At 45.4% G+C, this 48,528-nt stretch carries 43 protein-coding genes and 1 other annotated feature (1 of these 44 running past the window's edge); of the genes, 26 read left to right on the top strand and 17 right to left on the bottom strand.

Features of this window, described 5'->3' with window-relative positions:
• Together vpsR and KIV41_RS02095 are read left to right on the top strand one after the other, a co-directional pair.
• Window positions 1–462: the 3' portion of a cyclic-di-GMP-binding transcriptional regulator VpsR gene (gene vpsR, locus KIV41_RS02090; RefSeq protein ID WP_138954127.1), read on the top strand. It extends 873 nt beyond the left edge of the window; only the last 462 of its 1,335 coding nucleotides appear in the window; the start codon falls outside the window, past its left edge; its stop codon occupies window positions 460–462.
• Between the two features lie 504 nt (window positions 463–966).
• Window positions 967–1,218, top strand: coding sequence for a hypothetical protein (locus KIV41_RS02095; RefSeq protein ID WP_010445979.1), 252 nt, complete (start codon window positions 967–969; stop codon window positions 1,216–1,218).
• A gap of 117 nt (window positions 1,219–1,335) precedes the next feature.
• Here KIV41_RS02095 and KIV41_RS02100 read toward each other — a convergent pair whose 3' ends face one another.
• Window positions 1,336–2,370, bottom strand: coding sequence for an NADP(H)-dependent aldo-keto reductase (locus tag KIV41_RS02100; protein ID WP_038884913.1), 1,035 nt, complete (start codon window positions 2,368–2,370; stop codon window positions 1,336–1,338).
• Between the two features lie 154 nt (window positions 2,371–2,524).
• Between KIV41_RS02100 and KIV41_RS02105 the strand changes: the two genes are divergently transcribed.
• Window positions 2,525–2,836, top strand: a complete 312-nt coding sequence (locus tag KIV41_RS02105; RefSeq protein ID WP_010445983.1) for a DUF6482 family protein — start codon at window positions 2,525–2,527, stop codon at window positions 2,834–2,836.
• A gap of 266 nt (window positions 2,837–3,102) precedes the next feature.
• Here the strand turns inward: KIV41_RS02105 and mutH are convergent, their stop codons facing one another.
• The gene (gene mutH / locus KIV41_RS02110; RefSeq protein WP_282065124.1) at window positions 3,103–3,783 is read right to left on the bottom strand and encodes a DNA mismatch repair endonuclease MutH; all 681 of its coding nucleotides are present in this window, start codon (window positions 3,781–3,783) and stop codon (window positions 3,103–3,105) included.
• Between the two features lie 618 nt (window positions 3,784–4,401).
• Between mutH and rppH the strand changes: the two genes are divergently transcribed.
• The 5 genes from rppH to KIV41_RS02135 all read left to right on the top strand — a co-directional run bounded on the left by rppH (window position 4,402) and on the right by KIV41_RS02135 (window position 9,745).
• Window positions 4,402–4,920 carry an RNA pyrophosphohydrolase gene (gene rppH, locus KIV41_RS02115; RefSeq protein WP_010445987.1) on the top strand — a complete coding sequence of 173 codons (519 nt, stop codon included), beginning with the start codon at window positions 4,402–4,404 and terminating at the stop codon, window positions 4,918–4,920.
• A 9-nt stretch (window positions 4,921–4,929) separates the two neighbouring features.
• Entirely contained in the window at window positions 4,930–7,176 is a 2,247-nt protein-coding gene (gene ptsP, locus KIV41_RS02120) for a phosphoenolpyruvate--protein phosphotransferase (RefSeq protein WP_038884912.1), read from the top strand.
• 6 nt (window positions 7,177–7,182) lie between these two features.
• Entirely contained in the window at window positions 7,183–7,974 is a 792-nt protein-coding gene (locus KIV41_RS02125; RefSeq protein WP_010445991.1) for a sulfite exporter TauE/SafE family protein, read from the top strand.
• Between the two features lie 88 nt (window positions 7,975–8,062).
• The gene (gene lgt, locus KIV41_RS02130; RefSeq protein ID WP_010445993.1) at window positions 8,063–8,884 is read left to right on the top strand and encodes a prolipoprotein diacylglyceryl transferase; all 822 of its coding nucleotides are present in this window, start codon (window positions 8,063–8,065) and stop codon (window positions 8,882–8,884) included.
• 9 nt (window positions 8,885–8,893) lie between these two features.
• On the top strand, window positions 8,894–9,745 hold the full coding sequence (locus KIV41_RS02135; protein ID WP_252041602.1) for a thymidylate synthase: 852 nt from the start codon (window positions 8,894–8,896) through the stop codon (window positions 9,743–9,745).
• Between the two features lie 639 nt (window positions 9,746–10,384).
• Here the strand turns inward: KIV41_RS02135 and KIV41_RS02140 are convergent.
• Entirely contained in the window at window positions 10,385–11,533 is a 1,149-nt protein-coding gene (locus KIV41_RS02140) for a Na/Pi symporter (RefSeq protein ID WP_252041603.1), read from the bottom strand.
• A gap of 381 nt (window positions 11,534–11,914) precedes the next feature.
• Here KIV41_RS02140 and nhaR point away from each other — a divergent pair, with 381 nt between their 5' ends.
• Window positions 11,915–12,805: a transcriptional activator NhaR gene (nhaR, locus tag KIV41_RS02145; protein WP_009707695.1), complete on the top strand. Its 891-nt coding sequence runs from the start codon at window positions 11,915–11,917 to the stop codon at window positions 12,803–12,805.
• Between the two features lie 133 nt (window positions 12,806–12,938).
• A complete protein-coding gene (locus tag KIV41_RS02150) occupies window positions 12,939–13,244 on the top strand; it encodes a metalloregulator ArsR/SmtB family transcription factor (protein WP_005447923.1) in 306 nt (101 codons plus the stop codon).
• 131 nt (window positions 13,245–13,375) lie between these two features.
• Here KIV41_RS02150 and rpsT read toward each other — a convergent pair whose 3' ends face one another.
• Window positions 13,376–13,636 (bottom strand): 30S ribosomal protein S20, encoded by a 261-nt coding sequence (gene rpsT / locus KIV41_RS02155; RefSeq protein WP_005440571.1) that lies wholly within the window; start codon window positions 13,634–13,636, stop codon window positions 13,376–13,378.
• Window positions 13,637–13,930: 294 nt separating this feature from the next.
• On the opposite strand from rpsT, the gene murJ reads away from it, so the two are divergent.
• The 6 genes from murJ (at window position 13,931) to ispH (ending at window position 21,619) form a co-directional block, all read left to right on the top strand.
• Window positions 13,931–15,493 (top strand): murein biosynthesis integral membrane protein MurJ, encoded by a 1,563-nt coding sequence (gene murJ / locus KIV41_RS02160; protein ID WP_010446005.1) that lies wholly within the window; start codon window positions 13,931–13,933, stop codon window positions 15,491–15,493.
• A 69-nt stretch (window positions 15,494–15,562) separates the two neighbouring features.
• Entirely contained in the window at window positions 15,563–16,498 is a 936-nt protein-coding gene (gene ribF, locus KIV41_RS02165) for a bifunctional riboflavin kinase/FAD synthetase (RefSeq protein WP_010446007.1), read from the top strand.
• Window positions 16,499–16,562: 64 nt separating this feature from the next.
• Window positions 16,563–19,391 carry an isoleucine--tRNA ligase gene (ileS, locus tag KIV41_RS02170; RefSeq protein ID WP_010446009.1) on the top strand — a complete coding sequence of 943 codons (2,829 nt, stop codon included), beginning with the start codon at window positions 16,563–16,565 and terminating at the stop codon, window positions 19,389–19,391.
• A gap of 73 nt (window positions 19,392–19,464) precedes the next feature.
• Complete coding sequence (lspA, locus tag KIV41_RS02175) at window positions 19,465–19,971, top strand: signal peptidase II (protein WP_005440576.1); 507 nt, start codon at window positions 19,465–19,467, stop codon at window positions 19,969–19,971.
• A gap of 226 nt (window positions 19,972–20,197) precedes the next feature.
• Window positions 20,198–20,629: an FKBP-type peptidyl-prolyl cis-trans isomerase gene (fkpB, locus tag KIV41_RS02180; protein WP_005447933.1), complete on the top strand. Its 432-nt coding sequence runs from the start codon at window positions 20,198–20,200 to the stop codon at window positions 20,627–20,629.
• A gap of 24 nt (window positions 20,630–20,653) precedes the next feature.
• Window positions 20,654–21,619: a 4-hydroxy-3-methylbut-2-enyl diphosphate reductase gene (ispH, locus tag KIV41_RS02185; RefSeq protein ID WP_182027306.1), complete on the top strand. Its 966-nt coding sequence runs from the start codon at window positions 20,654–20,656 to the stop codon at window positions 21,617–21,619.
• Window positions 21,620–21,701: 82 nt separating this feature from the next.
• Here ispH and btsR read toward each other — a convergent pair whose 3' ends face one another.
• The 3 genes from btsR to KIV41_RS02200 all read right to left on the bottom strand — a co-directional run bounded on the left by btsR (window position 21,702) and on the right by KIV41_RS02200 (window position 25,756).
• Window positions 21,702–22,430 (bottom strand): two-component system response regulator BtsR, encoded by a 729-nt coding sequence (gene btsR, locus KIV41_RS02190; RefSeq protein ID WP_038884907.1) that lies wholly within the window; start codon window positions 22,428–22,430, stop codon window positions 21,702–21,704.
• 31 nt (window positions 22,431–22,461) lie between these two features.
• Window positions 22,462–24,132, bottom strand: a complete 1,671-nt coding sequence (locus KIV41_RS02195) for a sensor histidine kinase (RefSeq protein ID WP_285335588.1) — start codon at window positions 24,130–24,132, stop codon at window positions 22,462–22,464.
• Between the two features lie 139 nt (window positions 24,133–24,271).
• Window positions 24,272–25,756: a carbon starvation protein A gene (locus KIV41_RS02200; RefSeq protein ID WP_010446027.1), complete on the bottom strand. Its 1,485-nt coding sequence runs from the start codon at window positions 25,754–25,756 to the stop codon at window positions 24,272–24,274.
• A 316-nt stretch (window positions 25,757–26,072) separates the two neighbouring features.
• On the opposite strand from KIV41_RS02200, the gene KIV41_RS02205 reads away from it, so the two are divergent.
• The gene (locus KIV41_RS02205; protein ID WP_010446028.1) at window positions 26,073–26,414 is read left to right on the top strand and encodes a DUF2799 domain-containing protein; all 342 of its coding nucleotides are present in this window, start codon (window positions 26,073–26,075) and stop codon (window positions 26,412–26,414) included.
• A gap of 110 nt (window positions 26,415–26,524) precedes the next feature.
• Entirely contained in the window at window positions 26,525–26,854 is a 330-nt protein-coding gene (locus KIV41_RS02210; protein ID WP_285335589.1) for a hypothetical protein, read from the top strand.
• A gap of 72 nt (window positions 26,855–26,926) precedes the next feature.
• On the opposite strand, the gene murQ is transcribed toward KIV41_RS02210, so the two are convergent.
• Together murQ and KIV41_RS02220 are read right to left on the bottom strand one after the other, a co-directional pair.
• Window positions 26,927–27,853: an N-acetylmuramic acid 6-phosphate etherase gene (gene murQ / locus KIV41_RS02215; protein WP_285335590.1), complete on the bottom strand. Its 927-nt coding sequence runs from the start codon at window positions 27,851–27,853 to the stop codon at window positions 26,927–26,929.
• A gap of 64 nt (window positions 27,854–27,917) precedes the next feature.
• The gene (locus KIV41_RS02220; protein WP_285335591.1) at window positions 27,918–29,030 is read right to left on the bottom strand and encodes an anhydro-N-acetylmuramic acid kinase; all 1,113 of its coding nucleotides are present in this window, start codon (window positions 29,028–29,030) and stop codon (window positions 27,918–27,920) included.
• Window positions 29,031–29,130: 100 nt separating this feature from the next.
• Between KIV41_RS02220 and nagZ the strand changes: the two genes are divergently transcribed.
• The 3 genes from nagZ (at window position 29,131) to tyrA (ending at window position 32,578) form a co-directional block, all read left to right on the top strand.
• On the top strand, window positions 29,131–30,114 hold the full coding sequence (gene nagZ, locus KIV41_RS02225) for a beta-N-acetylhexosaminidase (protein WP_285335592.1): 984 nt from the start codon (window positions 29,131–29,133) through the stop codon (window positions 30,112–30,114).
• A 238-nt stretch (window positions 30,115–30,352) separates the two neighbouring features.
• The gene (locus KIV41_RS02230) at window positions 30,353–31,426 is read left to right on the top strand and encodes a 3-deoxy-7-phosphoheptulonate synthase (protein WP_071234993.1); all 1,074 of its coding nucleotides are present in this window, start codon (window positions 30,353–30,355) and stop codon (window positions 31,424–31,426) included.
• Between the two features lie 24 nt (window positions 31,427–31,450).
• Window positions 31,451–32,578, top strand: a complete 1,128-nt coding sequence (gene tyrA / locus KIV41_RS02235; RefSeq protein ID WP_038884901.1) for a bifunctional chorismate mutase/prephenate dehydrogenase — start codon at window positions 31,451–31,453, stop codon at window positions 32,576–32,578.
• A 68-nt stretch (window positions 32,579–32,646) separates the two neighbouring features.
• Here tyrA and KIV41_RS02240 read toward each other — a convergent pair whose 3' ends face one another.
• From KIV41_RS02240 to ettA, 3 genes are all read right to left on the bottom strand, one after another.
• Window positions 32,647–33,648 carry a M23 family metallopeptidase gene (locus KIV41_RS02240; protein WP_285335593.1) on the bottom strand — a complete coding sequence of 334 codons (1,002 nt, stop codon included), beginning with the start codon at window positions 33,646–33,648 and terminating at the stop codon, window positions 32,647–32,649.
• Window positions 33,649–33,674: 26 nt separating this feature from the next.
• Window positions 33,675–34,043 (bottom strand): PilZ domain-containing protein, encoded by a 369-nt coding sequence (locus KIV41_RS02245; protein ID WP_010446041.1) that lies wholly within the window; start codon window positions 34,041–34,043, stop codon window positions 33,675–33,677.
• Window positions 34,044–34,245: 202 nt separating this feature from the next.
• Window positions 34,246–35,913 carry an energy-dependent translational throttle protein EttA gene (ettA, locus tag KIV41_RS02250; RefSeq protein ID WP_010446043.1) on the bottom strand — a complete coding sequence of 556 codons (1,668 nt, stop codon included), beginning with the start codon at window positions 35,911–35,913 and terminating at the stop codon, window positions 34,246–34,248.
• Between the two features lie 375 nt (window positions 35,914–36,288).
• On the opposite strand from ettA, the gene sltY reads away from it, so the two are divergent.
• Both sltY and trpR read left to right on the top strand, forming a co-directional pair.
• Window positions 36,289–38,235: a murein transglycosylase gene (gene sltY, locus KIV41_RS02255; protein ID WP_252041611.1), complete on the top strand. Its 1,947-nt coding sequence runs from the start codon at window positions 36,289–36,291 to the stop codon at window positions 38,233–38,235.
• A 13-nt stretch (window positions 38,236–38,248) separates the two neighbouring features.
• Complete coding sequence (gene trpR, locus KIV41_RS02260; RefSeq protein WP_010446046.1) at window positions 38,249–38,551, top strand: trp operon repressor; 303 nt, start codon at window positions 38,249–38,251, stop codon at window positions 38,549–38,551.
• Window positions 38,552–38,632: 81 nt separating this feature from the next.
• On the opposite strand, the gene yjjX is transcribed toward trpR, so the two are convergent.
• The 5 genes from yjjX to KIV41_RS02285 form a co-directional block, all read right to left on the bottom strand.
• Entirely contained in the window at window positions 38,633–39,166 is a 534-nt protein-coding gene (yjjX, locus tag KIV41_RS02265) for an inosine/xanthosine triphosphatase (RefSeq protein ID WP_252041612.1), read from the bottom strand.
• A gap of 24 nt (window positions 39,167–39,190) precedes the next feature.
• Window positions 39,191–40,369, bottom strand: a complete 1,179-nt coding sequence (gene pheA / locus KIV41_RS02270; protein ID WP_010446050.1) for a prephenate dehydratase — start codon at window positions 40,367–40,369, stop codon at window positions 39,191–39,193.
• A 12-nt stretch (window positions 40,370–40,381) separates the two neighbouring features.
• Window positions 40,382–40,502, bottom strand: a sequence feature (Phe leader region).
• Window positions 40,503–40,609: 107 nt separating this feature from the next.
• Window positions 40,610–40,936: a ribosome hibernation-promoting factor, HPF/YfiA family gene (gene hpf, locus KIV41_RS02275; RefSeq protein ID WP_005447957.1), complete on the bottom strand. Its 327-nt coding sequence runs from the start codon at window positions 40,934–40,936 to the stop codon at window positions 40,610–40,612.
• A 368-nt stretch (window positions 40,937–41,304) separates the two neighbouring features.
• Complete coding sequence (locus tag KIV41_RS02280) at window positions 41,305–42,774, bottom strand: lytic transglycosylase F (protein WP_252041613.1); 1,470 nt, start codon at window positions 42,772–42,774, stop codon at window positions 41,305–41,307.
• Window positions 42,775–42,895: 121 nt separating this feature from the next.
• Window positions 42,896–43,624 (bottom strand): outer membrane protein assembly factor BamD, encoded by a 729-nt coding sequence (locus tag KIV41_RS02285; RefSeq protein ID WP_010446061.1) that lies wholly within the window; start codon window positions 43,622–43,624, stop codon window positions 42,896–42,898.
• A gap of 136 nt (window positions 43,625–43,760) precedes the next feature.
• Between KIV41_RS02285 and rluD the strand changes: the two genes are divergently transcribed.
• The 3 genes from rluD (at window position 43,761) to clpB (ending at window position 48,188) form a co-directional block, all read left to right on the top strand.
• A complete protein-coding gene (rluD, locus tag KIV41_RS02290) occupies window positions 43,761–44,738 on the top strand; it encodes a 23S rRNA pseudouridine(1911/1915/1917) synthase RluD (RefSeq protein WP_252041614.1) in 978 nt (325 codons plus the stop codon).
• Between the two features lies 1 nt (window position 44,739).
• Window positions 44,740–45,468 (top strand): peptidoglycan editing factor PgeF, encoded by a 729-nt coding sequence (gene pgeF, locus KIV41_RS02295; protein WP_252041615.1) that lies wholly within the window; start codon window positions 44,740–44,742, stop codon window positions 45,466–45,468.
• 146 nt (window positions 45,469–45,614) lie between these two features.
• Window positions 45,615–48,188 (top strand): ATP-dependent chaperone ClpB, encoded by a 2,574-nt coding sequence (clpB, locus tag KIV41_RS02300; protein ID WP_285335594.1) that lies wholly within the window; start codon window positions 45,615–45,617, stop codon window positions 48,186–48,188.
• Window positions 48,189–48,528 lie beyond the last annotated feature (340 nt).

Genomic DNA, 48,528 nt, shown 5'->3' on the forward strand with positions numbered 1-48,528 from the left:
TTTAATGAAGAACTATACCATTACATTAATGTGCTACGTATCAATGTACCGAGCCTTAAAGAGCGTGCTAGCGATATAGGCCTACTGGCTCGTTATTATCTGCAAGAGTTTTCTAAAGAGTATAACTCTCAAGCGAAGGGCTTTTCTGAAGATGCACTTAAATCTCTGACGCGTTACTTTTGGCCAGGTAATGTTCGAGAACTAATGAACCAGATTAAGCGTGCGGTGTTAATGTCGGACAGTGTCATTATCGAAGAACATCACCTCGACTTGCCTCAACGAAATGATGCAAAGAGAAGCTTAAAGTCAATTCGTGAAAAGAGTGAGCGTGATGCGTTATTAGTGGTTCTCGAATCTCATTCAGGGCAAGTATCGAACGCGGCGAAAGAGCTAGGTGTATCTCGAGCAACCATGTATCGTTTGCTAAACAAACATAATTTGATATCAGAGCAGGTGCTTTAAGTTACTAGGTGTCAAAGGAAAAGAGGAGCGTATTGTCGCTCCTTTTTTGTACTTTGAATGCAGTTATTTATAAAACTCGAAGCTTTATATATTCCACAGGTGAATATGTTATTCGAAAAACCATATGAAACCCAATTTTAGGTTATTGATTTGTTTTTAATAGAAAGGACAAAAATTGTTTGAATAATATCCTGTGTTGCTTACAATTTAGCCGTAACTCAAAGAGTTATACCACATCAATCACGGATTAATTTTTAGCTAGGAGGCGCAAGATGAAACATTACGTTGTTAACACTACTGCTTGCGCTGATCGTATGCCTTCTGTTCGCTCAACCTTTGATGCGATCATAAAGGATACCACTGGCTCATTGGATATAATTAATCCGTAACCTATCTATTTCACTAGGCTGCGGAAAAGTAGCGGCTTAGTATCAACAGAATCTTTCTGTTAAAGAATGCACTATTTTTCCCAGTCGATCATTTTTCGTAATTTGGAGAAAAATTATGCGTCACTCTATCTATCTAAAACTCGCTACAGTGTTGCTAAAAGCGGATCTAAAACGTGAAGAAAAGCAATGGCAGAGTATGGTTCGTCGTAGCTCTCACAATATCCCTTGGACCAACGAACACTTGCTCAGGGATATTGGTTTAGATAAAGAAGGTCGTTCAACTCAAACTTGCATTCCTGATGCAGTCAAAGTTGAGCGCCAAGTTCGTCACCTTCGTCGTGTCTTAACATCGCGAATACCGACGTAATTCAAAGCCCAGATTGAACTCTCTAGTACATTTGATTCAATTTGGGCTTAATACAAACAAAAGAGGCTGACCATGTGGTCAGCCTCTTTTGTTTTTGGTCTATTGGGAAATGAAACGCTATGGGCACGGGTTCGAGTAAGTAGTGCCAATCGCTTGGATGTCATTGAGTAACTCTTCACTTAAATGAACATCGATACTGTCAATGTTTGATTTAAGCTGCTCTAGGTTAGTTGCGCCAATGATGTTCGAGCCAACAAACGGACGCTGGTTCACAAACGCCAGTGCCATTTGTGAGGGATCTAAACCGTGGTCACGAGCTAGGTTGACGTATGCTTCGGTGGCTTTTATGCCTTGCGGGGTGAAGTAGCGAGCAAAGCGCTCCCAAACCGTGCAACGTGCGCCTTCAGGTTTCGCTCCGTTTAGGTATTTACCGCTCAAGCAGCCAAACGCCAGTGGTGAGTATGCAAGTAGCTGAACGCCTTCGTAATGACTGATTTCAGACAAGCCAACTTCAAAGCTACGGTTCAATAAGTTATATGGGTTTTGGATTGAAACTATCCTCGGCAGATCGTGTTTTTCTGCTAAACGCAGCAGTGACATCACACCCCATGGGGTTTCATTCGATACACCGATGTAACGTACCTTACCTGCTTTAACTAGTTCGGTCAGCGCTTCAAGGGTTTCGATCAGCGTGACTTCTTCTTGCTTATCTGGGTAGGGGTAGTTGAGTTGACCAAAGCAGTTGGTTTGGCGCTGTGGCCAGTGCAATTGGTACAGGTCGACATAATCGGTTTGCAGGCGCTTTAAGCTGTCATCGATAGCGGTATGAATATGGCGGCGGTTAAGGCTCATGTTCTCACGAATGTACGGGACGCTACGTGGGCCTGCGACCTTCGTTGCCAATACCACTTTCTCTCGCTTGCCACTTTTCGCTAACCAATTACCAATGTATTGCTCAGTGAGTCCTTGTGTCTCTGCCTTTGGTGGAACGGGATACATCTCTGCTGTATCGATAAAGTTCACCCCATGATCGAGGGCAAAGTCGAGCTGCTGAAACGCTTCTTGTTCGGTATTTTGCTCACCAAACGTCATAGTGCCAAGGCAGATCTTACTGATCTCGAGTGATGAGTGCGGTAGTTTCGTATATTGCATTTCACATCCTTGAAGAGTTACCGACTGAATAAGTTATTCCAATATAGGGGATTTTTAGTCGTGGTCGCAAATGATTTAGTTTTCGCTTTATAGTTAACTCGAAACTTATCAATACGCTAACTAGACTTAAAGGATCTTGTGAAGGAGGTGCATTATGCAGAAGCATCAACTCGACATGTGGTTGCATGGCCACCACAAGGACTCTTATAAAACACCGAAGGTCTTTGTGATAGGTTGTTCTGATGTCTCTGACTATCTATTAGCAGTGGAGTACAAACACCAACTCGAGCCTATAAAAGATGGCGAAGATCCGATTCATTTTGGATCGTTAGACTTGGTGAAAGAGGAGCTGCTTAGGTTAGGGATTGATAAAGCTTACTTGAGACTGCACAACGCGTACGATGAATGTGGTAGCGATGGCGCAGCCTCATACTGTGATATTGAATTGTCACTGGTAACGCATTAGGGTCTGTTGATCTTTTGAGCTGATTTTTGCAGCATTTTGTGGGAAATTTCTACAAGGCAGAGGCTTTGAAGTGTAGCTAGCCTACATGAGGAGCCGATAACGCTGTAGAAATGAACCACAAAGGCTGCCCGAAGGGTTCGGCTAGAATCGTTTTATGCTTTGTTAAGAAGCATTTACTTAGAATGACTAAGCTACATACTTCTTGCCGCGCCTAAAACGATTCTATCTCGAACAAAATTTAACCGCAAAAGATCAACAGACCCTAGTCACTCTGATTGAAGGTTAATATAATGCTTCAGTAGGATCTGCTCAGTAAACTGTGTTCTGAGATAGAAGCCACGAGGCAGGGTTTTTATCGGCTTGCCGTTTGAACTGTATGCTTCAGTAAGTGCTTTGGCATTTGCGGCTTTAGGACGTAGATGAAGCGCTTCGCCGTGTCTGGCGGAAATTTGATCAAACTTGCCCAGTACGATCAACTCCATTAACTCTTCCCAATCGTTTTTCAGGGTCAACTCTTCTTCTTCATCCGGTGACCAAATCAACGGGCTCCCGACGCGGCGCTCAGCCAACGGAATCTCGCGCTCGCCCTCAACCGGAACCCAAAGCACGCGGGAGAGCTTGTTGCGCACGTGGCTCGTTTCCCATGTTAAACCTTGCACACCAGTCAATGGTGCGACAGAGACAAAGGTCGTTTCTAATGGTTTGCCAGAGTAGCTGATCGGTATGCTCTTTAACTCGATCCCTAGTTTGGCGAAATCTTGTTGCGGCTTACTACCTGCGGGTGCACCCAAATGCCATTCTAGTAATTGACCGACCCAACCTTTATCGCGTTTCAAGTTTTCAGGAACGGGCATACCAGCTTCTTCTGCGAGTTCAGCAAAGCTTAATCCCGCAATCTCTTGCGCACGTTCCATCAGTTCAGCTTCGGATTGTGGTTCTGGTTTCATAATGACAAAGTGGTATTGGAAAACGCCTAGTCTAACAAATTTGAATAAAATCCTCTGTCGAAGATTTCATCGAGCTGGATTAAGAATGATCAATTCATAACTTATCCACAGATTAGGAAGTGACCAATAGGATCTTTGCTTGGGCTGGATGAATAAACAGGGGTTTAAGCGATGAGTGTGACTTGATTTTATTGAGATATCATGAAGTCCTACCTGTCTAATGTGGATAAATTGCCAATTGAGCGATCTTTGACCGATCTGAGTTTGGTGAAAAGATCATCAATAAAAGTTAGATTGTTAATTAAGCTATTCCTATTTATTTGTCTTAAAAATTAATGCCTTATGCTTGCCTTTCTTTTTTGTGAATAATCTTGTTTGTGATGGTTTTGAGCAAAAAACTTTATTGATCTTGTTTTCTTCACAAAGTTATTCACAGAAAAGGTGAATAAATGTGGGCTATGTCTCAATCCTGTGTTGATAAAGTAATGGTTGCTCAAAAGATATCCAAAAATGGTTCAAAGGTAATAAATCTTGCTCATATCACATCAGTAAGTTTGCTAGTAATGGGGATATGTGGAAAAATCACGGTAATAAAAAATTATTCATAGAGGTTAGCCGGTGATAGATGGCGATGGTTACCGACTGAACGTTGGTATTGTGATCTGTAATAACCATGGTCAGGTATTCTGGGCTAAACGATACGGGCAACACTCATGGCAATTTCCACAAGGTGGGATTGACGAAGGTGAAACACCTGAACAAGCGATGTTCAGGGAGTTATATGAAGAAGTCGGTCTGACGAAAAAAGACGTTAAGATCATCGCAACAAGTCGTCATTGGTTAAGATATAAACTACCAAAGCGATTGGTGCGATGGGACTCCAAGCCTGTTTGTATCGGCCAAAAACAGAAATGGTTTCTGCTGCGATTGGATTGCGATGAGTCGCACATCAATATGCAGCGTGGAAAATCCCCTGAATTTGATGGTTGGCGCTGGGTAAGTTATTGGTATCCAGTTAGGCAAGTTGTTTCTTTCAAGCGAGACGTATACCGCCGAGCAATGAAAGAGTTTGCATCTTTAGCCATGCCTTTTCGAGAGCGAAAGACGAAAGGGAAAAGAAAAAAGCAACGTAGATAGAGGATTATTATGCTCAGTCAGCTAAGGGAAATAGTTGAAAAAGTCTCCAGAGTCGATGATCTCCATCTTGCACTCGACATTCTGGTAAAAGAGACTTGTGCAGCCCTATGCACTGAGTGTTGTACTATCTATCTTGCTAACCAAGAAATGCAGCGCCTTGAGTTGATGGCAACTCAAGGCCTTATTTTTGAAGGTGATAGCATCCATATCAACTTCAATGAAGGTTTAGTTGGCTTAGTTAAGCGCAGCGCTGAACCGCTAAATTTAGCCGAAGCCTCCACTCACCCTGACTTCAAATTCTTCCCCCAATTAGGCGAGCAGGTATACCACTCCTTCCTTGGTACTCCGATTATTCATCGCAAACAAGTACTTGGCGTGTTGGTGATTCAGCAAAAAGAGCCACGTTTGTTTAGTGAGATGGAAGAATCTTTTCTGGTCACTTTGTCAGCGCAGCTTGCTGTGTTGATCGCACATGCTCAAAGCCTTGGTCATTGGCAATTAGCCTCAACACCCACAGTGATGAAAGGCTTACCTGCCTCAACGGGGGTTGCGATAGGTGAGTTCTGGTTTGATGATACTCAGCCCAATTTAAGCGATGTTTTTCCTGCCTCAGCGTTAGATAAAGAACGTGAACATGAGTTGCTTGCGGTTGCAGTGGAAAGGGCGCTCAGCGATTTTCGTCGTATGCGGAAGAAGTTCGACAGTGAAATCAACAAAGATGCTTTGGCGATTTTCGACCTTTTTACACACTTACTCAACGACCCAATGCTACGTGGTGATCTGAAGAAGCAGATCGAGAAAGGTGACCGAGCTGACTGGGCGTTACGCCAAGTGGTAGAAACTTACTCAAATCGTTTTGCTCGTATGTCAGATGTTTACCTGCGTGAGCGCGCACAAGACATTCGTGAGTTAGGGCAGCGCTTGCTGTACTTCCTGCATAACAGTGAACAAGAACATGCCTCAATCGACCGCCCAGTGATTTTGGTTGCCAATGAGCTAACGGCGACGTTACTTGCATCAATACCAAAGCAGCATTTACTTGCTGTGGTTTCTCTTGAGGGCGCGGCAAACTCTCATGCTGCGATTCTATCTCGCGCACTGGGCGTGCCAGCCATCATGGGAGCAAATGTTAATCCCCAAGAGGTAAACGGTAAGCAAGGGATTGTTGATGGGTATTCAGGGGAGATTTACCTTGAACCTAATCGACAGTTGTTACGCGAGTATCGTAGTTTAGTCAGTGAAGAATCTGAATTGTTCGCTATGGTGAACAAAGATCTCTCACTCCCGGCAATTACCCAAGATGATTATCATATTGAAGTGATGCTCAATGCGGGTTTAAGTGCAGATAGCAATATTGCCATTAACTCCGGTGTCGATGGCGTTGGTTTATATCGAACCGAAATCGCTTTTTTACTTCAGCATCACTTTCCTTCAGAAGATGAGCAGTATCATCAGTACCAAGCGATTCTCAATAGCTACCCAAATCAACGCGTCGTAATGCGTACATTGGATATCGGTGGTGATAAGCCATTACCGTACCTGCCGATTGATGAAGATAATCCGTTTTTAGGTTGGCGTGGCATTCGCTTTACTTTAGATCACCCTGATATTTTTCTGATCCAACTACGGGCGATGCTCAGAGCCAGTGCTGATAGTGGTAATTTAAGCATTTTGTTGCCAATGATATCTGGTATCAAAGAGTTCGATGATGCGATTACCTTGATTAATCAAGCCTACAGTGAGGTGGTGTTACTTGATGATCGCATTCAAGCTCCGAAGGTTGGGGTGATGATAGAAGTGCCTTCTATGGTGTACTTGCTGCCGGCAATTGCGCACCGCGTCGACTTCGTTTCGGTTGGTACTAACGATTTAACACAATATTTGTTGGCGGTGGACCGGAACAATTCTCGTGTTGCAGATGTCTATGAATCCATGCATCCAGCGGTGTTGTTAGCGTTAAAGCAAATTCATGATGTTTGCCACCAATATCAAGTCCCGGTTTGCATTTGTGGTGAGCTAGCTGGTGACCCATTTGGTGCACTGCTCCTGTTGGGCTTGGGCTATAACAGTTTGAGTATGAACACCTCGAACGTAGCGAAGGTGAAATATTTGATTCGCCATAGCCAACAAAAAGAATTAGAAAAACTCGTCGAGAAAGCCATGTCATGCTCTTACGGGCAAGAAATTCATCAAATGATGCATGATTTCTTTATTCAACAAGGCTTTGCAGGCTTTATTCGTGCAGGTAAGAAGTAGGTAACAGTGACCATCTCTTTATTTATAATATTGCTCGCGTTGGGCGCTTTTGTTGGTGTGATGGCGGGGCTTCTTGGTATCGGAGGTGGGCTAATTGTCGTACCTGCGCTACTTTATCTTCTTCCTCTTGCTGGAATTTCTCCTGAAATGAGCATGCATGTGGCGTTAGCAACGTCATTGGCAAGCATCATTGTCACATCGGGCTCCTCTGCACTTAACCATCTTAAGCTGGGCAACGTCGATATGTTCGTTGTCAAATGGCTGATGCCTGGTGTGGTTGTCGGCGGCTTTGTTGGAGCCAATATTGCCGAGTGGATTCCGACACACTATCTGCCAAAAGTATTTGGTGTGATCGTGTTGTGTCTGGCAGTTCAGATGTTTCGCTCAATTAAGACGAAAAGTGAGAAGTCAATGCCGAGCAGTCCGGTCACTATGGTGTACGGAACGGGAATTGGTGTGGTATCGAGCCTTGCTGGCATTGGTGGTGGTTCACTGTCTGTGCCGTTCTTAAACAAGCATGGTATTGAGATGCGCAAAGCCGTTGGATCTTCTTCGGTGTGTGGCTGCATGATTGCGATTTCAGGCATGATTGGATTCATCTTACATGGTTACAAAGTAGAAGGGTTACCTGACTACAGTGTTGGCTATGTTTATCTGCCAGCTTTAGCTGCGATTGCGATGACGTCGATGCTCACGACGAAAGTCGGCGCTAAGATGGCGACTAACCTTCCTACGGCAGTCTTAAAGAAGATTTTTGCTGTATTCTTGATGTTTGTTGCAGCGACCATGTTGCTGTAAGTTTATTGCCAATTTATTCCCGCTGAACCGAGCATCTTTAGGTTACTCGGGTATATTTGTTTTACTAGTAATAAGAAGAGAATGATTTATGTCTCAGGGATACTTTGAATTTCCCAATATTGATCCGGTTTTAATCTCTATTGGTCCTGTTTCTGTTCGTTGGTATGGTTTGATGTACTTAGTCGGCTTCATGTTCGCACTATGGCTAGCAAATCGTCGTGCAGATAAGCCGGGTAGTGGTTGGACGCGTGAGCAAGTTTCTGACTTGTTGTTTGCGGGGTTCCTTGGGGTCGTCATTGGTGGTCGTGTTGGCTACGTAATTTTCTACAACTTCGACTTATTCTTAGCCGATCCGTTGTACCTATTTAAAGTCTGGACTGGCGGCATGTCGTTCCATGGTGGTCTGTTAGGTGTTATCACAGCAATGTTCTGGTACGCGCGTAAAAACGGCCGTACTTTCTTTGGTGTCGCTGATTTTGTTGCGCCGCTAGTACCATTTGGTCTTGGTATGGGACGCATGGGTAATTTCATGAACAGCGAACTTTGGGGGCGTGTAACGGATGTGCCATGGGCTATCATCTTCCCGAATGGCGGTCCACTGCCTCGCCACCCATCTCAGCTTTATGAGATGTTCTTAGAGGGCATTGTACTGTTCTTCATCTTGAACTGGTTTATCAAAAAGCCTCGTCCTTTAGGTGCAGTATCAGGGCTATTTTTAGCTGGGTATGGTACATTCCGTTTCCTAGTCGAGTTTGTTCGCGAACCGGATGCACAGCTTGGTCTATTTGGTGGTTACGTTTCGATGGGACAAATCCTATCTTCACCGATGATCATTCTGGGTATTCTTATGATGGTTTGGGCGTACAAACGTGGTCTTTACCAAGACAAAGTCCAAGCAGAAACGAAGTAAGGAATTGGTGTGAAACAGTATTTAGATTTGTGTCAGCGTATCGTTGACCAAGGCACTTGGGTTGAAAACGAACGTACAGGTAAACGCTGCCTAACGGTGATCAACGCAGACTTGACCTACGATGTTGCTAACAACCAATTCCCATTAGTGACAACGCGTAAGAGCTTTTGGAAAGCAGCGGTTGCTGAACTACTTGGTTACATCCGTGGCTACGACAACGCTGAAGATTTCCGTAAGCTAGGTACGAAAACATGGGATGCGAACGCAAACCTAAATGAAGCATGGTTGAACAACCCATTCCGTAAGGGCGAAGACGACATGGGACGCGTATACGGCGTTCAAGGTCGTTCATGGGCGAAGCCAGATGGCGGTCATATCGACCAGTTGCGTAAGATTGTGGATGATTTGACGCGCGGTGTTGATGACCGTGGTGAAATCCTAAACTTCTACAACCCGGGTGAGTTCCATATGGGGTGTTTGCGTCCATGTATGTACAGCCACCACTTCTCACTGTTAGGTGACACGCTGTACCTAAACAGCACGCAGCGCTCTTGTGACGTTCCGCTAGGTCTGAATTTCAACATGGTTCAAGTGTATGTGTTCTTGGCAATCATGGCGCAAATTACAGGTAAGAAACCTGGTCAGGCTTACCATAAGATTGTTAACGCACACATCTACGAAGATCAGCTTGCACCAATGTGTGATATTCAGTTGAAGCGTGAGCCACTAAAAGCAGCGACCTTCCACATCAACCCAGAAATCAAATCTCTAGAAGATTTAGAAACATGGGTAACCCTAGATGATTTCTGGGTAGAAGGTTACGAGCATCACGATCCAATTCAGTACCCGTTCTCAGTTTAACGAGTATATTGAGCTTTCTAAGCCGCCTTTATGGGCGGTTTTTTTATGCCCGAAGGGTGGGAATAGGAGGGAACGCTTCGTCCTGTGGAACGCTTACGCTTTGAGGTATGAGGGCGTCAGTGCAGGGATGTGAGAGGAAATAAAAGATCCCCAACTCGCTCGAGCCTCGCTCTTGGGGATGACGTGCAATCACTCTGAAGTCAAACGGTGTCATTCCCTCAAGCATTGAATGACCGTAGTCTCAGTTTACTCTGGGATTAAGAGCTTGAGAAAGTTTCGCTACGAGGCTAGGGAGCGGACTTTGTCGTAAGGAACGCTTCGCTCCGAGACGTGAGAGGGAATAAAAGATCCCCAATTAGCTCGTACCTCGCTCTTGAGGATGACGTTTAATCATTCTGAACTCAAACGGTGACATTCCCGAAAGTGACAAAGGAGTGTAGTCGGGAATCTCTTTTACCGCAGCTTTCTGGATGATTAACAAATTGAGAGCGCCTTGCTTTAGGAATCGAATGAAAGCCGTTTGGATTTTAAAGGCGTTGACCGGAGTTGTTCCTAGAAAGACAAAACAAGTTCGCTTCCCCAAAACGAAAAAAGGCCCCACCGAAGTGGAGCCTAAAATAAGCGATGGTAATCTTACTATTATGCTGTCAGAGCAAGGATAGAGCCTGGTAGCACGATGAATACTGCTAGTAGGTAACCTGCTACAACCGCTTTGTTCTTAATAGCCATTTCTGAAATCACTTCTGCACATTTCACTGGAATCTCACGTAGGAACGGGATACCGAAGATGAACAGTGTCGCCAGAATGTTGAACGTTAGGTGTACTAGTGCAATTTGTAGTGCGAATACTGCGAACTCACCAGATACAGCTGTTGCTGCTAGTAGAGCCGTGATACATGTACCGATGTTTGCACCTAGAGTGAACGGGTAGATGTCACGTACTTTTAGAACACCTGAGCCAACTAGTGGAACCATTAGACTTGTTGTCGTAGAAGAAGACTGAACAAGAACAGTTACTACAGAGCCCGATACGATACCATGGATAGGACCACGACCGATTGCGTTCTTAAGGATGTCACGTGCACGACCAACCATTAGGCTCTTCATTAGCTTACCCATAACAGTGATAGCTACGAAGATAGTAGCGATACCTAGAGCGATTAGCGCTACGCCACCCATAGTGTCGCCAAACGTTGCTAGCGGCTCTTTGATTGCGCTTACTACTGGTTTAGTGATTGGCTTGATGAAGTCAAAGCCTTTCATGCTCATATCACCAGTGTTTAGTAGCGGTGATACCAACCAGTGAGAAATTTTCTCTAGGATGCCGAACATCATTTCCAATGGTAGGAAGATCAGTACAGCAAGTAGGTTGAAGAAATCGTGGATTGTTGCACTAGCGAATGCACGTTTGAATTCTTCTTTACAACGTACGTGGCCAAGCGAAACAAGAGTGTTTGTTACGGTTGTACCGATGTTTGCACCCATTACCATAGGGATAGCGGTTTCTACAGGTAGACCGCCTGCAACCAAGCCTACAATAATAGAAGTTACGGTACTTGAAGACTGGATCAGTGCCGTAGCCACCAAACCGATCATTAGACCTGCGACTGGGTGAGACGCAAATTCAAAGAGTACTTTAGCTTGATCGCCAGTCGCCCATTTGAAGCCGCTACCAACCATAGATACTGCTAGAAGAAGCAGATACAACATGAATGCCAAGTTAGCCCAGCGTAACCAGCGAGTCGTGCTCGAGATTGGTGCTGCTGTAGAAGTAGCTTGGTTCATCATAATTTTCTCCGTGGACCTTTCAGTTCGTTTATTTGGTCTGTTGTTGAAACTGAGGGCGATGTTAGAGATGAAATATTTCAGTAATATTACAGTTCGATTTCTATTGGGAATTTTTATTATTCTTTTTGATAATTAGTCGAAAAGAAAAAGCCATATAGTTTCAAGTTGTTGATTTTTAATGATTAAATTTTGTATAAATTGTCTGTAGATGATTGTGTACAGGATTGAAAAAGTGCGTTTTGCTTCAAGTTTTATGACAGTATGAATCTGATAACTTCGAAAAAACCATACTCTTTATTGATTATTGTAAGTTTTGCCGAATATCTTGTTAGTCGTTGTCACATTTGATATAAAAAAGTCATCTTTTTAGCGGGGCTGTCGATGTCACATTTAAACTATAACCACCTTTATTACTTCTGGATGGTATGTAAGCAAGGTTCAGTTACTAAGGCTGCAGATGCATTGTTCTTGACGCCACAAACAGTGACTGGCCAAATTAAAGCCCTTGAAGATCGTATGAAGGGGAAGTTGACTAAGCGAAATGGTCGTACTGTTGAGCCAACTGAGTTAGGGCAGCTAGTATTCAAGTATGCCGACCGTATGTTTGGATTGAGCTACGAAATGCTCGATATTGTTAACTATAGCCAACACTCCAATATCCTGTTCGAAGTCGGCGTTGCCGATGCCCTTTCTAAACGCCTCGTCAGTAAAGTGCTGATGACCACAGTTCCTGAGGACAACAGCATCCATTTACGTTGCTACGAGTCGACTCACGAGCTTCTATTAGAGCGTTTATCACAACACAAGCTGGATATGATTCTTTCTGACTGTCCGGTGGATTCGACACAAAGCCCAGGTTTGTACAGCAAAAAACTAGGTGAAAGTAGCATGAGCTTTTTCGCTTCGTCTGAAATAGCTGATGTGAAGTTTCCTGAAATCCTAGAGAAGAAAAAACTACTCATCCCAGCGAGTCGAACGGCAATGGGAAGAAAAGTATTGCAGTGGTTTGATCGTCAAGGTTTACAGCCAGACGTTTTGGGTGAGTTTGATGATGTTGCGCTTATGAAGGCTTTTGCTCGTTACCGTGATGATGTCATCTTCTTGGCACCGACGGTGTACATGTCTGAGATTGAAGATGATCGAAATTTGCAATTGATTGGGCATGTTGACGATCTAAAGGAAGAGTATTACGTCATCTTTGCCGAGCGGATGATACAACACCCTGCAGTAAAGAATGTGTGTGATGCAGATTTTAGCCAAATGTTTGAATGAACACGTTTCGTTGCTCAAACAAATAGATTACTATCGATAAAATTATAAGTCGAAATTATAAAATCTTTGTAACACAACAAAACAACAAACTGGCCAAAGTTGGAAAAGTAAGTTGTAGCTAGAGGTCCAACACATGAATCTACAAGAAATGGAGAAAAACTCCGCTAAAGCCGTCGTGTTGCTCAAGGCGATGGCAAATGAGCGACGACTACAAATTCTTTGCATGTTACACAATCAAGAGCTATCGGTTGGGGAACTGTGTGCGAAATTAGAGTTAAGTCAGTCTGCTCTGTCTCAGCATTTAGCTTGGCTTCGTCGTGATGAATTAGTTGCGACAAGAAAAGAAGCGCAAACGGTATACTACACATTGAAGAGCGATGAAGTAAAAGCGCTAATTCAAACACTTCATGGCCTTTATTGTGCAGAAGCAACTGCGTAATGACAGGTCACGAATCAGAAAAGCTGGCACTGCCAGCTTTTTTATTATCTTGAATTCGAGCTTTGCTGAAATTTAGATATAAAAAAACCGGCGTTAGCCGGTTTTTTCTTCACTGTATAATCAAGTTTCTATTAAAGAGCTTTGATTTGTGCAGCGAAACGAGACTTATGACGTGCTGCTTTGTTCTTATGAACAAGGCCTTTAGTCGCCATGCGGTCTAGGATAGGTGTAACTGCAGCGAATGCAGCAGTTGCAGCTTCTTTGTCGCCTGCTTCGATAGCAGCAACAGTTTTCTTCATGTAAGTACGCATCATTGAGCGACGGCTAGCATTGTGCTGACGACGTTTCTCAGCTTGGATAGCGCGCTTCTTAGCAGATTTACTATTTGCCAAGGGTCTAACTCCCAAAAACTTATTTCTATGACAATTTAAGGGCGAGGACTATCCCTCATTTGCGCCTAAATGTCAAATGATTTGTGCAAAAACCAATCGAAACCAAAACAAATTTTGGTAACAAAGGTCATCGCGGTTAAGATGGCGGGGATTCTAACAGTATTTTTAGACCATTGCTAATAATTATCCGCTTAGATCTAACAATAACTGGATATATTTTTTACGCCCATTTGGAGCTTTCAAAGGCTTAAAGGAATAGGGTTGGCTATCTTTTGGTGATATTCCGAGGTTACAGTGAGTAAACGACTGCTCAAGTCAGGCATGATCGTCAGTGCCATGACATTAATTTCGCGCGTTCTAGGTTTAGTTCGTGACGTAGTGGTAGCAAACCTGATGGGGGCCGGTGCAAGCGCTGACGTCTTCTTTTTTGCCAACAAAATTCCTAACTTTTTACGCCGCCTATTTGCTGAAGGCGCTTTTTCTCAAGCTTTTGTTCCGGTGTTGACGGAGAGCCACGCACAAGGGGACATGGATAAAACGCGAGAATTGATTGCTCGCGCTGCTGGTACGCTTGGTGTGATTGTCTCGATCGTCACTATTATAGGTGTACTGGGCTCTGGAGTGGTTACCGCTCTATTCGGTTTTGGCTGGTTCTTGGACTGGATGCATGGTGGTCCGTCAGCTGAGAAGTTTGAACTTGCCAGCGTAATGCTCAAGATTACCTTTCCTTATTTATGGTTCATCACTTTTGTTGCCTTATCGGGAGCCATTCTCAATACACTAGGTAAGTTTGCGGTTTCTTCTTTTACTCCCGTCTTCCTCAATGTAATGATCATTTTGGCGGCGTGGTTTATTTCTCCGCAGATGTCACAACCAGAGATTGGTCTTGCCATTGGTGTTTTTCTGGGTGGTTTGGTTCAGTTCTTATTTCAAATTCCTTTCCTTATTAAAGCGGGAGTTATGGTCAAGCCCAAATGGGGCTGGCGTGATCCGGGTGTAGTGAAAATCCGCACACTGATGATTCCAGCTTTATTTGGTGTGTCAGTAAGCCAAATCAACTTATTGTTTGATACCTTTATTGCTAGTTTCCTACAAACGGGTTCAATCAGTTGGCTTTACTACTCAGATCGCTTATTGGAATTCCCATTAGGTCTGTTTGGTATTGCTATTGCGACCGTAATTCTACCTGCGTTATCACGTAAGCACGTAGATGCTCACAGTGAAGGCTTTGCACACACGATGGACTGGGGTATTCGTATGGTGACCTTATTAGGTATTCCTGCAATGCTTGGTCTGATGGTGTTGGCAAAACCAATGCTGATGGTTTTGTTCATGCGTGGAGAATTCTCACCACAAGACGTACACCAAGCTTCTCTCTCTTTATTAGCGTATGCATCGGGCTTACTTAACTTTATGTTGATTAAAGTGCTTGCGCCGGGATATTACTCGCGCCAAGACACTAAAACACCGGTGAAATACGGCATCATTGCAATGCTGACCAACATGGTCTTCAACGCGATCTTCGCATACTTCTACGGTTACGTCGGTCTCGCGATAGCGACGGCCTTGTCTGCCTTTGTGAACATGGCGCTGCTCTACCGCGGTTTACATATTGCGGGTGTGTACCAAGTAACCAAACGAACGGTCTTCTTTATTATACGTTTGATGGTTGCGGGGGCTGCCATGGTTGCAGCAATTTTGTGGCAGTTAGAAGACATGTCGGTATGGCTAAATTGGAGCTTTGCTCACCGTAGTGGCGTGCTGGGAATGTTGATAGCACTGGGTGCCAGCGTTTACCTTGCCGTAGTGTTTTTACTCGGCGTACGTTTAAAAGACCTAAAAGCTGGGACAGAATAAGGTGGATTGGTATATAATCCGTCAGTTTCACACAGTGCAAAGTAAAACAGAGGCAGAAAGCAGTATCCAATGGAACTGATTAGAGGTATTCACAATATCAAGTCGCGCCATCACGGTTGCGTACTGACTATTGGCAATTTCGATGGCGTACACAGAGGCCATCAACAAGTATTGCAGCAAGTGTCAGAACAAGCGGAGAAACTTTCGTTATCTTCAGTTGTGATGACCTTTGAACCTCAGCCGATGGAGTTGTTTGCCCGAGATAAGGCACCGGCAAGGTTAACAAGACTGCGAGATAAGTTTGTTCAGTTGAGTAAGCTCAGTATTGATCGCTTGCTGTGTGTTAACTTCAATCGCCATTTTGCCGACCTAACTGCGGAAGAGTTTATCCGTGACTTGTTGGTGGAGCGATTGGGTGTTAAGTTTCTGGTCATTGGTGATGATTTTTGCTTCGGCAAAGGTCGGACTGGCAACTTCGCAATGTTACAAGAAGCTGGGAAAAAGTATGGCTTTGAGGTCGTGAGTACCCAGAGCTTTTGCCTACAGCAATTACGAGTGAGTAGCACCGCTATCCGCAAAGCACTGGCTCGTGATGATTTGCATTCCGCACATGAGATGCTGGGAAGAAACTACAGCATCAGCGGTCGTGTTTCACACGGAAGAAAGCTAGGTCGAACCATCGGGTTCCCTACCGCAAATATTCCGTTGAAACGCTGTGTATCTCCGGTTTCCGGAGTTTATGTTGTTCAAGCGCTTGGCTTAGGGGATAAGCCAGTTGGTGGTGTCGCTAACATTGGTCAAAGGCCAACAGTGAATGGTGTTCGCCAACAGTTAGAAGTACACTTATTCGACTTTCACGCTAATTTATATGGCAGACAGCTAGAAGTGGAACTTTTGCACAAACTTCGAGATGAGCAAAAGTTTGAGTCGTTTGAAGCACTTAAACAACAAATTGAATTGGATGCTGAAGCAGCAAGGGTGTGGCTGCGTCAGCTTAAGCGTTGAGCGGTTTATTCCACCGTCCAACATAATGTCTAATTTTCGCCCAATATAACGGAATTAAGAATCGATGAGTGAGTATAAAGATACCCTGAATTTACCTGAAACAGGGTTTCCAATGCGCGGCAACCTGGCCAATCGTGAGCCAGAAATGCTTGAGCGTTGGTACAAAGAAGATCTTTACGGTGAAATCCGTAAAGCTAAGAAAGGCAAAAAGTCATTCGTATTGCACGATGGCCCTCCTTATGCGAACGGTGACATTCACATTGGTCACGCACTAAACAAGATTCTTAAAGACATTATTATTAAATCCAAAACACTTTCAGGTTTTGACGCACCATACATTCCAGGCTGGGACTGTCACGGTCTGCCAATCGAACTGATGGTAGAAAAGAAAGTAGGCAAACCAGGCCAAAAAGTGACGGCAGCTGAATTCCGCGAGAAATGTCGCGAGTACGCTGCAGGTCAGGTTGAAGGTCAGAAAGAGAGCTTCAAGCGTCTTGGTATCATGGGTGAATGGGACAAGCCATACCGCACTATGGATTTCGCTACTGAAGCGAACATCATCCGTGCACTTGGTAAGATCGCAAGCAAAGGTCACCTACTGAAAGGTTTTAAACCAGTTCACTGGTGTACAGACTGTGGCTCAGCTCTTGCTGAAGCAGAAGTTGAGTACAAAGATAAAGTATCGCCATCTATCGATGTTCGCTTTAAAGCGGCAGACGAAGCGGCACTGCTATCTAAGTTTGAACTGACTGAAGGTCATGAAGGTCAAGGTGACGTATCTATCGTTATCTGGACAACAACGCCATGGACACTGCCAGCAAACCGCGCAGTATGTCTACGTGATGATCTAGAGTACGTACTTATCCAAACAGAAGGTGACAACGCTGAGCGTATCATCGTGGCTTCTGAACTGGCGAAAGACGTAATGGATCGTGCGGGTATCGAGCACTTCCACAACCTAGGCTTCGCGAAAGGTTCGGATCTAGAGCTTTCTCAGTTCCAACATCCATTCTACGATTTCACAGTACCGGCGATCCTTGGTGATCACGTTACGACTGATTCAGGTACTGGTGTTGTTCACACTGCACCTGGTCATGGTCAAGAAGACTTCGCGGTTGGTAACAAGTACAACCTAGAAGTGGCTAACCCAGTTGGCTCAAACGGTGTTTACCTACCGGATACTGAGCTATTCGCAGGTCAGCACGTATTTAAAGCGAATGATGCAGTAGTAGAAGTACTGAAAGAAAAAGGTGCACTACTACACCACCACGCATACGAGCACAGCTACCCACACTGTTGGCGTCATAAGACTCCAATCATCTTCCGCGCAACACCACAATGGTTCGTATCAATGGACCAAGCAGGCCTACGTGCTAAAGCACTAGAGTCAATCAAGAGTGTTGAGTGGATGCCTGAGTGGGGTCAAAGCCGTATCGAAGGTATGATCGAAGGTCGCCCTGAGTGGTGTATCTCTCGTCAACGTACTTGGGGTGTGCCAATTGCTCTGTTCGTTCACAAAGAAACAGCAGAACTTCATCCAAACACATTAGAGCTTATCGAGAAGGTAGCTCAGTTGGTTGAAGAGAAAGGCATTCAAGCATGGTGGGATGTTGATTCAGCAGAACTACTAGGCGACGAAGCAGACCAGTACGAAAAAGTACTAGATACGCTAGACGTATGGTTCGATTCAGGTGTTACTCACTTCTCAGTAGTTGATGCTCGTGAAGAGTACAACGGTAACAGCGCAGACCTATACCTAGAAGGTTCTGACCAACACCGTGGTTGGTTCCAGTCTTCTCTAATTTCATCTATCGCGATGAAAGACGAAGCACCTTACAAACAAGTACTGACACACGGTTTCGTGGTTGATGGTCACGGTCGTAAGATGTCGAAATCTATCGGTAACGTGGTTGCACCAAAAGACGTAACCAACAAGCTAGGTGCTGACATTCTTCGTCTATGGGTTGCTTCTACTGACTACACTGGTGAAGTTGCGGTTTCTGATGAAATCCTAAAGCGCAGCGCAGATGCGTACCGTCGTATCCGTAACACAGCGCGTTTCTTCCTTGCTAACTTAAGCGGCTTCAACCCAGCAACGGACATCGTTCCTGCAGAGGAAATGGTGGCACTAGACCGTTGGGCAGTTGGTCGTGCACTAGCAGCACAAGAAGAGATCATCAAAGCGTACGATGAGTACAACATCCACGCAGTAACTCAGCGTCTAATGCAGTTCTGTTCTATCGAGATGGGCTCATTCTACCTAGACGTAATTAAAGACCGTCAGTACACAGCGAAGCAGGGCGGTCACGCTCAACGTAGCTGTCAGACTGCGCTTTACTACATCGTAGAAGCGTTAGTTCGTTGGATGGCACCAATCATGTCGTTCACTGCAGATGAAATCTGGAATGAAATGCCAGGTGAGCGCGACAAGTTCGTATTCACTGGTGAGTGGTTCGATGGACTGTTTGGTCTTGCTGAAGGCGAAGAGCTAAACAACGAGTTCTGGACTGAAATCCAAGCGGCTCGTGGTGCGGTAAACAAACTTCTAGAAGATGCGCGTAAAGAGAAAACTATTGGCGGTGCGCTTCAAGCTGAAGTGACTCTATTTGCTGATGATGCTCTAGCAGCGAAAATCAACAAACTAGAAGATGAACTACGCTTTGTTCTATTGACTTCAGCAGCGACAGTGAAGCCTCTAAGTGAGAAGACTGATGCAGCGCAAGCGACGGATATCGAAGGTTTGTTCGTTGAAGTAGCAGCAGCACAAGGCGAGAAGTGTGATCGTTGTTGGCACCACACGCCAGACGTAGGCACAATCGAAGGTCACGAGAAGATCTGTGGCCGTTGTGTGTCTAACGTTGACGGCGAAGGTGAAGTACGTAAATTCGCGTAATTGTCTCCAACGACTGAACTTTTTTTAAAATTAACAGCCCCAGTATTTACTGGGGCTGTTTGTAGGTAAAGTAATGAGTGAAAAAGCACTGACATTAAAGCAATCTGGAGTTCGCTGGTTGTGGTTAGCGATTCTGGTATTTATTGCAGATATTGGCATCAAATTGGTGGTGATGGATAACATGGGCTACGGATGGGCAAACCGAATTGAGGTGCTGCCATTCTTTAACCTACTGTACGTTCATAACTACGGTGCGGCATTCAGCTTCTTGAGTGATCAGGCTGGTTGGCAGCGCTGGTTGTTTACGGGTATTGCATTCGTTGTAACAGGTCTTTTGACCTACTGGATGAGCAAGCTCCCTGCGAAAGAAAAGTGGAACAATATCGCCTATGCATTGATTATCGGTGGTGCAGTGGGTAACGTGTTTGACCGCGTAGTTCATGGTTTTGTTGTTGATTACCTAGACTTCTTCTGGGGAAATTACCACTGGCCAGCATTTAACCTTGCAGATACGACTATCTGTATTGGTGCAGCAATGATCATTCTTGATGGCTTCCGCAAAAAGGACGCTGACAAGTAATCTTTTGCGATATATCGAATAACCCTAAGCGTCGTCGGTTGATTCTGGCGACGCTTTTTAGTATACCCGTCATATTTGAAGCTGCAGCGTTGTTGACTGCGATAATTCCCCCTAATCACATAGCGCACTATGCTCATAGGGAGCTTTATCTTGTCGTCTAGCCGCAACTCCAACTATTTAGGGTATACACCAAGAAAAACAATAATGACCTCAAGGAAGCAGTAACGTGACAACAATAAATCAAGATTCAGCAGTAACGCTGCACTTCACCATCAAAATGCAAGATGGCTCTGTAGCAGACAGCACACACAACATGGGTAAGCCTGCTAAATTCGTGATGGGCGATGGCAGCTTGAGTGAGAACTTTGAGCAATGCCTACTAGGCTTACAAGTTGGTGAACAAAAGGCCATCGAACTAAAAGCTGCTGATGCTTTTGGTATGCCGAATCCAGACCATATCCACCATATGGATCGCACTAAGTTTGTTGGCGAAGCGGAAGTTGAAGTCGGCACAATCATGGCGTTCAGCGGTCCAGATGGTATGGAAATCCCAGGCATCATTACTGAGATTGCTGGTGACTCAGTAACAGTGGACTTCAACCATCCACTTGCGGGGCAAGACGTGACTTTCGAAGTCGAAATTTTGTCAGTAGAATAGCGACCCAAATAAAAGATAACTTCCATGAGCAATGAAATGAAAATCCTGTTAGCTAACCCACGTGGTTTCTGTGCTGGTGTTGACCGTGCGATTAGCATCGTAGAGCGTGCGCTAGAGATGTATCAGCCACCAATCTATGTTCGACATGAAGTGGTACACAACCGCTTTGTGGTTGAAGGTCTAAAGCAGCGTGGTGCTATCTTCGTTGAAGAATTGCACGAAGTGCCGGACGATAATATTGTGATTTTCTCTGCTCATGGTGTGTCACAAGCGGTTCGTCAGGAAGCGAAATCTCGCGACCTAACCGTATTCGACGCGACTTGCCCGTTGGTAACCAAAGTACATATGGAAGTAGCGCGCGCGAGCCGTCGAAATATGGAAGTGGTGCTGATTGGTCACGCTGGTCACCCAGAAGTGGAAGGCACAATGGGTCAGTACGCTAGCGAGACGGGCGGCATGTACCTTGTGGAAACGCCAGCCGATGTCGAGAAGCTAAAAGCGATCGTAAAAGATCCATCTGATCTGCACTACGTAAGCCAAACCACATTGTCTGTTGATGAAACCGCAGATGTGATTGAAGAGCTACGTCGCGTATTCCCAGAGATTCAAGGGCCGCGTAAAGACGATATCTGCTATGCAACACAAAACCGCCAAGACGCAGTGCGTGAGCTTGCAAACGATGTAGATGTGATGGTGGTTGTGGGTTCCAAGAATTCATCTAACTCAACGCGTCTAAAAGAGCTAGCAGAGAAACTCGGCACGCCTGGCTACCTGACTGACTGTCCAGAAGACATTAAGCCTGAATGGTTTGAAGGTAAAGGCAAGGTTGGTGTGACTGCTGGTGCATCTGCGCCTGAAGAGCTGGTTAATCAAATCCTAGATCGCATCAAAGAGTTGGTTGGGGCACAGGCAGTGGATGAAGTGCTTGGTCGTGAAGAGAACATGTTCTTCGAAGTACCAAAAGAGCTGCAAATCAAGCAAGTCGATTAAGACAATTCGAATGCTAAAAAGGCGACCACAAGGTCGCCTTTTTTAATTGGATATTTTTACACAACTCCGTCAGAGTCAGCCCCTAGTGGCTGATACCTAGCAGCTCTTTGAGCACTTTTAGGTAACGACGGCTCACTGGGATCTCAAAGCCGGTTTTGGTGATGATTTCCGCCAGTCCATTTTCGAGTAGCTTAATCTCACTGATGGCTTTAATGCTGACCAGATACTGTCGATGGCAACGCACCAATGGGGTTTTCTCTTCCAAGATTTTTAGCGTGAGCTGTGTGCTGGCGGTTTGGCTGGTGGAGCGTACATGCACTCCGCTGATGTCGCTGTAAGCGCACTCAACCGTTTCGGTTGCCATGATCACAATGCGGTTGTGTCCAATGCAAGGTATCTGGTCTAGGCTCTCGGGCGCGATGGCTGATAGTTGCTGAGTGAGCGCGGATTGACTCATTACTTTGTTCAGGCGCTTGACGGTTTTCGTCAAACGGCATGGGTCAACGGGCTTGAGCAAGTAGTCGAACGCGTTGTCTTCAAAAGCTTGGATAGCGTATTGATCGTAGGCGGTCACAAATACCACGTAAGGCATGGTCTCTGGGTCTAACATGCCCAACAGCTCTATGCCCGTCACCTGTGGCATTTGGATGTCGAGAAACACCACATCAGGTTTGAGCTCATTGATCTTCTTCAGCCCCATGATGGCGTTTGACGCGTCGCCAATCACCTCAATCTGGCCTGTTTCATCCAATAGCTCTGCTAGCTCTTCACGAGCGAACTGTTCATCATCAATGACGAGGGCGGTTAACATCCAAGACTACCTTTGTGCGTTTTCACTGTACTTATCGCGAGTGGGGAATGATAAAACTCATTTTAGTAAATTGGTGCTGCTGAGAGGTAATTTTTAGCGCTGAATCACGCCCAAATTGATTCGATAAGCGCTTATCGACAATTTCCATCCCCAAACCAGAATGATTCTCTTTTGGCGGCTTATAACTACCTGCGTTGTCCTCAACCGTTATCAGCGCACCTTGAGGGTGTGCTTGGCTATAAATCTTCACTTTTCCTCCCTCTAACATATTAGAAACACCATGCTTGATGGCATTTTCGACCAGCGGTTGAAGAGTAAAGCTCGGTAACTTGATATCCAGCAGTTCTGGTTCAATATCAATCTCAATTTCTAAGCGATCGGTAAAGCGCGCCTTTTCGATCGACAAGTAGGAATTCACGTGAGCCAACTCCTCCTTTAGCGTCACGGTGTTGATGTTCTGCTTTAAGTTACTGCGGAAGAAGTGCGATAGGTTTTGGATCAGTTCTCGCGCCTTATCTGGATCTCGACGAGTAATGGCGCTGATGGTGTTTAGCGCATTAAACAAGAAGTGTGGGTTCACCTGTGCGTGCAGCAGTTTGATTTCTGCCTGAGCCAGCAGGGTTTGTTGTTGCTGATAATCGCCATACAAGATTTGGCTGGAAAGAAGCTGAGCGATGCCTTCCGCCATCGACATGTTGGCTGTTGAAAACAGTTTGCGCTTTGGCTCGTAAAGCTTAATGGTGCCCACCACCTCTTTGCCTGCACGTAGAGGAATGATCAGTGCAGAACCCAGTTTACAGTCTTGTGCCAATGAACATTGGTAAGGGCGTTCACTGCCATCAAGGTAGATGATGTCGTTCTTCTCCATTGAATCGAGTGTACTTTGCGATGAAATTGGAGTATTTGGCCTATGGTGATCATCCCCGATACCAACGAAAGCCAGAATCTTTTTTTGGTCGGTAATGGCGACCGCGCCGACTTTGGTTTCTTCATAGATGATACGGGCAATCTTATCGGCGTTCTCACTATTAAATCCGTTGCTAAGAATGCCGACAGAGCGGTCGGCAATGCTCAATGCACGTCGAGAGAAGGTTGCTGAGTACTTTTCAAAAATGGTTTTACGATCTTGCAGGATGCTCATGAATAGTGCTGCACCGACTGAGTTGGCAATGATCATCGGAGCCGCAATGGCAGAAACCAGCTCATAGGCTTGGTCGAATGGCTTGGCCACGGCGAGTAAGACGATCATCTGCACAATCTCCGCTACAAAGGTCACGCTGAAGACTACACTGGGGTTAAACAGCATCGAGCCTTTTTTTCGCTTAATTAGGTAGACATGTAGCAGGCCGCCAATCAAGCCTTCTGCCGTGGTAGAGATTGCACAGGCTAAATCTGTAAAGCCCCCTAATGTATAGCGGTGAATGCCTCCGGTTAATCCCACTGCAAAACCCACAACAGGGCCGCCAAACAGGCCTCCCATCACTGCGCCAATAGCACGAGTGTTGGCAATGGCATCATTAATGTGCAAGCCGAAGTAGGTTCCTAGAATACAAAAGCCAGAGAAGAGTACGTAACAAATGAGCCGATGACTGAGGCGAGAAGAGATACTCAGCAGAGGCAAAATGATCGGCGTTTTACTCAGCATGTAAGCCAGCACTAAGTAGACACACATTTGTTGTAAAAGGGAGATGACCAGTTCCATAGCGAACCTAACCTAAAAATGATGTTTTTATTGTAAGTGAATTAAATCTTCGAAGAGAAACAAAAAGAGCCTGCAAAGGGCAGGCTCTTGTTTTTATCCAGACATTGATAATGAATCGGTTAGCAAGCGAAGGGATTCATTATGCGGTTTCTGAGGCTGTTTGTGGTTTCTCTTCATCAGCCAGTTCAGTCTCACCTTTGCCTTTAGAAATCTTGATAACGTAACCCGCCGCCGCTAGTGCGAATAGAACGCCAGCGATAGTCGAGATTTGCATCGGCAGACCAAAACCTAGTGTGCTGTTGTTTAGAATGAAAGTCACACATACGGTTGTCATGAACACTGCTGGTACTGTGGTAATCCAGTGCAGCTTGTTGTGGCGTAGTAGGTAAGCCGACGCCGTCCAAAGCATCATTACTGCTGTTGTTTGGTTTGCGAAGCCGAAGTAGCGCCAGATGATACCGAAGTCTACTTGAGTCAGGATGCCGCCGATAACGAACAGTGGTACAGCCATTAGCAGGCGGTTACGCAGTGTTTTCTGTTCCATGCCGAAGTATTCAGCAAGAATCAGGCGGCTAGAGCGGAACGCTGTATCACCCGATGTGATTGGTAGGATAACAACACCAAGGAAAGCAATCACACCACCGAATACACCTAGTAGACCAAATGACGCGCTGTATACCACATTGCCAGGACCGCCGTTCTTCACAGCTTCTGCTAGACCATCAAGTGTACCGAAGAAAGACAGAGCGATAGCACACCAGATTAGCGCGATAACACCTTCACCAATCATTGCGCCGTAGAATACGAAGCGTCCGTTCTTCTCGTTCTCCATACAACGCGCCATCAGTGGAGACTGAGTTGCGTGGAAGCCAGAGATTGCACCACATGCGATAGTGATAAATAGCGCTGGCCATAGAGGCATATCGTTCGGGTTCAAGTTAGTGAACATGTCGCTCACTTGGAAGTCGCCCATTACCGTGTGCTCGCTAGAGAACGCAACCGCTGTCATAAGACCAACAGACATGAAGATCAGGAGTGCGCCGAACAGTGGGTAGAAACGACCGATGATTTTGTCTACCGGAACAATTGTCGCGATGATGTAGTAAGCGAAAATCAACACAACCATGGTTGTCATGCTCACGCTTAGGCTGGTTTGGTCGTTGATTAGGTTAGTGATCATGCCTGCTGGCGCTGAGACGAATACCACACCAACAAGAAGCAATAGGACGATGGCAAAGATGTTCATAAAGTGTTTTGCGCCATTACCTAGATAGCGACCGGTAATCGTTGGTACTGATGCACCGCCGTTACGAACAGAAAGCATGCCTGAGAAGTAATCGTGTACCGCACCTGCGAAGATACAACCTACAACAATCCACAACATTGCCGCTGGGCCGTATAGGGCACCCATGATTGGACCGAAGATAGGACCAACGCCAGCAATGTTAAGTAGTTGAACAAGGTAAACACGTTTGGTTGACATTGGAACGTAGTCAACACCGTCGGTTTTCGTATGGGCAGGAGTTTGGCGATTCTCATTGATACCGAAAACTTTCTCAACGAAAGCGCCGTAGATGAAGTATCCGCCGATGAGGGCTGCGACACAGGTTAGAAACCACATCATAGCAATTGTCCTTGGTTTATTAGGTAGGGTAATTTTTTAAGCTCAGGATGTATCTTATTCGCCTCTTTTGTTAAGCGCATTCGCTCTATGGATGAGCGGTCGAATAGAGAAGCGAGTGGTCGATATAAGGATTAAGTGGTTTTATCGTTTGCTTAGTGGTCGGGGTATCCATTGAGTGGTGGAATTCGGTGTTCAATGGTCGTTATATATTGTGAGTGGTCATAGGAGAAACTCAGTGGTCAAATCGACACAGCAGCGGCAAAGCACAGGCTTTAGTGGTAAGCTTGTTTGGAAAACAACTAGTTAAGGAAGAATGATGAAAAAGGCAACGTTAGGCTTGGCGCTGGCTTTACTCGCTGGGTGCGCGGCAACCACGGAAGAATTGGCGCAATCTGGTGACTGGTATCAGATCGGTTATCAAGATGGTATTGCAGGGCATACTTCTCGCACAGTGAAAGAGCTTAATCAACTCGGTAATGCTCAGCAAGGTGACTATGACCAAGGTTATCTAGAAGGTGTGACGGAATACTGCAATCCGGATTTCGCTTACCAAATGGGCTTGTCTGGTCAGTATTATGAAGGTGTGTGTGAAGGTACGCCCCAAGCGCAGAAGTTCCGTATGGAATGGCAACGCGGTTGGAATGAATACAGCAACTAGTTCTGTTTCATAATCAAGACGGCAATCCTCCCTGTTAATCTTCTGACATTTGAATTTTATTGCTTTGGTTTACTGGTGGTATCAGATTCAATCAGAAGTGAAATAGAAATATGAAGAAGATCTTTTTGGTCGCAATGGCGCTCTTTCCCCTAACGGTTGGTGCAACCAATGTATTGAAAGAGTCGATAAAGATGAAGCGTAAGTACGATCATGACAAGCATCGTATTACCAACACCATCAATCACACTAAGCGTAATATCAAAGAGATCACCGATGGCACTTATGTGGAGAATCAGGTTAAGCGTGAAGTAAATCAAACCACGCGCAAGTACACCAACAAAGTGGATAACGTTAAGAACATAGCGAATCCCGAACACATCAAACGTAAAGCGAATGACAAGCTTAACCAAGAATTTGATGAATGGTTGTACGAAGACTAATTCTTGATACCAGAACAAAAAGGAGACCTTGAGGTCTCCTTTTTGTTTGTTTTGATTTTACCATCAGCACCGCTATTTGGGCTGGTGGCTTTCCACAGCCTTACGCAAGAAACCATCTTGGTGATGCAGGTGCGCGCGAGCGGAATCGATATCAAGATCGGTGAGGATCATTAAGATCGCCAACTTCACATCGTAATCCGTTTGTTTGAGTATTTCGGTTGCTTGCTCTTTGCTGCAATCGGTCGCTTGCATCACGATACGTGCGGCGCGCGCGACGAGCTTGTTGTTGGTCGCCTTCACATCGACCATCAGGTTTTGGTAGCTCTTACCCAAACGGATCATGCTTGCTGTGGTCAGCATATTCAGAACCAATTTCTGCGCGGTACCCGATTTCAAACGTGTTGAACCAGTCAATGCCTCTGGGCCTACAACAGGACAAATCGCGATGTTAGCGATGTCTGCAATGGGAGAATCTGGATTACAAGATAGCGCCACAGTTGTCGCGCCAATTTCATTAGCGTACTCCAAACCGCCAATCACATAAGGTGTACGTCCACTAGCGGCAATGCCCACCACCACGTCGCGACTGGTGAACTCAATGTCTTTCAAATCTTGTTCGCCTAGAACTGGAGAGTCTTCCGCGCCTTCTTTGGCTTTGAGAATCGCCTCAGGGCCACCTGCAATCAAACCAATCACCATTTTGTCAGATACACCAAAGGTTGGCGGACATTCTGACGCATCAAGCACGCCTAAGCGGCCACTGGTGCCCGCGCCCATGTAAACCAGACGACCGCCGACTTTAAATGCGTCGGTGATCTTATCCACCGCGAGTGCGATTTCTGGCAGCACTTTCTCTACCGCAAGCGGCACAAGTTTATCTTGCTGGTTAAGACGCTGAACAATATCCAGAGATGGTAACAAGTCGATGTCCATCGTATCTGGGTTGCGCCCCTCTGATACAAGATGGGCAAGAGCAGCAATAAGCGCGTCATTTGTCATAGTGGTTTAAGCCTTTTGAATACTGATTTTTGTTTATCTTGTCGTTGTGTCTGGCACAACACATTTAGTTTTTAGGATAGAGCACACCAAGCGAAGCAAGACGGCTTGCGCCAGTCACTTCAGGTAAGTTGCTCGGCTGTCCGTCGATATGTCGCTGAGCGAGCCAAGCAAACGCCATGGCTTCCATGTAGTCGCCATTGACGCCTTTGTCATCGGTTGTTGCGACTTGCCACTGCGGTAGAAGTGCCGCTAAACGTTGCATCAGCAGCGGGTTTCTTGCCCCGCCGCCACACACCAAGAGCTGGGGTTTCTCACCATAAGTGAATTTTTTCACTTCGCTTGCAATGGTTTTTGCTGAGTATTCACACAGCGTGCGTTGTACATCTTGTGCGGAGGTATTGTGGTGGGCCAACCGTTGATGTAGCCAATTGATATTGAACAGCTCTCGTCCTGTGCTCTTAGGCGCCGACATTGAGAGGTAAGGCTCTGCTAAGAGTTGAGTTAGCAGTGCTGCATCGCTGTTGCCTTGCAGAGCAAATCGCGCATCTTTGTCGAAGCCTTGTCCCGTGTGTTGTTCACACCATGCGTCCATCAACGTGTTGCCTGGGCCGGTATCGTAGCCAATCACCACTTGCTCAGGATGCAGCACCGAGATATTGGCAATTCCACCGATGTTAAGCACCACGGTAGTGGAATCTTGCATGGCAAAAATGCTTTTATGGAAAGCTGGGACGAGTGGTGCGCCTTGACCACCTAATGCCATGTCTTTACGACGGAAGTCTGCCACGGTATCAATACCCGTTTTAACAGCAATGATGTTGGCATCTCCCAGTTGAGTCGTGAAGGGCAGATCGCCTGTTGGCTGGTGGAACACGGTTTGACCATGATTGCCAATGGCTCGGATTTGCTCAGCAGAGTAGCCAGACTTATCTAACAACTGTAAAACCGCATCGGCAAACAAATGCCCAAGCTGGTGGTCAAGCTCACCAATGACTTTAAGGTTCGTGCCTTGGCCGGTGCAAACCGACAGAAGCGTCTGCTTAATATGAGCGGGCATTGGATAGTCATCGTGTGCGATTAAGCGAACACGGTTATCTTCGATTTCAACCAGAGCGGTATCTACGCCGTCCATGCTGGTTCCAGACATCACACCGATATACAGTTTGTTAAGATTCACAGCCAATTCCGTCAATTCTTCGATTCACTTATTGTAAAGCAATTCTGAAGCGAATAACCTCATCGAATACGAGATATTCAGCCGATTTTGAGGAGAAAAAATGGGACCGTTATGGGTTGATGTTGCAGGCTATGAACTGACTGCAGAAGACAGAGAAATTTTGGAGCATCCAACGGTTGGTGGTTTGATTTTATTTACACGTAATTACCACGACAGCGAGCAGCTTCAAGCTCTTACCCAATCTATCCGCAAAGCGGCGAAACGTCCGATTTTGATTGGTGTTGACCAAGAAGGCGGGCGCGTTCAGCGTTTCCGTGAAGGTTTCTCTCTGATTCCTGCGGCAGACGAATACGCCAAACACCAAAACAGTGAAGAATTGGCACGCATGGGCGGTTGGTTGATGGCAGCTGAGTTGATTGCTCATGACATCGACCTAAGCTTCGCGCCTGTGCTGGATAAAGGTCATCAGTGTAAGGCGATCGGCAGCCGAGCTTTTGGTGAGGATATGGATACCATTCTGCGTCATAGCACCACTTATATGCAGGGCATGAAGAGTGTCGGTATGGCAACAACAGGTAAGCACTTCCCGGGCCATGGCGGTGTGATTGCCGATTCACACCTAGAGACGCCGTACGACGAGCGTAGTGATATCTTTGAGCAAGATATGGCTATTTTCAAAGCGCAAATCGATGCTGGCATCTTAGATGCGATGATGCCTGCTCATGTCATTTTCCCAAATTATGATGATCAACCTGCAAGTGGCTCAGAGTACTGGCTAAAACAAATCTTGCGCCAGCAACTTGGCTTTAAAGGTTTGATCTTCTCTGATGATTTGACCATGGAAGGCGCTGCGATCATGGGCGGTCCTGCTGAGCGTGGCGCACAAGCATTAAACGCTGGCTGCGATATGCTGCTGGTTTGCAACAAGCGCGATGCGCAAGTTGAGGTGCTGGATAATCTACCAATCACTTCTGTTCCTCGAGCAGATGCCTTGTTGAAGAAGCAAAGCTTTTCTCTAAGCGAGCTAAAACTTTCGCAAGAGTGGAAAGACGCCACTGAGGCCATGAAGCGATTGGTTGGTTAGCCATGTAAAGCCTAAGTACTGCTTTACTTGGGATATACGTAAAGTGTCGAAAACACCTATTTTAAGCCGAAGTGCCCTGCATTTCGGCTTTTTATTTGTGTGTAAATTTATTTTTACATTAAATGTTTTTTATTGTGTACACTTGAATTTCTTTTTTAGCCTGTTATCTTGTCGATAAAGCTTAGTTGTCTCACCAAGGAATTGGTTGGGTGTAAATAAAAATATACAGGTCGAAGTTATGCAAAGAAGTGAATTGAGCAACATCAACATCAGCGAAGAACAAGTACTGATCACGCCAGAGGAGCTAAAAGTTAAGCTTCCTTTGAGTGAAAAGGCACGTCGTTTTATTCAAGAGTCTCGCCAAACCATCGCTGACATCATTCACAAAAAAGATCATCGTCTGCTTGTTGTATGTGGACCATGTTCTATTCATGACGTTGAAGCTGCGAAGGATTACGCAAAGCGTCTAAAAGCTCTTTCTGAACAACTAAGCGACCAACTGTATATTGTAATGCGTGTTTACTTTGAGAAGCCTCGAACCACGGTTGGTTGGAAAGGCCTGATCAATGACCCACACCTAGACGGCAGCTTCGACATTGAACACGGTCTGCATGTTGGTCGCGAACTGCTGGTTGAATTGGCTGAGATGGAAATCCCGCTAGCAACAGAAGCCCTTGACCCAATCAGTCCACAATACCTTGCAGATACTTTTAGCTGGGCAGCGATCGGTGCTCGTACGACTGAGTCACAAACTCACCGCGAGATGGCAAGTGGCCTTTCTATGCCGATTGGCTTCAAGAATGGTACGGATGGTAGCTTGGCAACCGCTGTTAACGCGATGCAGGCGGCCTCTTCTAGTCACCGTTTCATGGGGATTAACCGTGAAGGTCAGGTAGCGTTACTTACTACACAAGGCAACCCTAATGGTCACGTGATTCTACGTGGTGGTAAGCAAACCAACTACGATTCAGTATCAGTGACAGAATGTGAGCAAGAAATGGCGAAGTCTGGTCTGGATGCTTCATTAATGGTGGACTGTAGCCATGCAAACTCACGTAAAGATTACCGTCGTCAGCCATTGGTTGCGGAAGACGTGATTCACCAAATCCGTGAAGGCAACAAGTCGATTATCGGCTTGATGATTGAGAGCCATATCAATGAGGGTAACCAATCTTCTGAGCTAGCTCTTGAAGAGATGAAATACGGCGTATCGATCACCGACGCATGTATCAATTGGGATTCAACTGAGGCACTATTACGTCATGCACACGAAGAGCTGGTGCCTTTCTTAGAGAATCGTCTAAAAGGCTAACAACACGGGATTTAAGGAACATCAATGGCAGTTGAACTTAACGCATTACGCGATCAGATTGATGCAGTCGACAAGCAAATGCTAGAGCTATTAGCTCAGCGTTTAGCACTAGTAGAGCAAGTGGGTGAAGTAAAAAGCGAACATGGTTTGCCAATTTATGCCCCAGATCGTGAGGCGGCAATGCTGGCGTCACGACGAGCTGAAGCTGAAAAAATGGGAATCCCCCCACAGCTGATTGAAGACATTCTTCGTCGAACTATGCGTGAGTCTTATGCCAGCGAGAAAGATTCCGGTTTTAAGTGTTTGAATCCAGAATTGCGCTCAGTGGTCATTATTGGTGGTAATGGCCAGTTAGGTGGTTTGTTTGGCCGAATGTTTAAGCTATCTGGTTACCAAGTTAAAGTGCTGGGTAGTAAAGACTGGGATCATGCTGACGACATCCTGAAAGATGCGGGGCTGGTTGTCGTTACTGTACCGATTCATCTAACAGAAGGTGTGATTGAAAAGCTAGGCAACCTGCCAAAAGACTGCATTCTGTGTGACCTGACTTCTATTAAGTCGAAGCCTTTGCAAGCAATGTTGAATGTGCATCAAGGCCCCGTAGTTGGTTTACACCCAATGTTTGGCCCAGATGTTCCGAGCCTAGCGAAGCAGGTGATTGTGTACTGTGATGGTCGTGGTAACGATCAATACCAATGGCTATTGCAACAGTTTGGTATTTGGGGCGCAAGTCTGTGCCAAATTGATGCGCAAGAGCACGATCATGGCATGACTTTGATTCAGGCGCTGCGTCACTTCACTTCGTTTGCTTACGGTATGCACTTAAGCAAAGAGAATCCAAACATTGAACAACTGCTCAAACTGAGCTCACCAATTTACCGCTTGGAGTTAGCGATGGTAGGGCGTCTGTTTGGTCAAGATCCAAACCTCTACGGTGACATCATTCTTTCGTCGCAAGAGAACATCGACATGATTAAGCGATTCCACCAACGTTTTGGTGAAGCGCTAAGCATATTGGATAGCAAAGACAAAGCGGAGTTTGTCGAAAGTTTTGAACAAGTGAGTGATTGGTTTGGCGAGTACTCGCAGCAATTTATGAATGAGAGTCAGAACCTACTCAAACAAGCTAACGATAATATCCATCGTGGATAAGAACTGATTTTAGATGCAAAAAGAGCAGCTCACAGGCTGCTCTTTTTTATTTGGATGCCGAGAGATGATCAGTTGGTCGATCTACCACTGTTGTCTTCACTCGATACTGTGCTAATACTGGTATCACGGTAGGGTGAGTTAGTCAGGTTGATTTGCAGACGAACGACATTATCAATCAATTGAACCAATGGTCCCCATTTCACCTTTTTCTCTTTTTCGAACGCGTAGTTGAAGTTTTCAGGTGTCCAATCCATCAGGTATTGAGGGTTCAACGCACGACCCAAAAAGCGCACTTCATAGTGTAAGTGTGGGCCAGTTGAGTTACCGGAATTACCACATTTTGCAATCACATCGCCTTTACTGACGAATTGACCGCTCTTCACTTTAAATCTGCTTAGGTGAGCAAACGAGCTCGAGAAACCAAAAGAGTGACGTAGAGTCAGGTAGTTGCCATAACCTCTGTTACTTGGTCGTACTGTTTCCACAACCCCATCAGCAGGGGCGAGAATCTCTTCACCACGCTTACAGGTGAGATCGATACCCGTGTGAACATGGCGTTTACCAGAAATAGGGTTAATACGACTGCCGTATGAAGATGAAATACGCTGGTAGGTCATCGGGCTATCGTTTGGTATCAAGCGGAACATGGTGGCTCTTACAGCAGAGTCAATGGCGGCAGCATCAATACGCTCTTCTAGAGCGAGATTGCTTTCTTCTCCGATCAATTCTTCATCTGCGAGGCCAAGTACAGACTCTACATCAAAGACTCGTTTGCCTAGTAGTTGAATCTGGTTGTTTTTATCTGTTAGCGACTGAGATAGCGAATGATTAGTATCTAATTGCTCTTCATACAGCGCTGTTATCTGAGCTTTTTCGCTTTCTAGCTTCGCAATGGTTTGGCTCAAGTTTTCTTGGTTTTCAACTTGCTGCTGATTCAAATACCAGGCACCACCGATGACCGCAGGGAGGGCGAGTAGGGATGCAAAAAACGCGAGGACCGAAGTGCGACCCAAATAAAAAAGCTGATCGCCGTTTTTAGTCGGGACCTGCATGGTTATTTTTTTAGACATGGCTCTTTACTGAGTTGAGTGGTGAATTACTCTGCCCCGAGATCTGAAAGATGCTCTAACTCTCGGTTCAGTAGTTCATCACTACCAACATTCAATTCTATGAAACGTCGTAATTGACTAATGCTATCAATATCAATGCTGCTAATTTTAAGCCGAATGGCATTCTGATTCAAACTAACGATGTTAGCATTTAAACATACACTCTGTTCAGACTCAGAAAATACGAAACAGATTTCAACAGGAGAGTGAAGATCTAACTCTGCCGGTGAACTTGTTTCGAGTAGCAATCCGTGCAAAGACAAATCTTGAATTGTGGTATCGAGTTGGTTTGGCCCTTGAGTGAGCGTAGCAGGTACACGATAGATAATACGAGAAAAGCGGCGTCGTTCCGTCATAGCACTTTCTTTTTTTGTTCGATATGACTAATTAGTCTATCAGAAAGTGCACTAATTATTCGATCTTAGTTCAAAAACTGCGGTTTTTAAACAAGATTCTGGCTAAATATGCAACAAAGGTCGCCATGATAGCGACCTTTGAACAAATTACAAGCACAGGCGGTGTTTAGAAACCGCCTGGCATATCAATACCGCGTCTAAATTACTTAGATACGCGCTTGTATTTGATGCGGTGTGGTTCAGCTGCTTCAGGACCAAGGGTCTTCTTCAGCCACTCCATGTACTCGTTGTAGTTACCTTCGTAGAAGTTAACTTGACCTTCATCGCGGTAGTCGATGATGTGCGTCGCGATACGGTCTAGGAACCAACGGTCGTGCGAGATAACCATTGCACAGCCTGGGAACTCTAGTAGTGCTTCTTCAAGTGCACGTAGTGTTTCAACATCTAGGTCATTGGTTGGCTCATCGAGTAGCAGTACGTTACCACCTGCTTTAAGCAGCTTCGCAAGGTGTACACGGTTACGCTCACCACCAGATAGCTCGCCAATCACTTTCTGTTGGTCTGAACCTTTAAAGTTAAAGCGTGAACAGTATGCACGAGCTGGGATTTCGAAGTTGTTGATCTTGATGATGTCAGCGCCTTCAGAAATCTCTTGGAATACCGTGTTCTTGTCGTTCATTGAGTCACGGAACTGCTCAACAGACGCCAATTTCACTGTTTCACCTAGCTCAATCGTACCTGAGTCTGGCTGCTCAGTGCCGCTCAGCATCTTGAATAGGGTCGATTTACCAGCACCGTTGGCACCGATAATACCTACGATTGCACCCTTAGGCATGCTGAATGATAGGTCATCAATAAGAACGCGACCGTCGAATGATTTCGTCAGGTTGTTCACTTCGATAACTTTATCACCTAGACGCTCACCTGGTGGGATGAACAGTTCGTTAGTTTCGTTACGTTTCTGGTGATCCGTGTTTTGTAGCTCTTCAAAGCGCGCCATACGTGCTTTCGATTTCGCCTGACGACCTTTAGGGTTTTGACGAACCCACTCAAGTTCTTTCTCGATGGTCTTCTGACGAGCTTTTTCTTGAGACGCTTCTTGTTGTAGACGAGCATCTTTTTGCTCCAGCCAAGAAGTGTAGTTACCTTCCCATGGAATACCTTCACCACGGTCAAGTTCTAGGATCCAACCCGCTGCGTTATCTAGGAAGTAACGGTCGTGGGTAATCGCAACTACAGTACCAGTGTAGTCAACTAGGAAGCGCTCTAGCCATGCAACAGACTCAGCATCCAAGTGGTTGGTTGGTTCGTCTAGTAGTAGCATGTCTGGCTTTTCTAGAAGTAGACGACAGATTGCCACACGGCGACGCTCACCACCTGAAAGGTGCGCGATCTTTTGATCCCATTCTGGAAGACGAAGAGCATCTGCAGCGCGCTCTAGCGCGTTGTCTAGGTTATGACCATCTTTAGCTTGGATCAGAGCTTCTAGCTCCCCCTGTTCTTTTGCAAGAGCGTCGAAGTCAGCATCTGGTTCTGCATATGCTGCATATACCGCATCCAAACGCTTAAGCGCGTCAGCAACATCTGAAACGGCTTCTTCCACGATTTCACGAACGGTCTTAGATTCGTCTAGTACAGGTTCTTGAGGTAAGTAACCTACGTTTAGACCTGGTTGTGGACGAGCCTCACCATCAATATCAGTATCGATACCCGCCATGATTCGTAGCAGTGTTGATTTACCTGCACCGTTCAGACCTAGAACACCGATTTTTGCACCTGGGAAGAAGCTTAGAGAGATGTCTTTAAGAATTTGACGCTTAGGTGGCACGATTTTGCTCACCCGCGACATGGTATATACGTATTCAGCCATTGCCGATCGTTCCTAAATTAACTGTCATTCAAAGGCTCTATTTTATACCAACTACTTGAGTTTTGTTACCGCAATGCAAGAAATTCACAGCTCGTGTGATTTCTTCTTCATTGCTGACCGGAAACTCACAACGTTAGGGTATACACTTTTCTTGTTCACCTTAAATTCAATGTACCGCGATTCATCAGGAAGAATGGATTGTTGGGAATCTATTTGTCTTGAAGGGTTCTAAAGTTTCACGAGTACAACATTTATTACATCAAGTCGCTTTACAATAAGAACTTAATACGGTGTAAATAGATGCATATGATTTATGACTTGCTGCGCCTTGTATCCACTAGCGGCAAGAAATAAAGCGATAAACGTCTGGGGAAAATGACGCACATGAGATTCAACGTATCGGAATTGGCTAAAAGAGTATGCTACGCAGCCGCTTTATGTGCGGTAAGCGTGTCAGCAAATGCTGCGCTGAGCCTAGAAAAACAGCGCCAAGTTTATGAGCAAGCTCAGGATTTATTAGACAAAAATGACATTGATGGTTACTTGTCTATCCGTTCTAAAATTGCCGACTATCCATTGACACCTTATGTGGATTATCGAGTGTTTCTGAGGCAATTGTCGAACCAGTCTCCACAGCAGGTCGATGAATTTATTAAAGACCATGAGGCTTTTCCATTTTCGCGTCGGATTCGCGCTCCTTACTTAGATAGCCTATATCGCCAGAAGGATTGGAAAACCATTACCGAGTTCCAGAAAGTGGAGCCGAGCGGTGAGCGTTATCAGTGTATTTTTTATGTAGCCCAATTAAAACAAGGCAAACAAGTCGCTGCGTTTAAGGGCGCTGAGCATATGTGGTTACGAGGTAAGAGCATCGCCGATGAATGTGACCCATTATTCTCAGCTTGGGATAAAGCGGGAGAACGCACTGATGACATGATCTTGCAACGCATGTTGTTGGCGTTCGATGCGCGCAATAGCGGTTTGATGAGTTACTTGCAAAAACTGCCTGAGTCAGCGAAAGCGCAGCAGCAAGCGAAAGCGATGAAAGTCTTGTTTGATAAACCGGAAACCGTTGCGGATTTTGCTAAGAAGCAACCTGCCAATGATTTTTATCGAGCGCAAACTGAATATGCGTTAGAAAAGTTAGCTCGAAAAGATGTTGGTAAAGCGCAGAGTGCATACGCGACGGTAGTGAAAGGGCAAAAATTCTCTCCTGAAAAGGCGCAAGCACTGGCTGACTATATCGCAATTCGCTTGATCCGCACTGAATCGGACTCTCTTGCTAAGTGGCGCGATGACAAAACGAAAAACAGTCAGAGTTTACCTCTGATCGAGAGTCGTATTCGTTTATCGATTCAAAATAGCGATTGGAAGGGCGTGCAAAAGTGGATCGCAGTACTCAATGATGAAGAGCAGTCGTCGCTTCGGTGGCAATATTGGTTAGGACGCAGTGAGATAGCGATGGGTGATGAAGTCGCAGGTAAGCAAAGACTGTCTAAGTTAGTTGGTCAACGTAACTTTTACAGTGTTGCAGCGGCCAATGCTATTGGTCAGTCGATAAAGTATCCGTCCTCGACAATTAAGCTAGAAAAGAGAGTACTCAAACAATATCAGAGCTCTTTAACGCGAATTGAAGAGCTTATCGAAACCGACAAAATTGCAGCTGCAAAGAGTGAGTGGTCTCATTTGCTTGGTCGAGTGAGTAAAGAAGAAAAAACGATGTTGGCCGCTTATGCTGCTTCTAAGCGTTGGCATAACTTAACGGTCACAGCAAGTATTCAAGCAAAAATGTGGGACAACATACCATTGCGTTTCCCGATAGCTCACCGCTGGTGGTTTAACTTCTACGCGGAGAAGCACAATATCGACCCGATCACTATGATGTCACTGGCTCGACAAGAAAGTGCTTTGGATTCAGAAGCGCGTTCACCCGTTGGTGCCCGAGGTTTGATGCAAATTATGCCAGCAACTGCGAAGTACACGGCGCGCAAGTACAAGCTCAAGTATCAAGGTACACAAGACTTGTATAACGTGGGTAAGAATATCGAAATTGGTAGCCACTACTTACAAGGTTTGATGGAGGATTACGATAATAATCGTATTTTCGCGCTCGCTGCTTATAATGCAGGGCCTAACCGAGTAAAAACATGGCGAGAGCGAACTCAAGGTAAAGTGGATGCTTATTCCTTTATCGAAGCGATTCCATTTAAAGAAACTCGCGGTTATGTGCAAAACATCTTGATGTTTGAAACCTATTACCGCGATCTTTTAGGTGTCGATGGTGCGTTCTTGACCCCAAATGAGATCAATACCAAGTATTGAGTGAGGTAACTTGATGTCACACGAACCTGAGTACAAAGACTGGCAGCAGATTGTTGAACTGATCCGTTCAAGCGTGGATAACCAGCAACATGAGATGCTGTTGACCATGTTAATGACGCCGGATGAGAGAGAGTCGCTCACTGCACGAGTGAATATTCTGAATGAATTGCTCAAAGGTGAGCTTTCTCAACGTCAAATCAGTCAAATGTTAGGGGTAGGCATTGCAACCATCACTCGTGGTTCGAATGAGTTAAAGTCGAAGTCCGATCTCGACAAAGACAAACTTAAGACATTATTAGAGCAGGGCGCTCAATAATCTTTGAGTCGAACCCTCTGAGGTACAGACGGCAAAAAGGGCGGAATCTCCGCCCTTTTTAATGCGTGCTTTACACAGTGACTACAAGTTAGCAGGGAAGTGGTCTGGATTGGTAAATGGAATTAGCGCCAGAATCAAAGCCTGGTGATAGACCGAGCTGCGAGTCAGTTGGTTTTGAGTCAGTAAACCAATAGCACCGCCTTTTTGTTTGATGTTATCAGTACCAAATACTTCGTCCATTACATCACCAAGTTCATTGGCGTGTTCCAGTTTTTGTAATACTTCAGGTGGCAACATCAGACTCGCCGAACGAGATTCACCTCGGAGTGTGTCAGACTCTATCACCATCCAAGCAAATGTAACTGACCCTTCAATTCCCGCTTCCAAGCCCACATAGAAATCTGCACTTGGTATTTCTGCTTTAGCGTTACGAACTCGGTTCAATGCGCCAAGGTAAGTTTCTTCATTCGACATCGGTTGATCTGCGACTTCACTCGGCACACTGACTCCAACAAACTCAAAACTATGTTTAGGGAGTGCACTTTGAAATGCACTCTCTACCGCTTTGATTTTTGCAGGGTTCAAGGAAGCGATAACGACTTTTTGGGTTGCCATGATCTTTTTACCTATCGTAGTCCATTAGCTAAGTTTTACTTGAGTCGGTTTCACGTTTTCACTTGGATAACAGCCCAATACTTTCAAGTGCTTAGTGATCTTTGTGAGCTCATCTAATACTTGTTGCATCTCCGTAGAACCAAGGTGGGATTCAAGGTCGACATAGAACATTTCTTCCCATGGGTTACCCATGATTGGACGAGACTCTAACTTGGTCATGTTGATACCAAAACGTTGTAGAACCAGCAGTGTTTCTACCAAAGAGCCTGCCTCTTGCGAAGTCGACATGATCAGCGTGGTCTTGGCTGGAATTTGCGTAGACACTTCAACTGGTTTACGAGCGACGACGATAAAGCGAGTGTGGTTTTCGGTTTGGTTTGCGATGTTACCTTGGATAGCTTGTAGGCCATAAAGCTTGCCACTTGAAGCGTTACCAATTGCAGCTACGTCATCGCGGTTAAGTTCTTGTACTTTTTGCATCGCATCAGCAGTACTTGCACAAGACTCTAGTTTCACACCTTTCATACGGCTAAGGAACTCGCTGCATTGCTGGTGTGGCTGCGGATGTGAGTAAAGGGTTTTGATATTCTCAAGGCGAATGTCTTTGGTTGCTACTAGGCAGTGCTCAATCGGTTGAGTCAGTTCACCAACGATGTATAACGTTGTGTGTTGTAGAAGATCGTACACTTCGTTGATAGAGCCAGAGCTGGTGTTTTCAATTGGCAGAACGCCGTAGTCAGCATGGCCAGATTCTACTGTCTGAGTCACTTCTTTGAAGTGTTCACAGTTGAGCTCAATCAGCTCTGTATTCTTGCGACTGAAGTATTCACGGCTAGCAAGGTGAGAGTAAGAGCCTTTGGCGCCAAGGAAAGCAACACGAGCAAGAGGCTTACGGCTTTGCTGTGGATTAACAAGGTTTTGCAGGTAGCTTTGTTGAAGAAGGACAGAATCTTCAATAATGGTATGGAAAAGCTTGGTGATGTACTGAGCGTCGAGTTCGTATTTATCACGGCCGTTGGTGATCAGTTTAACCAGAAGTTGTTGTTCACGGACTGCGTCACGAACAGGTTTTGAAGTTTGGACTTTGCTTTTTGCCACTTCAATGCTGAGCTTGCGGCGTTCGGACAACAGGCTCAAAAGCTCATCATCTAGCTCATTCAAACGTAAACGAATTTCATCCAGGGAAATAGGTTGGTCAGTCATCAATTCTTTCCTTATAAAAAAGCCCCCCGATTTGGGAGGCTTTCTGTTTGTTTTTGACTTTTCTTTCACAAACGAGTTAGCCCCTCCACTATGGAAGGAAAAAGAAGTCAAAAAGAAACAGCTGGGTTAAATGCATAAATAGTGCTTAATTTGTGAGTGTTTAAACACAATAAGCAAGCAGGCGGGGAGCGTCAAGCAAAAAAATAGCGCCTTTCGGCGCTACTTCCTCAATCTGGTCGTTTACTCTTCTTCTTCCACTAGCTCAGGCTTGTTCGCACGTCGAGCTTCAGGTTTGTGGGTCAGCTTATTCAGTTGTCGTTCTAGTTTTTGCTCCACTTCATTGATAGCTGCGTAAAGATCTTCGTGAGTCGCTGAGGCGATTAGCTGGCCTTTAGGAACTTTAATAACCGCTTCGAATTTCTTCTGTTTATTTGGTTCCTCACTGAATGTTGCTTGGCATCCGATGATGTCTACTTGCCATTTCTCCAGCTTTTTAAATTTGCTCTCAATATGAGCACGGATTGCAGAGGTGATTTCGATGTTTTTACCAGTGATGTTCATTGTCATAAATGTTTTTCCTCTGTTTCATCCCTCATGGGTTGAGTTCAGATTACCGCTTTGAGGAGAAAAGAATGTGATCTAGATCACCATTTTAACTTGGTTTTTTGAGATGAAAAACGAATGTGATCTCACTCAAGAACTGCTGAGATTTATGTGAAAATTGCTTGTTATCGGGTTCTAAATCATTAGATTGGATAGAGTACTGAGCTGAAAACTCCCCCGTTTTTAGGGGAGTTATACGGCCTGTAATTCTAGTTAGTTAAAAAGTAACCAGAACAAAGATGTGAATCAGATCACTCTTAAAGTGCGCAATAAGTTAGATTCAAAAACGCCGCTCAATTATTGAGCGGCGTTTTTGGTTTTTAGTCCTTGGATTAAGGAGTTTGGTTGACTCTGTGAAGCGGTGTCATAAAAACTGGATCCTCTGGAACTAATCGGACGTTATCGAGTGTCTTTGCAAGATCGAGGCTTTCTAACTGTTTGTAGATGACGTAGTAGCGGTTCACATTGGTTACGTATCTCCCCGTTTCTCCTAAACTTCTACGCGTTACGACTTCAACATTATTGAACCATACGTTAGGGTCGTAGCCTTGTTGAGCTGCGCGCTTACGCATTCTCTCAATATTTCCTGGTCCTGCATTGTACGCTGCTAGTGTTAAGTAGAGTTTGTTCTCTTTACTGATGGCATTATCACTGAAGTAATACCGGCGAAGAAACGCTAAGTATTTCACCCCTGCATGAACGTTGTTCTCTAGATTACGGACATTCTTAATGTTCACATTAGGATCACTCGCTGTGCTCGGTAAAATCTGCATAATGCCGACTGCACCACGGCTTGATACTAAGTTGTTGTCAAACCCCGATTCCTGATACGCCACTGCGGCGATGAGCAGGTAATCGAAATCATATTTCTCTCCATATTTAGAAAACAGTGAAGAGAGCTTTTCTAGTTGAGCAATCTTTTTCGGATTCAGAGCCTTGTTAAGCCAATTGGTATTATCGATGTATTTCCCGTAGATGACGTTGCCAAGTAGGGTGCCGGATTTAGCTGTACGAACAAACTTATTCACCACCTTCATTAACTCGGGGCTATCGTGGCGCATTGCCCAAGCAATTTCCCCTCCTTTACGGATTGGTATTTTAGTATGGGCTCGTATGTCATCCATAAAACTCATCCACAGCTTGGCTTTGTGGCTATCTAGAACGATAGCTTTGACATAACCATTGTTTAGCATCCCAACCAATTCGTAATCTTGTAGTGTTTCTTCGATAAAATGCACCACTATTGGCGGTAAGCCTTTCTTATTGAGTTTTTTGTTTAAGGCTTGAATGCTTTCAAAGTAGCTTGAACTCGCCCGGAGCCAAATCTCTTTCCCACTCAGTTGCTCAATCTTGGTCATCGATGGGGTGTCTTTGTTTGTGATGACCCACTCTTCTATCCCTGAAATTGCCGGATCACTAAAGTCGACCAGTTTTTTGCGCGCTTCGGTAATGGTGAGATTCGCGACGACCAAATCTCCTAAGCCTTGCTCAAGAGAAGGTAATAGCTCATCACGAGAAACCGGGATAATTTGAATATTGAGTTTTGGCTTGAGCTTACGGAGATCTTTTTCGAAATGAGCCAGTAGTTCTGCACCTATTCCTTTTGGCTCTCCACCTTCTACGTAATAGAAGCCAAGATCGGCAGAGACGAGTACGCGTAATACGTTTCTTTCTTTAATGACGTCGAGATCGCCAGTGTAAGGCGGTTGTCTGAGAGGGGAGAGCTCGAGCGCGAAACTCGAAGCGGAGACTAGGAATAACAGTCCTGTCCATAACTTTGATAGTGTCACGTTCACATCCATGCTGATGGTGAAGGAGAATCTTAAGCATATGTAGTGCTTATAAAATCATCAAGTTAGTGGATGGGGCAAAATTAAGAGGGGTAAACAAAACCGCCACAGTTTTCGCTGTGGCGGTTGGGGATTATTTTACAGGATTAAGCTTGATTAGCTCTTCTGTTCTAGCAACCGCGTCTTTTAGATCTAGCTGCTTGTAAGCTTCAAGTTGAATCTCAAGCGACTTACGAGCGGCTTCAGTATCTGGGAACGATTTTTGTAGCTCTTGTGCGCGGTTAATTGCAGCAATCCAAGCTTCACGGCGCAAATAGAAGTCAGCTGTTGCAAGGTCGTAGTTTGCTAGACGGTTCTTCAGTGCCACCATACGTTTTTGCGAATCTTCCGCGTAAGGGCTGTTCGGGTAGCGCTCTAGCAGTTTTTTGAAATCATCGAATGCTTTCTTCACCGGCTCTGGGTCACGGTCGCTACGGTCTACGTTGAATAGGTCATGCATAAAGTTACGGTCTTGCGCCATGTGGCTCAAACCACGCATGTACAATACCCAGTCCATTTTTTCATGCGTTGGGTTTAAACGCATAAAGCGAGAAATCGTTGCCAGACCGAGGGCTAGGTCGTCGTTTTTGTAGTACGCGTAGATAAGGTCAAGTTGCACCTGCTCAGAGTAGGCACCAAACGGGTAACGCGAATCTAATGCTTCTAATTTCTCGATGGCTGAAAGCCAGTTACCACTTTGAAGAGACGTTTGTGCGTCTGCATACAGTTCAGAAGGTGGCACATCAGGAACGATTTCTTCTTTGCTTGCACAGCCAAACAGAAGGGATACCGCTAAAAGGCCTATTAAAGTCTGATGTTTCATATCAGGAGTCTGTTCCTTGAATCTAAATATTTCTTAAGCTGCCGTTACTTTCTTTCCAGTAACAGATACAATGACGTAATAGTCTATTTTTCCACAGTCGTGAGCATTAGTCTCACAGTTTTTAAAAAAGTTCGATATGGCTCAGCAGATTGTTTTAACCAACACAGTAAAAGATAGCCAGTTAGGTCAACGTTTAGACCAAGCTATCGCCGAATTGTTCGCTGATTTCTCTCGCTCTCGCTTGAAAGAGTGGTTGCTTGACGGGAAAGTACAAGTGAATGGTGAAGTTATCACTAAACCTCGCACCAAAGTAATGGGTGGTGAGGAAATTACCTTGCAAGCCGAGCTGGAAGATGAAGAGCGCTGGGAAGCACAAGATATCCCGCTAGATATCGTCTACGAAGATGAAGACATCATCGTAATCAACAAACCTCGTGATTTTGTGGTACACCCTGGTGCAGGCACACCGGATGGCACAGTGCTAAACGCATTGCTGCATCATTACCCAGACATCGCTGAAGTACCTCGTGCAGGTATCGTGCACCGTTTGGATAAAGACACAACAGGTCTGATGGTGGTCGCGAAAACTGTTCCAGCTCAAACTCGCTTAGTTCGTGCACTGCAAAAACGCAATATCACTCGTGAGTATGAAGCGATTGCAATCGGCCGTATGACAGCGGGCGGTAAAGTGGATCAGCCGATTGGCCGCCACTCTACTAAGCGTACACTTATGGCGGTTGCTCCTTTGGGTAAACCAGCGGTAACACACTACCGTGTTGCGGAGCACTTCCGTGAACACACGCGTATCCGTCTTCGCCTAGAAACAGGCCGTACACACCAAATCCGTGTGCACATGTCTTACCTACAGCATCCGCTACTTGGTGATACTGCATACGGCGGCCGCGCACGTATTCCTACTGGAGCATCGGAAGAGCTTACGACAATGATCCGTGGTTTTGACCGTCAAGCGCTGCACGCGGTAATGCTACGTTTTGAACATCCTATCACTGGTGAGGAGCTAGAGTTCCATGCCCCGGTTCCTGATGACATGGTTGCGATGACAGAAGCGCTGCGTAAAGATACAGAAGAGTTCGGTCTGCCTGACGAGTTCTAATATGAAGACGATTGTCCCTAACTGGCCCGCACCAAAAAACGTTAAAGCTTTCGCCTCTACTAGAGTCGGAGGCTTTTCGAGTGCACCTTATCAAGGGCTTAACCTTGGTGCTCATGTTGGGGATGACCCGTCCATCGTAGAAAAGAACCGTGATTGGTTGGCGCAGCAAGCTAATATGCCTAGTGCGCCAATCTGGTTGAACCAAACTCACTCTACAGTGGTCGCTCAAGTGAGTGCGCCGACGACTCGAGTGCTTGATGCTGATGGTGTATTTACCTCTGCAAGCAATGTAGTCTGTTCTGCTATGACAGCGGACTGCTTGCCTGTTTTATTAACCAATACGCAAGGCACCCAAGTTGCGGCAGTTCATGCTGGTTGGCGTGGCTTAGCAAATGGTATCGTTGAAAACGCCCTCGAGTTGTTTTCTGGTGAAGTTGTGGCGTGGTTAGGTCCTGCAATTGGTCCTCAAGCATTTGAAGTCGGTGAAGATGTTCTGCAAGCCTTTGTGGATTTCGACTCACAAGCTCATCAAGCATTTACTCCGCGTGATGTTGAAGGGAAGTGGTTGGCGGATATGTCCAAGCTTGCAACTCAGCGCCTCAATAAACTTGGCATCACTCAGGTATTTGATTCTGGCCTGTGTACTTTCCAAGACAAAGAAGACTTCTATTCCTATCGCCGCGATGGTGTGACTGGTCGACAAGCGACTTTTATTTGGATCGAGGACTAACTAGTACAGCGCAAAAGTGCGAAGATGCCTATCTCCATTTTTGCAAAGCTATCTTTATTAATTTGCTCCCTTGAAATTCTCCCCTTGCGTATCCATCTTTCTAACTGTCAAAAGAATTTTCTTAAGTTGAGGTTAGGAAGAAAGATATGCGTCTTGATAGATTCACAAGTAAGTTTCAAATCGCTATCTCTGATGCTCAGTCACTGGCGTTAGGGCGCGATCATCAATATATCGAACCAGTGCACCTAATGGTGGCACTGCTTGATCAGAACGGTAGCCCAATTCGTCCACTTCTCACGATGTTAGATGTCGACGTCAGTCATCTACGCTCTAAATTGAGCGAAATGTTAGATCGACTGCCTAAAGTAAGTGGCATCGGCGGTGATGTTCAGCTGTCTAGCTCTATGGGGACACTTTTCAATTTATGCGACAAAGTGGCTCAAAAGCGTCAGGACTCCTACATCTCTTCCGAAGTCTTTTTGCTTGCGGCATTAGAAGATCGTGGCCCACTTGGTCAGCTATTAAAAGATATGGGCTTGACCGAGCAGAAAGTCAGCCAAGCGATCGAAAAGATCAGAGGTGGTCAAAAGGTCAATGACCCGAACGCGGAAGAACTGCGCCAAGCATTGGAAAAGTTCACCATAGACCTAACTGAACGCGCAGAGCAGGGTAAGTTAGACCCTGTTATCGGCCGTGATGATGAAATCCGCCGTACCATCCAAGTATTGCAGCGTCGTACCAAGAACAACCCAGTGATCATCGGTGAACCAGGTGTGGGTAAAACCGCTATCGTAGAAGGCTTGGCTCAACGCATCATTAATAATGAAGTACCAGAGGGACTACGTGGTCGCCGCGTACTTTCGTTAGATATGGGCGCACTTGTTGCAGGTGCAAAATATCGTGGTGAATTTGAAGAGCGTTTGAAATCGGTATTGAATGAACTAGCGAAAGAAGAAGGCAATGTCATTCTGTTTATCGATGAGCTTCATACCATGGTTGGCGCAGGCAAGGGCGAAGGCTCTATGGATGCGGGTAATATGTTAAAACCTGCATTGGCTCGTGGTGAGCTTCACTGTGTGGGCGCAACCACGTTGGATGAATACCGACAATATATAGAGAAAGATGCGGCACTTGAGCGTCGTTTCCAAAAAGTGCTGGTGGATGAGCCGAGTGTTGAAGATACGATTGCCATTCTGCGTGGTTTAAAAGAACGTTATGAGCTTCACCATCACGTTGAGATCACTGACCCTGCTATTGTCGCTGCGGCAAGCTTATCGCATCGTTATGTCTCAGATCGCCAGTTACCAGATAAAGCGATCGACCTAATTGATGAAGCCGCTTCTAGTATTCGTTTACAGATCGACTCTAAGCCGGAGTCGCTAGACAAACTCGAACGTAAAATCATCCAACTGAAGATTGAGCAGCAAGCACTAAGTAACGAGCATGATGAAGCTAGTGAAAAACGCTTGGATGTGCTTAATGAAGAATTGAATGAAAAAGAGCGTGAGTACGCAGAGCTAGAAGAAGTGTGGAATGCTGAAAAAGCAGCACTCTCTGGTACGCAACATATTAAAGGTGAGCTAGAGCAAGCCCGCATGGATATGGACTTTGCACGACGCGCTGGTGACCTAAACCGCATGTCTGAGTTGCAATACGGTCGGATTCCAGAACTTGAAAAGCAGTTAGACCTCGCGACTCAAGCTGAAATGCAAGAGATGACGCTACTACGTAACAAGGTGACCGACAACGAGATTGCAGACGTACTCTCTAAGCAGACGGGTATTCCTGTCTCAAAAATGCTTGAAGCAGAAAAAGAGAAACTGCTCCGCATGGAAGAGGTACTGCACAAACGTGTGATTGGCCAGGCAGAAGCAGTTGAAGTGGTATCTAATGCAATCCGTCGTAGCCGAGCTGGCTTATCGGATCCGAACAAACCGATTGGTTCCTTCTTATTCTTAGGTCCAACAGGTGTAGGTAAAACTGAACTGTGTAAGACACTCGCGAGCTTTATGTTTGACAGCGAAGACGCCATGGTGCGTATCGATATGTCTGAGTTCATGGAGAAACACTCTGTAGCGAGGTTGGTTGGTGCGCCTCCGGGTTACGTTGGCTATGAAGAAGGTGGTTACTTAACAGAAGCGGTTCGTCGTAAACCTTATTCTGTCATCTTATTAGACGAAGTAGAGAAGGCACATCCAGATGTGTTCAATATTCTGCTCCAAGTATTAGATGATGGCCGATTAACTGATGGCCAAGGTCGCACAGTTGATTTCCGTAACACCGTGGTCATCATGACGTCAAACTTGGGTTCTGCTCGTATCCAAGAGAACTTTGCTACGTTGGATTACCAAGGTATAAAGAATGAGGTAATGGATGTGGTTAGCAAGCACTTCCGCCCAGAGTTCTTAAACCGTGTTGATGAAAGCGTAGTATTCCACCCGCTTGGTCAAGAGCACATTAAGTCGATTGCATCTATTCAACTTGAGCGTCTAGCGAAACGCTTAGAAGAAAAAGGTTATCAATTAGAGGTATCCGACAAAGCCCTCGATTTGATTGCTCAAGTTGGTTTCGATCCCGTGTATGGTGCGCGACCTTTAAAACGTGCAATTCAACAGAATGTTGAGAATCCATTAGCGAAATCAATCTTGGCTGGCCAAATATTGCCAGATAAGAAAGTACAGTTGATTGTGAGCAATGACCAAATAATCGCTCACCAGTAATAGCATCAATGCATTGAAAAGTGAGACCAAGTTCAAGTTTTAGGGGGCGTTAACCCCCTTTTTAATACACTTTTATCGGGTTTTGATTGTTTTCTATACGAACAAACCAAAAAGATAAGTTTTTTTGAAAAATAGGCTTGTGTTCCTAAACTAACTCCCTATAATGCGCCTCCGTTGTCACGGGAAAGCAAGCAAAGCGAAGCCGAGATAACAAGGTCAGTGAGTTCTAAAGTAACTCACAGAGAAATAACTTAAAAAAGTGTTTGACACGATAAGTTATCTCGCTAAAATGGCCGTCCACTTTGAAGAGAAGTTCAGAGTGTGCTCTTTAAAAATAAGA

Origin of the sequence: Vibrio sp. D401a, assembly GCF_030248515.1 — a bacterium.
Taxonomy (GTDB): Bacteria; Pseudomonadota; Gammaproteobacteria; order Enterobacterales; family Vibrionaceae; genus Vibrio; species Vibrio rotiferianus.

Coding starts and splice junctions, on each gene's coding strand:
- KIV41_RS02150 (WP_005447923.1), top strand. CDS start 12,939: ATGAATCTACAAGAAATGGAGAAAAACTCCGCTAAAGCCGTCGTGTTG.
- trpR (WP_010446046.1), top strand. CDS start 38,249: ATGTCACACGAACCTGAGTACAAAGACTGGCAGCAGATTGTTGAACTG.
- ettA (WP_010446043.1), bottom strand. CDS start 35,913: ATGGCTGAATACGTATATACCATGTCGCGGGTGAGCAAAATCGTGCCA.
- nhaR (WP_009707695.1), top strand. CDS start 11,915: ATGTCACATTTAAACTATAACCACCTTTATTACTTCTGGATGGTATGT.
- KIV41_RS02195 (WP_285335588.1), bottom strand. CDS start 24,132: ATGGAACTGGTCATCTCCCTTTTACAACAAATGTGTGTCTACTTAGTG.
- KIV41_RS02140 (WP_252041603.1), bottom strand. CDS start 11,533: ATGATGAACCAAGCTACTTCTACAGCAGCACCAATCTCGAGCACGACT.
- hpf (WP_005447957.1), bottom strand. CDS start 40,936: ATGACAATGAACATCACTGGTAAAAACATCGAAATCACCTCTGCAATC.
- lgt (WP_010445993.1), top strand. CDS start 8,063: ATGTCTCAGGGATACTTTGAATTTCCCAATATTGATCCGGTTTTAATC.
- ptsP (WP_038884912.1), top strand. CDS start 4,930: ATGCTCAGTCAGCTAAGGGAAATAGTTGAAAAAGTCTCCAGAGTCGAT.
- mutH (WP_282065124.1), bottom strand. CDS start 3,783: ATGAAACCAGAACCACAATCCGAAGCTGAACTGATGGAACGTGCGCAA.
- KIV41_RS02200 (WP_010446027.1), bottom strand. CDS start 25,756: ATGATGTGGTTTCTAACCTGTGTCGCAGCCCTCATCGGCGGATACTTC.
- KIV41_RS02105 (WP_010445983.1), top strand. CDS start 2,525: ATGCAGAAGCATCAACTCGACATGTGGTTGCATGGCCACCACAAGGAC.
- murQ (WP_285335590.1), bottom strand. CDS start 27,853: ATGACAAATGACGCGCTTATTGCTGCTCTTGCCCATCTTGTATCAGAG.
- KIV41_RS02100 (WP_038884913.1), bottom strand. CDS start 2,370: ATGCAATATACGAAACTACCGCACTCATCACTCGAGATCAGTAAGATC.
- KIV41_RS02280 (WP_252041613.1), bottom strand. CDS start 42,774: ATGGATGTGAACGTGACACTATCAAAGTTATGGACAGGACTGTTATTC.
- yjjX (WP_252041612.1), bottom strand. CDS start 39,166: ATGGCAACCCAAAAAGTCGTTATCGCTTCCTTGAACCCTGCAAAAATC.
- KIV41_RS02245 (WP_010446041.1), bottom strand. CDS start 34,043: ATGACGGAACGACGCCGCTTTTCTCGTATTATCTATCGTGTACCTGCT.
- rluD (WP_252041614.1), top strand. CDS start 43,761: ATGGCTCAGCAGATTGTTTTAACCAACACAGTAAAAGATAGCCAGTTA.
- pheA (WP_010446050.1), bottom strand. CDS start 40,369: ATGACTGACCAACCTATTTCCCTGGATGAAATTCGTTTACGTTTGAAT.
- btsR (WP_038884907.1), bottom strand. CDS start 22,430: ATGTTAACCGCCCTCGTCATTGATGATGAACAGTTCGCTCGTGAAGAG.
- ispH (WP_182027306.1), top strand. CDS start 20,654: ATGAGCAATGAAATGAAAATCCTGTTAGCTAACCCACGTGGTTTCTGT.
- ileS (WP_010446009.1), top strand. CDS start 16,563: ATGAGTGAGTATAAAGATACCCTGAATTTACCTGAAACAGGGTTTCCA.
- clpB (WP_285335594.1), top strand. CDS start 45,615: ATGCGTCTTGATAGATTCACAAGTAAGTTTCAAATCGCTATCTCTGAT.
- KIV41_RS02210 (WP_285335589.1), top strand. CDS start 26,525: ATGAAGAAGATCTTTTTGGTCGCAATGGCGCTCTTTCCCCTAACGGTT.
- tyrA (WP_038884901.1), top strand. CDS start 31,451: ATGGCAGTTGAACTTAACGCATTACGCGATCAGATTGATGCAGTCGAC.
- sltY (WP_252041611.1), top strand. CDS start 36,289: ATGACGCACATGAGATTCAACGTATCGGAATTGGCTAAAAGAGTATGC.
- KIV41_RS02205 (WP_010446028.1), top strand. CDS start 26,073: ATGAAAAAGGCAACGTTAGGCTTGGCGCTGGCTTTACTCGCTGGGTGC.
- KIV41_RS02095 (WP_010445979.1), top strand. CDS start 967: ATGCGTCACTCTATCTATCTAAAACTCGCTACAGTGTTGCTAAAAGCG.
- nagZ (WP_285335592.1), top strand. CDS start 29,131: ATGGGACCGTTATGGGTTGATGTTGCAGGCTATGAACTGACTGCAGAA.
- KIV41_RS02240 (WP_285335593.1), bottom strand. CDS start 33,648: ATGTCTAAAAAAATAACCATGCAGGTCCCGACTAAAAACGGCGATCAG.
- KIV41_RS02230 (WP_071234993.1), top strand. CDS start 30,353: ATGCAAAGAAGTGAATTGAGCAACATCAACATCAGCGAAGAACAAGTA.
- KIV41_RS02285 (WP_010446061.1), bottom strand. CDS start 43,624: ATGAAACATCAGACTTTAATAGGCCTTTTAGCGGTATCCCTTCTGTTT.
- ribF (WP_010446007.1), top strand. CDS start 15,563: ATGGAACTGATTAGAGGTATTCACAATATCAAGTCGCGCCATCACGGT.
- pgeF (WP_252041615.1), top strand. CDS start 44,740: ATGAAGACGATTGTCCCTAACTGGCCCGCACCAAAAAACGTTAAAGCT.
- lspA (WP_005440576.1), top strand. CDS start 19,465: ATGAGTGAAAAAGCACTGACATTAAAGCAATCTGGAGTTCGCTGGTTG.